At 47.5% G+C, this 57,671-nt stretch carries 53 protein-coding genes, 2 tRNA genes and 1 pseudogene (2 of these 56 cut by a window edge); 18 read left to right on the top strand and 38 right to left on the bottom strand.

Going from position 1 to position 57,671, the window contains the following annotated elements:
- Positions 1-1,827 carry the 5' portion of a TonB-dependent receptor gene (locus tag HZ996_10185; protein QTN39491.1) on the bottom strand. The gene continues 528 nt to the left of window position 1, outside the view, so 1,827 of the gene's 2,355 nt are visible here — the first part of the coding sequence; it begins with the start codon at positions 1,825-1,827; its stop codon lies off the left edge, out of view.
- Between the two features lie 86 nt (positions 1,828-1,913).
- On the opposite strand from HZ996_10185, the gene HZ996_10180 reads away from it, so the two are divergent.
- The 4 genes from HZ996_10180 to gcvT all read left to right on the top strand — a co-directional run bounded on the left by HZ996_10180 (position 1,914) and on the right by gcvT (position 4,787).
- Positions 1,914-1,988 (top strand) — tRNA-Pro (locus tag HZ996_10180).
- A 208-nt stretch (positions 1,989-2,196) separates the two neighbouring features.
- Positions 2,197-2,985: a hypothetical protein gene (locus tag HZ996_10175; GenBank protein ID QTN39490.1), complete on the top strand. Its 789-nt coding sequence runs from the start codon at positions 2,197-2,199 to the stop codon at positions 2,983-2,985.
- An 86-nt stretch (positions 2,986-3,071) separates the two neighbouring features.
- Complete coding sequence (locus tag HZ996_10170; GenBank protein ID QTN39489.1) at positions 3,072-3,653, top strand: tRNA-(ms[2]io[6]A)-hydroxylase; 582 nt, start codon at positions 3,072-3,074, stop codon at positions 3,651-3,653.
- Positions 3,654-3,710: 57 nt separating this feature from the next.
- Positions 3,711-4,787, top strand: coding sequence for a glycine cleavage system aminomethyltransferase GcvT (gcvT, locus tag HZ996_10165; GenBank protein QTN39488.1), 1,077 nt, complete (start codon positions 3,711-3,713; stop codon positions 4,785-4,787).
- Between the two features lie 72 nt (positions 4,788-4,859).
- Here gcvT and HZ996_10160 read toward each other — a convergent pair whose 3' ends face one another.
- A complete protein-coding gene (locus tag HZ996_10160; GenBank protein ID QTN39487.1) occupies positions 4,860-6,110 on the bottom strand; it encodes an aminotransferase class I/II-fold pyridoxal phosphate-dependent enzyme in 1,251 nt (416 codons plus the stop codon).
- A gap of 140 nt (positions 6,111-6,250) precedes the next feature.
- On the opposite strand from HZ996_10160, the gene HZ996_10155 reads away from it, so the two are divergent.
- Together HZ996_10155 and HZ996_10150 are read left to right on the top strand one after the other, a co-directional pair.
- Positions 6,251-7,300 carry a VOC family protein gene (locus tag HZ996_10155; protein QTN39486.1) on the top strand — a complete coding sequence of 350 codons (1,050 nt, stop codon included), beginning with the start codon at positions 6,251-6,253 and terminating at the stop codon, positions 7,298-7,300.
- A complete protein-coding gene (locus tag HZ996_10150; protein QTN39485.1) occupies positions 7,297-8,337 on the top strand; it encodes a DUF3524 domain-containing protein in 1,041 nt (346 codons plus the stop codon). The genes HZ996_10155 and HZ996_10150 overlap by 4 nt, the downstream gene beginning before the upstream one ends.
- An 11-nt stretch (positions 8,338-8,348) precedes the next feature.
- On the opposite strand, the gene HZ996_10145 is transcribed toward HZ996_10150, so the two are convergent.
- Positions 8,349-9,230: a T9SS type A sorting domain-containing protein gene (locus HZ996_10145; protein QTN39484.1), complete on the bottom strand. Its 882-nt coding sequence runs from the start codon at positions 9,228-9,230 to the stop codon at positions 8,349-8,351.
- Positions 9,231-9,335: 105 nt separating this feature from the next.
- On the opposite strand from HZ996_10145, the gene HZ996_10140 reads away from it, so the two are divergent.
- Positions 9,336-10,928 (top strand): HAMP domain-containing histidine kinase, encoded by a 1,593-nt coding sequence (locus tag HZ996_10140; protein ID QTN39483.1) that lies wholly within the window; start codon positions 9,336-9,338, stop codon positions 10,926-10,928.
- The gene (locus HZ996_10135; GenBank protein ID QTN39482.1) at positions 10,921-11,613 is read left to right on the top strand and encodes a response regulator transcription factor; all 693 of its coding nucleotides are present in this window, start codon (positions 10,921-10,923) and stop codon (positions 11,611-11,613) included. Before HZ996_10140 ends, HZ996_10135 begins: the two co-directional genes overlap by 8 nt.
- 106 nt (positions 11,614-11,719) lie before the next feature.
- Here the strand turns inward: HZ996_10135 and HZ996_10130 are convergent.
- The 4 genes and pseudogenes from HZ996_10130 to nhaC form a co-directional block, all read right to left on the bottom strand.
- Positions 11,720-12,046: pseudogene (locus tag HZ996_10130) on the bottom strand (hydrolase).
- Entirely contained in the window at positions 12,046-12,651 is a 606-nt protein-coding gene (locus tag HZ996_10125; GenBank protein QTN40038.1) for a 2,3-bisphosphoglycerate-dependent phosphoglycerate mutase, read from the bottom strand. The pseudogene HZ996_10130 and the gene HZ996_10125 overlap by 1 nt, the downstream one beginning before the upstream one ends.
- Positions 12,652-12,687: 36 nt before the next feature.
- Positions 12,688-14,685 (bottom strand): Type 1 glutamine amidotransferase-like domain-containing protein, encoded by a 1,998-nt coding sequence (locus HZ996_10120; protein ID QTN39481.1) that lies wholly within the window; start codon positions 14,683-14,685, stop codon positions 12,688-12,690.
- Between the two features lie 22 nt (positions 14,686-14,707).
- The gene (nhaC, locus tag HZ996_10115) at positions 14,708-16,156 is read right to left on the bottom strand and encodes a Na+/H+ antiporter NhaC (GenBank protein QTN39480.1); all 1,449 of its coding nucleotides are present in this window, start codon (positions 16,154-16,156) and stop codon (positions 14,708-14,710) included.
- Positions 16,157-16,213: 57 nt separating this feature from the next.
- Here nhaC and HZ996_10110 point away from each other — a divergent pair, with 57 nt between their 5' ends.
- A complete protein-coding gene (locus tag HZ996_10110; GenBank protein QTN39479.1) occupies positions 16,214-17,419 on the top strand; it encodes an aminotransferase class I/II-fold pyridoxal phosphate-dependent enzyme in 1,206 nt (401 codons plus the stop codon).
- Here HZ996_10110 and maf read toward each other — a convergent pair.
- Genes maf through HZ996_10065 form a run of 9 tightly spaced genes read right to left on the bottom strand, consistent with a single transcriptional unit; the run spans position 17,408 to position 24,563 of the window.
- Positions 17,408-17,986: a septum formation protein Maf gene (maf, locus tag HZ996_10105; protein ID QTN39478.1), complete on the bottom strand. Its 579-nt coding sequence runs from the start codon at positions 17,984-17,986 to the stop codon at positions 17,408-17,410. The two genes, HZ996_10110 and maf, sit on opposite strands and share 12 nt — an antisense overlap.
- Entirely contained in the window at positions 17,983-18,924 is a 942-nt protein-coding gene (locus HZ996_10100) for a geranylgeranylglycerol-phosphate geranylgeranyltransferase (protein ID QTN39477.1), read from the bottom strand. Before HZ996_10100 ends, maf begins: the two co-directional genes overlap by 4 nt.
- Complete coding sequence (locus HZ996_10095; protein QTN39476.1) at positions 18,902-19,423, bottom strand: HAD-IIIA family hydrolase; 522 nt, start codon at positions 19,421-19,423, stop codon at positions 18,902-18,904. The genes HZ996_10100 and HZ996_10095 overlap by 23 nt, the downstream gene beginning before the upstream one ends.
- Before the next feature lie 2 nt (positions 19,424-19,425).
- Entirely contained in the window at positions 19,426-20,181 is a 756-nt protein-coding gene (locus HZ996_10090) for a DUF2520 domain-containing protein (GenBank protein ID QTN39475.1), read from the bottom strand.
- Positions 20,181-22,625, bottom strand: a complete 2,445-nt coding sequence (gene ccsA, locus HZ996_10085; protein QTN39474.1) for a cytochrome c biogenesis protein CcsA — start codon at positions 22,623-22,625, stop codon at positions 20,181-20,183. The genes HZ996_10090 and ccsA (HZ996_10085) overlap by 1 nt, the downstream gene beginning before the upstream one ends.
- Positions 22,625-23,014 carry a cytochrome c maturation protein CcmE gene (locus tag HZ996_10080; GenBank protein ID QTN39473.1) on the bottom strand — a complete coding sequence of 130 codons (390 nt, stop codon included), beginning with the start codon at positions 23,012-23,014 and terminating at the stop codon, positions 22,625-22,627. The genes ccsA (HZ996_10085) and HZ996_10080 overlap by 1 nt, the downstream gene beginning before the upstream one ends.
- Positions 23,011-23,220 carry a CcmD family protein gene (locus HZ996_10075; protein QTN39472.1) on the bottom strand — a complete coding sequence of 70 codons (210 nt, stop codon included), beginning with the start codon at positions 23,218-23,220 and terminating at the stop codon, positions 23,011-23,013. The genes HZ996_10080 and HZ996_10075 overlap by 4 nt, the downstream gene beginning before the upstream one ends.
- On the bottom strand, positions 23,217-23,891 hold the full coding sequence (ccsA, locus tag HZ996_10070) for a cytochrome c biogenesis protein CcsA (GenBank protein QTN39471.1): 675 nt from the start codon (positions 23,889-23,891) through the stop codon (positions 23,217-23,219). Before ccsA (HZ996_10070) ends, HZ996_10075 begins: the two co-directional genes overlap by 4 nt.
- A 15-nt stretch (positions 23,892-23,906) precedes the next feature.
- Complete coding sequence (locus HZ996_10065) at positions 23,907-24,563, bottom strand: heme exporter protein CcmB (GenBank protein ID QTN39470.1); 657 nt, start codon at positions 24,561-24,563, stop codon at positions 23,907-23,909.
- 79 nt (positions 24,564-24,642) lie between these two features.
- Here HZ996_10065 and HZ996_10060 point away from each other — a divergent pair, with 79 nt between their 5' ends.
- Positions 24,643-25,179 carry a glutathione peroxidase gene (locus HZ996_10060; GenBank protein QTN39469.1) on the top strand — a complete coding sequence of 179 codons (537 nt, stop codon included), beginning with the start codon at positions 24,643-24,645 and terminating at the stop codon, positions 25,177-25,179.
- Positions 25,180-25,217: 38 nt separating this feature from the next.
- Positions 25,218-25,937, top strand: coding sequence for a bacillithiol biosynthesis deacetylase BshB1 (gene bshB1 / locus HZ996_10055; protein ID QTN39468.1), 720 nt, complete (start codon positions 25,218-25,220; stop codon positions 25,935-25,937).
- Between the two features lie 81 nt (positions 25,938-26,018).
- Here the strand turns inward: bshB1 and HZ996_10050 are convergent, their stop codons facing one another.
- From HZ996_10050 to HZ996_09995, 12 genes are all read right to left on the bottom strand, one after another.
- On the bottom strand, positions 26,019-27,839 hold the full coding sequence (locus HZ996_10050; protein QTN39467.1) for a T9SS type A sorting domain-containing protein: 1,821 nt from the start codon (positions 27,837-27,839) through the stop codon (positions 26,019-26,021).
- Between the two features lie 106 nt (positions 27,840-27,945).
- Positions 27,946-29,229, bottom strand: a complete 1,284-nt coding sequence (locus tag HZ996_10045; GenBank protein QTN39466.1) for a polysaccharide biosynthesis C-terminal domain-containing protein — start codon at positions 29,227-29,229, stop codon at positions 27,946-27,948.
- 5 nt (positions 29,230-29,234) lie between these two features.
- Complete coding sequence (locus HZ996_10040; protein QTN39465.1) at positions 29,235-30,362, bottom strand: glycosyltransferase family 4 protein; 1,128 nt, start codon at positions 30,360-30,362, stop codon at positions 29,235-29,237.
- Positions 30,363-32,459 carry a cadmium-translocating P-type ATPase gene (gene cadA / locus HZ996_10035; protein QTN39464.1) on the bottom strand — a complete coding sequence of 699 codons (2,097 nt, stop codon included), beginning with the start codon at positions 32,457-32,459 and terminating at the stop codon, positions 30,363-30,365.
- A 91-nt stretch (positions 32,460-32,550) separates the two neighbouring features.
- Positions 32,551-32,624, bottom strand: a tRNA-His gene (locus HZ996_10030).
- 71 nt (positions 32,625-32,695) lie between these two features.
- Complete coding sequence (locus HZ996_10025; protein QTN39463.1) at positions 32,696-33,346, bottom strand: phosphatase PAP2 family protein; 651 nt, start codon at positions 33,344-33,346, stop codon at positions 32,696-32,698.
- A gap of 134 nt (positions 33,347-33,480) precedes the next feature.
- On the bottom strand, positions 33,481-34,902 hold the full coding sequence (locus tag HZ996_10020) for a T9SS type A sorting domain-containing protein (GenBank protein ID QTN39462.1): 1,422 nt from the start codon (positions 34,900-34,902) through the stop codon (positions 33,481-33,483).
- A 46-nt stretch (positions 34,903-34,948) separates the two neighbouring features.
- Positions 34,949-35,614 carry a DUF1648 domain-containing protein gene (locus HZ996_10015; protein QTN39461.1) on the bottom strand — a complete coding sequence of 222 codons (666 nt, stop codon included), beginning with the start codon at positions 35,612-35,614 and terminating at the stop codon, positions 34,949-34,951.
- Entirely contained in the window at positions 35,611-35,871 is a 261-nt protein-coding gene (locus HZ996_10010; GenBank protein QTN39460.1) for a winged helix-turn-helix transcriptional regulator, read from the bottom strand. The genes HZ996_10015 and HZ996_10010 overlap by 4 nt, the downstream gene beginning before the upstream one ends.
- An 83-nt stretch (positions 35,872-35,954) precedes the next feature.
- Positions 35,955-36,521, bottom strand: coding sequence for a thioredoxin family protein (locus HZ996_10005; GenBank protein ID QTN39459.1), 567 nt, complete (start codon positions 36,519-36,521; stop codon positions 35,955-35,957).
- A gap of 71 nt (positions 36,522-36,592) precedes the next feature.
- Positions 36,593-38,071 (bottom strand): peptide MFS transporter, encoded by a 1,479-nt coding sequence (locus HZ996_10000; protein QTN39458.1) that lies wholly within the window; start codon positions 38,069-38,071, stop codon positions 36,593-36,595.
- Positions 38,072-38,100: 29 nt separating this feature from the next.
- Entirely contained in the window at positions 38,101-40,254 is a 2,154-nt protein-coding gene (locus tag HZ996_09995; GenBank protein ID QTN39457.1) for a S9 family peptidase, read from the bottom strand.
- Positions 40,255-40,349: 95 nt separating this feature from the next.
- Here HZ996_09995 and HZ996_09990 point away from each other — a divergent pair, with 95 nt between their 5' ends.
- Entirely contained in the window at positions 40,350-41,753 is a 1,404-nt protein-coding gene (locus tag HZ996_09990; GenBank protein ID QTN39456.1) for an FAD-binding protein, read from the top strand.
- A gap of 234 nt (positions 41,754-41,987) precedes the next feature.
- On the opposite strand, the gene HZ996_09985 is transcribed toward HZ996_09990, so the two are convergent.
- Complete coding sequence (locus tag HZ996_09985; protein ID QTN39455.1) at positions 41,988-42,467, bottom strand: DUF456 domain-containing protein; 480 nt, start codon at positions 42,465-42,467, stop codon at positions 41,988-41,990.
- The gene (locus HZ996_09980) at positions 42,467-43,219 is read right to left on the bottom strand and encodes a Bax inhibitor-1/YccA family protein (protein QTN39454.1); all 753 of its coding nucleotides are present in this window, start codon (positions 43,217-43,219) and stop codon (positions 42,467-42,469) included. The genes HZ996_09985 and HZ996_09980 overlap by 1 nt, the downstream gene beginning before the upstream one ends.
- Positions 43,220-43,294: 75 nt before the next feature.
- On the opposite strand from HZ996_09980, the gene surE reads away from it, so the two are divergent.
- From surE to HZ996_09955, 5 genes are read left to right on the top strand one after another with little or no spacing between them, the layout of a single operon-like run.
- On the top strand, positions 43,295-44,077 hold the full coding sequence (gene surE, locus HZ996_09975) for a 5'/3'-nucleotidase SurE (GenBank protein QTN39453.1): 783 nt from the start codon (positions 43,295-43,297) through the stop codon (positions 44,075-44,077).
- Positions 44,074-44,346, top strand: a complete 273-nt coding sequence (locus HZ996_09970; protein ID QTN39452.1) for a hypothetical protein — start codon at positions 44,074-44,076, stop codon at positions 44,344-44,346. The genes surE and HZ996_09970 overlap by 4 nt, the downstream gene beginning before the upstream one ends.
- Positions 44,347-45,465, top strand: a complete 1,119-nt coding sequence (lpxB, locus tag HZ996_09965; GenBank protein QTN39451.1) for a lipid-A-disaccharide synthase — start codon at positions 44,347-44,349, stop codon at positions 45,463-45,465. It begins immediately after the preceding gene.
- Entirely contained in the window at positions 45,458-46,594 is a 1,137-nt protein-coding gene (locus HZ996_09960) for a SpoIID/LytB domain-containing protein (protein ID QTN39450.1), read from the top strand. The genes lpxB and HZ996_09960 overlap by 8 nt, the downstream gene beginning before the upstream one ends.
- 44 nt (positions 46,595-46,638) lie before the next feature.
- Complete coding sequence (locus HZ996_09955; protein ID QTN39449.1) at positions 46,639-48,057, top strand: ComEC/Rec2 family competence protein; 1,419 nt, start codon at positions 46,639-46,641, stop codon at positions 48,055-48,057.
- Here HZ996_09955 and HZ996_09950 read toward each other — a convergent pair.
- Both HZ996_09950 and HZ996_09945 read right to left on the bottom strand, forming a co-directional pair.
- Entirely contained in the window at positions 48,054-48,446 is a 393-nt protein-coding gene (locus tag HZ996_09950; GenBank protein QTN39448.1) for a response regulator, read from the bottom strand. The two genes, HZ996_09955 and HZ996_09950, sit on opposite strands and share 4 nt — an antisense overlap.
- 114 nt (positions 48,447-48,560) lie before the next feature.
- The gene (locus HZ996_09945; protein ID QTN39447.1) at positions 48,561-50,108 is read right to left on the bottom strand and encodes a SulP family inorganic anion transporter; all 1,548 of its coding nucleotides are present in this window, start codon (positions 50,106-50,108) and stop codon (positions 48,561-48,563) included.
- A gap of 82 nt (positions 50,109-50,190) precedes the next feature.
- Between HZ996_09945 and HZ996_09940 the strand changes: the two genes are divergently transcribed.
- Positions 50,191-50,862, top strand: coding sequence for a TetR/AcrR family transcriptional regulator (locus HZ996_09940; protein ID QTN39446.1), 672 nt, complete (start codon positions 50,191-50,193; stop codon positions 50,860-50,862).
- On the opposite strand, the gene HZ996_09935 is transcribed toward HZ996_09940, so the two are convergent.
- The 6 genes in view from HZ996_09935 to HZ996_09910 are tightly spaced (at most 38 nt apart) and all read right to left on the bottom strand, a layout consistent with a single transcriptional unit that may run on beyond the window.
- Positions 50,863-51,957, bottom strand: coding sequence for an efflux RND transporter periplasmic adaptor subunit (locus tag HZ996_09935; GenBank protein ID QTN39445.1), 1,095 nt, complete (start codon positions 51,955-51,957; stop codon positions 50,863-50,865).
- 20 nt (positions 51,958-51,977) lie between these two features.
- The gene (locus HZ996_09930; protein QTN39444.1) at positions 51,978-53,240 is read right to left on the bottom strand and encodes an ABC transporter permease; all 1,263 of its coding nucleotides are present in this window, start codon (positions 53,238-53,240) and stop codon (positions 51,978-51,980) included.
- A 1-nt stretch (position 53,241) separates the two neighbouring features.
- The gene (locus HZ996_09925) at positions 53,242-54,477 is read right to left on the bottom strand and encodes an ABC transporter permease (protein QTN39443.1); all 1,236 of its coding nucleotides are present in this window, start codon (positions 54,475-54,477) and stop codon (positions 53,242-53,244) included.
- Position 54,478: 1 nt separating this feature from the next.
- The gene (locus HZ996_09920) at positions 54,479-55,144 is read right to left on the bottom strand and encodes an ABC transporter ATP-binding protein (protein QTN40037.1); all 666 of its coding nucleotides are present in this window, start codon (positions 55,142-55,144) and stop codon (positions 54,479-54,481) included.
- Positions 55,145-55,182: 38 nt separating this feature from the next.
- Positions 55,183-57,591 carry an ABC transporter permease gene (locus tag HZ996_09915; GenBank protein ID QTN39442.1) on the bottom strand — a complete coding sequence of 803 codons (2,409 nt, stop codon included), beginning with the start codon at positions 57,589-57,591 and terminating at the stop codon, positions 55,183-55,185.
- A 1-nt stretch (position 57,592) separates the two neighbouring features.
- On the bottom strand, positions 57,593-57,671 hold the 3' end of the coding sequence (locus tag HZ996_09910) for an ABC transporter ATP-binding protein (GenBank protein QTN40036.1). The gene runs 593 nt beyond the window's last position; 79 of the gene's 672 nt are visible here — the last part of the coding sequence; its start codon lies off the right edge, out of view; its stop codon occupies positions 57,593-57,595.

The following is a 57,671-nucleotide window of genomic DNA, read 5'->3' as shown; positions in this document are numbered from 1 at the left end:
GGCTTCACCTGTTCCAAAAGTCAGGTTGTTGTCTGGGTTGTCGGCTACATTTTCATTAGGCGTTACACCTTCCTTGTAGGCAACGAGATTCTCCAACTCCTTATAGTAAGCTTCCACACTGAATTCAAAGGTGTTGTTTCGGAAGTTCTGGAAGTAACCAATACTGTATTGATGACCAATTTGAGGCTTAATGATGTCCGAAGAAGGCAGCCAGAGGTCTGAAGGCAAGCCAAGGGCTGAGAAGGTCACAAGGTGGATGTACTGATAATTGCGAACGGCTCCCACCTTGATGGAGCTGTTCTCTTGAAGCCGGTACCGCATACTGAATCGCGGCTCCCATCCAAGGTAGCTTTGAACCGTCTCTCCCGTGCGGTAGCTAACCGTGTCTTCAATGGAGCCCGATGGGTCTTTCAAGTACCGATCAAACGGACCTACTTGGCTAAAAAATGAAACGCGCATACCCACGTTGATTCTCAAACGGTTGGTCACATCAAAGTCATTTAGAGCGTACACAGCCGCCTCATGAGCGTGTTGTCGATTGACACCCTCAGCCCCAAAAGAGGTGTTCTGTTGTCGACCTCCAACATTGCTGGGCGTTATGATGTGCCGTATGTAATTTGCCCCAAATTTTACGCGGTTCTTAGGATTCGGATGGAAGCTGAAGTCTGTTTTCAAGGTCCAGTCCTGAACACCACTGAAGAGTTCGTAGTCGAAGCTCGAATTGGATGCTTCGTACTGGAAGTAGTAATCGCTAAATACGGCCGTTGTATTGACAAAGAGCTTATCGGAGAAAAGGTGATTCCAACGTAAGCTCGCCGTCGCATTGCCCCAAGGGATAGCCGTTTCAAACTCGCTTTTTGGATCTTGGAAAACGAAATCGTCACGTCCGAAATAGCCAGAAAAGAAAATCCGGTCCTTATCGGTGATCCGGTGGTTGAGTTTCAAGTTGAGGTCATAGAAAAAGTAACTGTTCCCTTCAAATTCAGTCCCGTTGATGAAGGGGTCTAGAAAGAGATCCACATAGGTTCTACGAGCCGAGAATAGATAGCTGGATCGGTTTTCCACGATAGGCCCTTCAGCGGTTATTCGGGAGGCAATCAAGCCAATGCCGCCTTGCTGTTGATGTCTTTTATAGTTCCCGTCCCTTTGGCTTATTTCCAGTACAGAGGATAGGCGACCACCGTAGTTGGCCGGCATTCCGCCCTTGATGAGCTCCACGTTCTTTAAAGCATCCGCGTTGAAGATGCTGAAAAAACCAAGTAGGTGAGAGGCATTGTAAACGACGGCTTCATCCAAAAGGATAAGGTTTTGGTCTGCTCCACCACCGCGGACAAAGAACCCGCTAGAGCCTTCTGCTGCACTCTGAACTCCCGGGAGCAGCTGAATGGACTTCAAGACATCGACCTCTCCACCAACTACGGGAATTTGCCGGATGATATCGAGTTTCAAATCAACCCGACCCATATCCGCGCTTTGAACGTTCTTGTCCGGAGAATCAGCAGTGACAATGACTTCATCGGTGATTAGTGATGAGGCCCTCAGTGGGAGGGAGAGTACCGTGTCAGCATCCAGCTTGAAGGTAAAGCTCTCCTCTTTATAGCCCAGATAGGAAACACGAATGTTCACGAAGCCTTCTTTCAAGGTCAGGGAGTAAAATCCATAGGCATTCGTGGAAGTACCCAATCCTTGTGCCGGCTCAAAGACGTTCGCTCCAATTAAAGACTCGCCAGAAGCCTCATCAGTGAGGTACCCACTCACTGTATAGGACTCCTGTGACCACAAGGCTGCGGACCAGAGAAGTGCTATGATGAAGCTTATCTTTTTCATTGGATTTTGCGAAAGTAATCCTAATTTTGGGGCCCCTCAAGATCGGGTATTTTGATAACGTAAATATCACAATGCTTGTTGAGTATCGGGGTGTAGCTTAGTCCGGTTAAAGCGCACGTCTGGGGGGCGTGAGATCGGAGGTTCAAATCCTCTCACCCCGACAAGAGAATGGAAAAAGCCCGCAATGAGGATTGCGGGTTTTTCTTTTTGAAGCCACTGATTGAAGCATGCTTTAATGAAGTGGCTTCAAAAGAATCCAATGCGACAGCATTGCTTTTTTCATTCTCTTGCATCCTCTCCCTCAAGGATCAGCACTAGCTAATCCTCTCGACGTCTTGCTAATCCTCTCCATTTTCTAATTTTAGGGACATGAAGAAACTCCTTACTCTCTTACTCCTGTGCACAGCAAGCGCAGGATATGCCCAGAATGCCGAAGCCTTCTTCGAGACTTATCAGGAACGCGAAGGATGGACTTTTTCGATTTCCCCTTACGCCTTCTTGGCGGCGCAATCCACGGATGTTGAAGGAGAAGCCATTCGGCAAAACTTTAAAGATTTGAGCAGTCTGACCAATTTTGGATTTCAGGCCATTGCAACGGCGCAATACGAAAGGTGGTTTGTGACAGTGGACGGAACGTACGCACTGTTGGGTAGCGGAGATCAAGGCGATTTCCTCGAAGTAGATTTCAGTATCCGACAGTGGATTGTGGACAACAAGGTAGGATACGTATTTGCCGGACAGCGACTGACCGATGAGAATAGGGTTGTGGATGTTTGGACCCTAAGTGCGACTGTTGGGGCGAAGTACTGGCTGAACGATGTCAACCTGGACTACACTTTAGATATCGGCATTGGTGATCCCATCACCGATGGATTCCAGGAAAAACAGGAATGGTTCGATTTAATGCTGGGCCTGCAGTCCTCCTTTGTATTCAGCCCCGCCGTTAAGATGAACATAGGCTTCGATTACGGTGGCTTTGGTATTGGAAACTCTGCCAAGTACAGTTGGAATCTGAATTACCTCAATACCTTCAAAATGAACGACTGGCTTTTGATCACCGCTGGCTTCCGCAACTTTCAATACAAGCGCGTCGATGACGGGGTAGACACCAAGGTGAATGTCATTGGCCCCTTGCTCGGGGCCACCTTCGTCCTATAACACTGTTATCTGCGCCTACGGCGCGATGCAAAAGCCCTGTTCCGCAGGGCTTTTTTATTTACTTTTGAGCCTCAATTTCAGCCGACATGCTAGGACTTAAATTACCTACGGACCCGCGCTGGGTCAACATCGCCGAAAAGAACATCGAAGAGATTCTAACGGATCACGCGTACTGTGAGCAAAAGGCAGCGAGTACCGCTATTTCGCTGATCATCAGCTATCCGGAGAAAAGTGAACTCGTTGAAGCGATGAGCGCCTTGGCGCAAGAGGAAATGAGCCACTTCAAAATGGTCCATAAGCACATTGTGGATCGGGGACTCGTACTAGGGCGCGAGCGGAAGGATGAGTATGTCCACCGGCTCATGGAATTCTTTCCGAAGACTGGTGACCGCGAACTGCGATTGATTCACCGACTTTTAATTGCGGCCTTGATTGAAGCGCGGAGCTGCGAACGCTTTAAGGTCTTGAGCGAAAACATCGTCGATCAAGAACTGGCCCAGTTCTACCGCAAGCTCATGGTCAGTGAGGCCAATCACTACACCATGTTCTTGAAATTTGCTCGCGAATTTGGCGGAAAGGACGAAGTGGATCCGAAATGGAATGCCCTATTGGAGTATGAGGCAGAGGTGATGAAAGGCTTTGGAACAAAGGAGCTGATCCACGGATAAAGAGACATCGCGCCGTAGGCGCAAAGCATAAGTACTACACACAAAAAGAAGATTACATTGAAAACGACTGCTTTAACCGCTGTACACAAGGCCCTAGGGGCTAAGATGGTGGAATTTGCTGGCTACGAAATGCCGGTCAGTTATGAAGGCTTGAAAGTAGAGCATCAATGCGTCCGCGAAGGCGTAGGGGTTTTTGACGTCAGCCACATGGGTGAGTTCATTATCCGTGGGGAAGGAGCCTTGGCCCTCATTCAAAAAGTGTGTTCCAACGACGCCAGCAAGCTTTTCGACGGAAAGGTACAGTATGCCTGTATGCCCAATGATACGGGCGGTATTGTGGATGACCTGTTGGTCTACCGCATGGGTGAAGAAGAATACATGCTTGTGGTGAATGCCTCGAACATCGAAAAGGATTGGGATTGGATTTCGAAGCACAACACTTTTGGTGCAGAGATGATCAACATTTCGGACAAGACCAGTTTGTTGGCAGTTCAAGGTCCCAAAGCAACTGAAGCGCTGAAATCGCTAACGGAAATGAATCTGGCGGATATGACCTATTACACCTTTGAAAAAGGGGAGTTTGCCGGATTTGATCGCGTATTGGTCAGCGCCACCGGGTACACAGGTGCTGGAGGATTCGAAATCTACTTCGATAACGACAAGGCTGAAGCCATTTGGGAGGCCGTTTTTAAAGCAGGAGCTGACCTGGATATTCAACCCATTGGTTTGGGCGCAAGGGATACGCTTCGTTTGGAGAAAGGGTTTTGCCTGTACGGAAACGACATCGACGATACTACATCGCCTTTGGAAGCTGGATTAGGGTGGGTCACCAAGTTTACCAAGGACTTCGTGAACAGCGAGGCCCTGGCTGCTCAAAAAGAAGCGGGATTGGTGAATCGCCTCGTTGGATTCAAAATGCAAGAGCGCGGGATTCCACGTCACGATTACCCCATTACCGATGGATCCGGCAACGTGATTGGACGCGTGACTTCTGGAACACAGTCGCCGACTTTGGGTGAAGCCATTGGCCTGGGCTACGTGCCCGTATCGCATAAGGCACCTGGGTCGGAGATCTACATCCAAATCCGCAATAAGGAAATCAAGGCCGAGGTGGTGAAGATTCCGTTTCTCTAAAGAAGTTGAGAAAACTCCATAAAAAAAGCCGACTCGTAAGAGCCGGCTTTTCTTTTATATGCAAAGGGTAGCTTACCCTTGAGTCGTCACAATGCGCTCGCCGAAGTATTCCCCTGCGTCGAGCTTTGATTTGATTTTGCTGAAGCACTCGATGGTGTACTTCACATCTTCCAAAGAGTGAACCGCAGTAGGAATCAAGCGAAGCATGATGACTCCTTTGGGTACTACTGGGTAGATTACGATGGAACAGAACAGGTCGAAATTCTCACGGAGGTCCAAGGTTAGGTTGGTGGCCTCTGCAACTGCTCCGTTCAAGAAAACAGGAGTTACCGGTGAGTTCGTCGCTCCAATATTGAATCCAGCCTCAACTAACCCGTTTTGAAGTGCGCGAGCGATCTTCCACAAGTTTTCACGGTGGCTAGGATCAGTTCGCATCATGTCCAAACGCTTCAACGCCGTCTCAACGAGTGGCATGGGCAAGCTTTTCGCGAAGACCTGTGAACGCGTGTTGTAGCGCAAGAAGTCGATGACTTGCTTGTCGGCGCTAATAAAGGCACCGATCAAAGCAAAGGATTTAGCGAAGGTTCCGAAGTAGATGTCGATATCGTCTTGAACTCCTTGCTCTTCACCAGTACCCGCACCGGTTTCACCCATAACGCCGATTCCGTGAGCATCGTCCACCATCAAGCGGAAGCTAAACTTCTTCTTGAGCTCAACAATTTCCTTCAACTTACCTTGGTCTCCGGCCATACCGAATACTCCTTCCGTAATGACGAGGATTCCTCCGTCGGTATTCTCCACGAGCTTGGTCGCACGCTCAAGCTGCTTCTCCAAGTTCTCAATATCGTTGTGTGGGTATACAAAGCGGCGTCCCATGTGCATGCGAAGCCCGTCAATGATACAAGCGTGTGATTCGCTGTCGTAAACGATCACATCGTTACGGTCCACTACAGCGTCAATTGCGGACATGATCCCTTGGTAACCGTAGTTCAAGAGGATGGTGTCCTCTTTCATGACGAAATCGCTCAATTCGCGCTCCAAGCGCTCGTGCTGAGCTGTATTTCCCGACATGATTCGCGCTCCCATCGGATAAGCCAACCCCCAGCGCTCGGTTGCCTCGAGATCAGCTTTACGTACCTCTGGGTGGTTCCCCAATCCGAGGTAGTTGTTCAAGCTCCATACGAGCTTCTCTTTACCGTTGAAGTTCATGCGCGGCGCCAGCTGACCTTCGAGTTTTGGGAAGGTAAAATAGCCGTGTGCGTCTTCTGAATACTGCCCGAGGGGACCTCGGTTGTTCGAAATCTTCTCAAAGATGTCCTTCATAACCTTGATTTGGTTCGTCGAAAAAGAAAGAAGACAACCCTAAATTGGAAGTTGTTCAGAGGCGGCACAGGGGGTCTTCCTTCAAAGGCGCAAAGATACGAAAATTGGGTAAGTTTGCTCTCACAACCAAATCCAAAATCATGGTCATTAGCGGTATTCAGCAAATGGGAATTGGCGTCAGCAACGTACACGAGGCGTGGCGCTGGTATCGGAAGTACTTCGGCATGGACATTAAAGTCTTTGAGGAAGCCGCGGAAGCGGGCCTTATGCTGCCCTATACTGGAGGTGAGCCGCGCTCCAGACATGCCGCGCTAGCGCTCAATTTGCAGAGTGGTGGAGGGTTCGAAATCTGGCAATACACCAGTCGGACACCGGAAGCAGCCAAATTCGAGATTCGCCTAGGTGATTTGGGTCTGTATATCTGTAAGATCAAGTGTAAGGACATTGCCGCCACCTATTCTTGGTATCAAAATGAGGGCTTGGACTTACGGTCCGATGTCGCTCAAGATCCGGCAGGTCGTCCACACTTCTACGTCGCTGATCCTTACGGGAACATCTTTGAATTGGTCGAAGGGTATGGATGGTTTAAAGACGAAAAGAAATTGACCGGTGGAGTATTTGGAGCTGTTGTGGGCACCAGTGATATCGACCGTGTATTGCCGCTTTATCAGGATGTGCTTCAGTTTGACGAGATGATCGCCAATCAAGAAGGCACCTTTAACGATTGGAAAGGCCTTCCGGGATCAGATGAGAATTACCGCCGAGTGTTGCTCAAAGCCACACAGCGAAAAGGAGCCTTCAGTACCTTGTTGGGGCCTGGGGAATTGGAGTTGGTTCAAGCAAAGGACTACGAGGGACAGCGCATCTTTAAAGATCGTTTCTGGGGAGACTTGGGATTCATTCACCTGTGTTTCGATATCAACGGGATGGCGGAACTAAAGGCCAAGTGTGAGGCGGCTGGATACCCCTTTACCGTGGACAGCGCAGAAAGCTTTGACATGGGAGAGGCCGCAGGACATTTCACCTACATCGAGGATCCGGACGGAACCTTGATTGAGTTTGTGGAGACCCACAAAGTGCCCATCATGAAGAAAGTGGGATGGTACCTGAACCTGAAGAAACGACCTGCCGACAAGCCACTGCCCAATTGGCTTTTGAAAGCCTTCGCTCTTAATCGGGTCAAGGATTGAGGGTTGCCCTCATTGAACCCTTCTTTACCGGAAGTCATCGCCGTTGGGCAGAAGACTACCGAGATTTTTCTGGACATCAAGTAGATCTGTACACGGCGCCGGGACGGCATTGGAAATGGCGTATGCATGAGGCAGCCCTTTCGCTGGCCGAAGAATTCCAGGCCTCGGGGAAAAGCTACGATCAGATCATTGTTTCGGATATGCTGGATTTGAGCACCTTCAAATCCTTCATCGGCCCGCAGGGACAGACCTCCTTCGTGATTTATTTTCATGAGAACCAGTTGACTTATCCATGGAGCGCGCAGGATCGCGACCGGGACAGGGGAGGGAACAGGCATTATGCTTGGATCAACTACGTCAGTGCCTTGGTTGCTGACGAAGTCTGGTTCAACAGCGATTTTCACCGTACAAGCTTTTTAGAAGCGCTACGCCCCTTTTTAAAGGCCTATCCGGATCGTCGGGGAATGCGGCGTATTGAGTCCTTGGCCCAGAAAAGCCGGACGGTCTCTTTAAGACTAAATTTGTCTCGGCTCGACGAATTCGATCCCATGCAGAAAGGAGAGGAGCCTCTTATCCTTTGGAATCATCGCTGGGAATACGATAAAAACCCTCGAGCCTTCTTTAAGGCACTTTTTCAACTTTCCGAAGAGGGGATTCCGTTCCAGTTAGCGGTACTCGGTGCCAGAATGGTGCGCTGGCCGGTAATCTTTGACGAAGCCAAGGAACGTCTTGCCGACCATATAGTGCAATGGGGACCAGTGGATCGGTTTCGGGACTATGCTTCTTGGTTACACGCTGCGGATATTCTTCCCGTGACCAGTAAACAGGATTTCTTTGGCATCAGCGCTGTGGAAGCGATGTACTGCAATGTGGTACCGCTCTTGCCCAACCGACTCGCCTTTCCTGAGCATGTGCCGGACGCAAGCTATTTATACGATTCCGATCAGGAGCTTCTAGAACGCTTGCGCATATGGACAACCGAACCCACGAAAAAACCCGCTCCGGTAAGGGAACGGGTTCTTCGCTACAGTTACTAAGTGTTTCTGTCTCAGTCGATGACAATTTTACGTGTAGAGCTTGTGCTGCCATCGGTCAAATTGACGTAGTAGATGCCTGCCGGTTGGTTGGTCAAATCTACCTCAATGGTTTGTGCGCCTTCTACCTTTTTCAAGCGCTCGGAGTAAACGCGCTTGCCGGCTTGATCAAAGACGTACAAATTCATATTGGTCTCACGACTGGTCTCAAAGGCTACTTTGATGTCGCCGTCTGATGGATTGGGGAAGACCATGAAATCACTTACTTCAAGTCCATCCTCGGCCACCTCGTAGCTTCCATCGATGGCCTTGCGCAGGTCTTCTAGCTCGTCTTCATCCATCTTTTCGTGGCGAACCCTTACGACAAATACGTTTTCGTCGCCATTTTTAACCTCGATGAGGGTGTTTCCTTCTTTTTCGAAGATCATATCATCCGCTCCGCGAATTTCAACATTGTCTTCGCCGATGATGATCACATGCTTCTTTGAGTTGTGCTCACCATCTTGATCCATATCCGTTTCAATGAAGAAGGTCTGCCCACCTTGCAGGTGATGGGTAGAACCCTCGTCATCGACCCAAACCTTGATTTCTTTGACTTCTCCGTCGCCATCCTGCTCTACGCGGATCGAGTGAAATTCGGTGTCACCGTGCCCTTTCACGACGTGAACATCATTATCGACAGCAATGTCATTCCACGGGGATGGGAGCTCAACGTCCGACATGCTTTGACCCTCTTCGAGTACAAAGGTTGTGTCCAGCGTGATCGTTTCGCCATTGATTTCTTTAACGAGGTGGAGTTCCACCTTTTTTTCTTTTTCTTGGCCTACGGCCAGATGCGAGCTTCCGGCCAGTCCGACCGCAATCGCCAATAGTTTTAGGGAGTTCACGTTTTTCATGTTGGTATGTTTAGTGGTTCTGTGCAAACCTAGGTGCTTGCTCTTCGAAGCTACGTTAAAGGACTCACAAAATCTGTTAAAGTTTTGCCAAAAGGCTGGTTTTGAGTGAGCTCGGCACCTACTTTTGCCGTTGAGTATTCGGATATGAACAAGAAAAGACTTCAGGGAATCATTGCACTGATGAGTATAGCACTCGTCGGAATCATCGGTGTTCAAATCTATTGGGTGAAGAACGCTGTCCAAGTCAAGGAAGCGCAATTCCGCAATCGCGTGAGTGCCGTCCTTCAAGACTTCTCCATGGAGCTCGAAAATGAGCAGCGCAATTGGCGGGTGGCCAAGGCCATGAAGCCCACCATGCGCGGTGAGCGACGGACCATCCTCACCACGGACAGTGCCGTCATCATTGAGCATGCCGTCAGTGATTCCAACAATCGAATTGTGGTCAAGGTGGACACCATCATCAAAGCAGATGGCAAGAAGACCTCGACCATGGTCTACAGCAATACAGAGACAGGGGAGGAAGATCGATTCGTGATTTCTGTCGGAAGTGAGAATCAAGATACCATGACCATAACGGCGGAAGAGATTGAAGCCAGCTACCAGGAAGTAGATCAGGTCATGCAGGAATTCTTCTTCGAAATAACGGCGGGGCCTCGGAGTTTGAGTGCTCAATTCAGTCCGCTCGATTTTGAAGATCGCCTTCACGAGCGTCTCGCCTCAGACGGTTTAAATCTACCTTTTCAGTTCGCGGTCATTGAAGGTGGATTTCCCTCGCCACTCCACTCAAATCAATTTGAACCAAAGGATCAAGAGGTATATCGTACAGGATTGTTTATCAACGACTTATTTAATCCAAGATCGGATCTTTTGGTGATTTTTCCCGACAAGACCAACTACTACATCAGAAGCCTCTGGGGCGTAGTTTTACTGAGCCTGTTATTCACCGGCGTAATCGTCTTTGTTTTTGAGCGAACCATACGAACCATTCTCAATCAAAAAAGACTGAGCCAGATCAAAACGGACTTCATCAACAACATGACGCACGAGTTCAAAACTCCTATTGCAACGATTGGCTTGGCGCTGGATAGCATTAACACTTCGAGCATTATATCCGACCCCGAAAAAGTCCGACACTTTACACGCATCATTAGAGAGGAAAATGCCCGCATGCATCGTCAAGTGGAAAGCGTACTTCAGGTGTCGCAAATGGAGCGACGGGAGATGGAGCTTGGTCTTGAAAGCGTTGATGGACATGAGCTTTTGGACAAAGCGTGTCAGCAAATGCAGCTTCAATTTTCGGCCCGTGAGGGCCAAATCAAACAAGAGTGGGCGGCCGAGTTCAGCCGCATTCGGGTCGATGAAGAACTGATGGCACATGTCTGGCTCAACCTCTTGGATAATGCAAACAAGTACAGCCCTGGAATTCCGGAAGTGACGATTCGAACCTCCAATCGAGGAAACCGCCTAGTCATTGAGGTGGAGGACCATGGTCAGGGAATGACCAAAGAACAGCAAAAACAGGTCTTCGATAAGTTTTATCGCGTGACCAATGGCAATATCCACGACGTGAAAGGCCATGGGCTAGGACTCGCCTACGTTCGGGAGATTGTGGAAGCCCATGGGGGCGAAGTAGACGTTCGAAGCGAATTGGACAAGGGAAGTACCTTTATCGTTGAACTACCATTAGAACATGAGTAATACGAGAATACTGTTGGTGGAAGATGACCCGAATTTTGGGTCGGTGTTGAGTGACTATCTGCGACTCAACGATTATGAGGTGGTCCATGCCGAGGACGGAAATGTTGGCCTGGCAAAATTCCGGAGCGAGTCCTTTGACCTCTGCATCTTTGACGTCATGATGCCTGTTAAAGACGGCTTTTCGCTCGCTCGCGAGATTCAAGAGCTAAACGAGAACAAGACTCCCTTCATCTTTCTCACGGCTAAGAACATGAAGGAAGATATGGTCCGAGGATTTAAGCTAGGGGCTGATGATTACTTGACAAAGCCTTTTGATTCAGAGGTATTGCTGCTGAAGATCCAAGCAATCCTGAGTCGACGTAACTCAGCACCTGTTGAGCGTCAAACAGAGTACGACCTGGGCGGCTTTACCTTTAATGCCGAATTGCGTCACTTGGTGCGCGGTGGTGAATCGGCCCGATTATCGCCTAAGGAGGCTCGTCTGCTTGAAATGCTAGCCCAGCGCAAGAACGAGGTATTGAGTCGCTCAGAGGCCCTTAAAACCATCTGGCACGATGATAATTACTTCACATCGCGATCCATGGATGTATACATCGCCAAATTGCGCAAGTACTTGAAGTCTGATCCCAAACTGGAGATCATCAATGTGCACGGGGAGGGTTTTCGCTTGGTAGAAGCGGGTTAAGATTCAATAAGGTACAGAGCGATTAGCGCTTAAAGAGGCCACCGAGTAAACCGCCCTTTTTACCCTTCATCGCCTTCTGGAACTCGGGATTCATTTCTTCACCGACAATCATTTGAAGCACTTCGCCCCAACCGGGGAATCCTCCGACATTTCGGTCATCGATGAAGAGATCTGCATTGATCTTGCGGCTTTGCCTCGAATCCCATTGCTCTTCCGGATAACTCATCCCTATGGCGTAGAATTCAATTCCATTCTTCTTACAGAATTCAACGGCCTCATCCAGCCTACGCCCGCTGCGGTAGGTCCACAGGACTAGCTGATGTCTTCGCTTCTGAAGTTCCTTAAGGGTCTCAAACGCAAATAGCTTGGGTTTGCCAATTTCCGGATAGCGGTCATCGACAATGGTTCCGTCAAAATCTACAGCAATGACCATTACAGGTATTCGGCATTTTGAACTTCGAGATTCTCGTCCAACTCATACAAGCGAGGAGCTCCCGTTGGAATTTCGGTCTTCAGAATTTGTTCTGGCGTGAGCTTCTCCAAAGCCATCACCAATGCGCGTAAGGAGTTTCCGTGTGCTGCGATGATGATGTTCTTTCCAGCTTTGAGTTTTGGGACAATTTCCGCTTCGAAGTAGGGGAGTACGCGTTTAGCGGTAAGCTCCAAAGACTCACCACCTGGAGGTGGTACGTCATAACTGCGACGCCAAATATGCACTTGCTCTTCGCCAAATTCCTTGCGGGCTTCGTCCTTATTCATCCCCTGCAAATCTCCGTACATGCGCTCATTCAGCGCTTCATCACGCGTAATCGGCAATTCAACGCCCATTTCGCCCAAGATGATGTCCAAGGTTCTTTGCGCTCTTTTCAAAGCCGAAGTGTAGGCCATGTCAAATTTGAAATCCTTGAGCTTCTGACCAGCGGCATGCGCTTCCTCGATTCCCTTTGGTGCTAGGTCCACGTCGACCCATCCAGTAAAGCGGTTTTCAAGATTCCATTGTGATTGTCCGTGACGTACGATGACGAGTTGTGCCATGATCGAAGGTTTGGTGTTTGCTGCGAATTTATGAAAAGCCTACGGCTTGATGAATGTGCCCATCGCCAATTCACCGTTGCGGTATTTCAATCGAATCTGATATCGGCCAGCCTCAAGTCCTTGAATCGGTATCAAATCATTTGGATGAAGCATCCACTGGCGAATAGCCTTTCCACTTAGGTCGATCAGGGTAGCCTCTGTTACCTGATCTGTTTCTACTTGGATCCAATCCGCCGAAGGATTTGGGAATACCTGGACTTTACGAAGCCTGTTTTCAGCAATTGCTCCTGCTGAAGTATAGGCCATTTCAATCCAGTGATCATAGCCTAGATAAAAGCGATTAGCTGAACTATTCTGTCTTGTGTATCCGCTTCCGTGGGTTTGATCTAAAGACTCCGCAAAAGCACCAGGGTTAGCCATATAGAAGAGTGGAAGACTGTTGTGCCCTTGAGAATTTAAGGTGCTCAGAATAGAGAATAGGGCGTTGTCTATTGTGTCACGAACTGGATGCGCCGAAAAATACTCCGCATACGCTTGGGCTTGAAACCACAAGGCATAGGTCAACGTATCTTCGGCCATAGCCCAAGGTCCAGAACTTATGGTGTTTTCATATAAGGCGGTACTGGAACTCTGATAAGTCCATGGAATTAAAACACTGTTTGGAATGATATTGAATCCGGGTTTTAATTCGAGATCGCCGTAATAGGCGTTGTACGGATCCGTTTCCAAGCCCTCCACGTAGGTTTTTCCAACCCATCGGATGTCCGGGCCAACAAACGCACATTCATAGGACTTAGGAAACCAATAGAATGCTTGAAAGAAAGCATACATGCTATCGAGAAGCGCTCCGCTTGAGTTGTTCTGTACATAGTCCTGGTAGTCTTGATGGTCAACGCCTACCCAAAGGTCCTTAACGGAACTTAAGTATTGATCCGAACTGCCGCCTGTAATCTGAAGCACAGTCGCATTTGCAAATCCCTTGTTGTTGAGCGCATTCTTATAGGCGGCTCCATCGTTTAAGTCCGAACACATGATTTGCACGACGTCATTCGCATTCCAGTAGCTTGCCAGTAGATTCAAAAAAGGATCATTCTCTGTTGGAGTCAACCCTCCAGAAACCAAGACTTGAGTTTCGCGATACGCCGCATAAGGCGGATTAATAAAGCTCGCGGATGAACTTACAGGAGCAGCTTGAACTAAATCCCATTGCTCTCCATCCTTAAGTGCGTGATAAAAGACATCTTTTGCGTAAAGAATACTGTCTTGGAAGCCGTAGGTTAAAGCGCCAGAAATGTCCGTCACAGGGTCTATGAATGTCACGGTTCCCGTTCCCATAACAGTCCCGAGTCCATTTACATCAACACAAAGCGCTGTGCGATCATCAACACCAACACCCCAAACACTCGATCCTTCCGCGTTCAATTGAGCTATGAAGGAAAGAAGTCTTCCCAATCGCCCGCGTTCAATGAAGTGACTATCGAAAAGATATCCACTATAAAAAGACCACATTCCAGTATCCAATGTGCTCTTGTGGTGATAGACGTCGCTCAGTGCTTCATCTGGGTAGACCGTTCCATTCTCTGCGGTGTAGACCCAATCACTGAGTATGGCCAAACCGGCACTGGTTCCGGCGATCACTCCACCATTATCGAAAACGGAATCCACTGCCCATTGAACGGGGGTACCTCTGAACGTTCTGAGATAATCCCACTGGTCACCACCTTTGAAGAAGATCATATCATAGCTCTTCAGCGTGTCTAAAAGGTGAGGGGCATTCGCCGACGAACTGTCTGAAATGTTGAAATTTACCGCTTGTGAAGCACCTAAACTTTCAAAGTAATCTGGAAGCCATTGAGTGGCGGAACCATGTGCAATAATGGCTACGCGACCACTGTCCGCTTGCTGAACGGCCCAACCGTATGGATCGTCACTCCAAGAATTGTAATCCTCAGAGCCCCCGCCGACAAGAAGTAGGGATCCCTGACCTGAGGTATTAAAGAGGGTGCTTATGAAACAGAGGAGTAGAAGATATTTCATAAGTAGAAAGGTACGTAAATCCTTAAGCCATTTCGATCTCTTCCTTTGGTAATCGAGCAATCTTAATATTGAACGCAGCAAAGGCAATAGTCATCAAAGGACTAATGATGCAGAAAAATGTAAAGGGCGCATAACTCAGGGTAGCTACCCCAAGGATGGCGGCTTGCGTGGCACCACAGGTGTTCCAAGGAACAAGCACGCTCGTGACCGTTCCAGAATCTTCAAGGGTACGACTAAGTACTTGTGGAGCTAGTCCTCGCTTCTTAAATACATCGGCATACATTCTACCAGGGACAACAATGGCTAGGTATTGATCACTCGCCGTAACGTTCAAGGTTAAACAGGTTCCAACGGTAGTAGACACCAAGGCTGTGGTCGATTTGGCCCGTTTGATGAGGGCTGCGGACAGCGTAGAAAGGAATCCTGCGCTTTCCATGACTCCGCCGAAGGTCATAGCACAGAGAATGAGCCAAACCGTGTTGAGCATACCGGACATACCACCTGCACTGAGTAAGTCTGCGAGCATGGGGTCTTGTGCAGGTATATTAGTATCCACCGTCATGGCATCAATAAGGACGGTGTAGAAGGCTTCCACACCACTAAGTCCGTTTGCCAGATCATGGATCAGGTTGGCTTGAAAGACCACGGCAAACAAGCCTGCGAGCAGAACTCCTGCAACCAATGCCGGAATGGCAGGAACCTTCCGAACGATCATGATGATCACGGCAATGGGCACTAAGAAGAGCCATCCATTGATGTTGAAAATTGAATCGAGCTCCGCCTGAATACTGGCCGCGTCTTCAATGGCCACATTGGAAGAATGTCTCAACCCGATGAACAAGAAAATAAGAAGGGTAATGGTAATGCTGGGGATGGTTGTGTACAACATGTATCGGATGTGCGTGAACAAGTCCGTCCCCGCCATGGCAGGTGCCAAATTCGTCGTATCAGACATCGGACTGATCTTGTCACCGAAATAGGCTCCAGAAATGACCGCGCCGCCGATGACGGCCTCACTTATTCCAAGTGCTTTACCAATTCCAAGAAGGGCGATTCCTACCGTGGCGATGGTGCTCCAAGAGCTTCCCGTGGCCAAACTCACAATAGCACAAATGATGCAGGAGGCCACTAAGAAGATCGATGGATTTAGTAAATCCAGACCGTAGTAAATCATGGCCGGTATGATGCCACTTACGAGCCATGTCCCCGCAAGCGCTCCAATGAAGAGCAGAAGAATTAAGCTGGGTACGGTGCTGGCAATGCTCTTGGTGATACCGTCGCGCATGACCTTCCAAGAGATGCCTTCGGTAATGCCAACCACCGCGGCAACTCCGGCTGCCAACAATAAAATCAACTGATTACTTCCAGATAGGGCATTGTCACCGTAAACGACAATTACGTTGTAGGCGAGGAGGACAACAAGAAAGATGATTGGGATCAACGCTTTCCCAAGCGAAGGTGACTTTTCCATAGGTTTTCAAACATACGAAAACCTTAAGTTTGCCCTCACTACACAAAAGACTCAGACATGAATCACTTCAACCCCGCAGATCAAGTTCTTGACCTACAGAACTTTGGTGAATTTGGAGGCGTAAATCCTTCCATTACAGATTCCAGCACCTTTACCTTCCTTCAGGCCGAAACCATGGAGGAACTCTTTGAAATAGAAAAGGAGGGTTGCTATCTCTATTCACGCCACACGAACCCTAGTAACAAGTATTTAGCGGACGCCTTGGCGGCTATGGAAGGAACTGAAGCGGCTCATGCATCTGCTTCAGGGATGGGGTCCATCAGCTCAGTACTCATGCATTTATGCGGACAGGGCGATGAAATAATCAGCGCAAGAACCGTCTACGGAGGTAGCTATGCGTTCATGAAGAATTTCTTGCCGCGCTTCGGCGTTCAGACTCATTTTGTGGACATTTCAGACTTGGATGCTGTTCGTTCAAGAATAACTGAAAACACAAAGGTGATCTACACGGAAGCCATCAGTAATCCGCTACTCGAAGTTGCGGACATCCCAGCGTTGGCGAAGTTGGCAAAGGAGTTCAACTTAAAATTGGTCGTGGATAACACCTTCTCACCTATGGTGCTAAGCCCGGCTATCCATGGAGCTGATGTGGTGATTCACTCCTTAACTAAATTCATCAACGGTACCAGTGATGCTGTAGGTGGTGTCACCTGTGGCTCAAAGGAACTAGTAGCGGGCATGATGGATGTGAATGCCGGATCTTCAATGCTTCTTGGTCCTGTTTTAGATGGACTCCGTTCTGCAAGCATGTTAAAGAATTTGAGAAGCTTACACATCCGTATGAAGCAGCACAGTCGGAACGCACTTTACTTGGCGGAGCGATTTGAGCAAATTGGCCTACGCGTGTACTATCCGGGCTTGACTTCTCATCCACAGCACGATTTGATGAAAGCGCTCTACAATGAAGACTTTGGTTTTGGTGGAATGCTGATGATTGACGCACAGTCTCATGAGCTAAGCTATCGCTTAATGGAACACATGCAGAATGCCAATATTGGCTATTTAGCGGTCAGTTTAGGCTTTTCAAAGACCTTGTTCAGTAATCCTGGAGGCAGTACCAGCTCTGAGTTTACAGAAGAAGAAATGAAAGCCATGGGACTCAGCGGAGGACTCGTCCGCATGTCCGTAGGATTAGACCACGACATTGAGCGTACGTACCAAAAGATGCTCGAGAGCTTTAAAGCCGTTGGATTAGTGGACTAAGGAGCGCAGAGCTTCATCGAGTCGTTGGACCGGTAGACCCACAACATTGAAGTACGATCCTTCGATGCTTTCTATGCCGATCATCCCAATCCATTCTTGGATTCCATAGGCGCCTGCTTTGTCGTAAGGCTTAAAGGTGTCGATGTAGTATTCGATGTCATTCACGTCTAGTTTTTTGAACGTAACCGTCGTTACGTCTGAAAAGACGTGATGGTGTCCATCGTGCCGTAGGCACACCCCTGTGATCACCTCATGCGTGTTTCCGCTTAGTTTGATCAGCATCTCTGTAGCTTCCTCTTTGTCAGCGGGTTTAGCCAGACTCTCTCCGTTCTGCCAGACCACCGTATCTGATGTTATGAGGACCTCTTCCGGGGAGGTTTGAATGTGATCCGCCTTGTGCTTGGCCAGGTACTCGGCAATTCCACGACCATCCAAATGGGGTGGCGGTGTTTCGTCCACATCACTGGTCCGAATGGTAAACGTATAGCCTAGTTCCGCAAGCAATGACTTCCTGCGGGGCGATCCGGAACCCAGTACTATGGGGTGTGGATATTCCTCCCGTATCATATCCCAGACAGCAGATTGAAGGCCCACATGGAGACAATTCCAAACAGCATGATGACCTTGGTCAAGGTACTTGCTCGACCATAGTCTTTAGGCGATTCAGCAGTAAGAACTTGATACAAGAGTAGTACGGAAGGTACTACGACTAAGACAATCGTGTAAATGAGGGGACCAGTGCTGTCCGCTAGAAGTTTAAAGCTTACGATGCCGACTAAAACCAGCATAGCGGCTATCAAGGATCCCAAAAGAATTTTGGTTCCCGTAGGGCCAATTTGAATCGCCATGGTTTTGAAGCCTTGGGCAGAATCTCCCGGAACATCTTCAAGGTCCTTGATGATTTCTCGGATCAAATTGGCGAGAAAAGCGAATAGGGCATAACCGCAGACAATCAAAAAGAGTGTTCGTTGGTTTTGAAGAAAGGGTCCGCTCAAGGCCGGTAAGATCAGAAAAAGAGGCACGATAAGCACCGTTAAGGCGGTCATTCCAGAAACCAGTAGGTTTCCCAATAGGAATTCGCGTTTCAAGGTCATGCTATAGTACCAAAGAGCTACGGCAGCAAAGGGATGTATGAGATATAAATACCAAATGTTCAAGAGATAGGACAGATACAATCCTAGAACGACGCCTGTAAATGTAAGGCCGGCGTGCCAAGCAATAGCAGCTCTTCGTTTGATAACCGTTCCGACAATGACATCACCATGATTGATTTCGTCGGTCTTGACGTCCATGTAGTCGTTGATGACATAGCCACCTGCAGCAACAAGAACAGTAGATAATACCAGCAAGGAGAATTGAAGAGGGGAGAGGGCTATCGGAATTCCGTAGGGCAAGATGAGACTCCAATAAATCAGATATTGCGTCAGAGCAACAATTAGTAGGTTCTTAGCGCGAATGAGCCGCAAAAAGGACCAGATGAGCTTACCATTCAAAGCCATCGCCATTCATCCATTTACCTTGAACCTTCATCACCTGTTCAAGAACGTCTCGTGCACAACCTTGTCCGCCTCCGCGAGGAGAAACGTAATCGCTGATTTTTTGAATCTCCGGTGCGGCATCTGCTGGACACGTAGCCAATCCACATTGACTCATCACCTCGAAATCCGGAATATCATCACCCATGTACAGAATTTCATCTGCCTCAAGTCCATAAATCGCCTTTAAATCCTCGAAGGCGTCCATTTTGTGCCTTTGGCCGAGGTAAATATCGGTAAGCCCGAGGCCTTTAAGTCGTACTCGAACCCCTTCGTTATTACCACCTGAAATAATGGCCACATGATAGCCTTTCTTGACGGCCAGCTGAAGGGCGTATCCATCTTTGATGTTCATATTCCGGTACTGTTCTCCTTCTGTGGTCACGAATACTCGCCCGTCGGTGAGGACACCGTCTACATCAAAGATGAAGGTGGTGATGTTCTTAAGGTGTTCTTTGTAATTCTTCACAGTTACTTATCAACGATACTTTGGCTGATTAAGGTATAAAGATCTTTCCAGAGGGGATCATCCAACAAGGTCAAGTGCTTGTTAAGGATCTCCTGATCTTTTCGGATTGCGGGGCCCGTTTGAGAGGATCTTGGACCCTGTTCTAAAGCTTTTTGTGTGGTCTCAGCGATCAATGGATGAAGCAAGTCGAACTTCATTCCGCGTTGTTTCATCAGCTTTTCGGCAATGCTGTACATATGGTTGCTGAAGTTACAGGCGAAAACCGCTGCAAGATGCAAGTATTGGCGCTGATAGCTGTCCACACGCTCCACTCGGTGACTGATTCGAGCCGCGGCCCCCAGAAGGAGCTCTTCTGAATCCGACGAATTTGCTTCGATGAGCATGGGTATTTGGTGGAATACGACTTCCTTTTGACGCGAGAACGTTTGGAGCGGGTAAAAAACGCCTCTTCGCTCGTGTACCTGCAGCACATCTAAGTCAACAGAACCCGAGGTATGCGTTACCAAACCTTTTACACCCTCTAATTTTTCAGATACTTCGGGAATGGCCGAATCGGAGACGGCAATCAGATACCAGTCCGCATCACGGGGAATCTCATCGTAGGAAAGATAGAGCTCTGCACCTAAAGCTTCCGCTAGTTCTTTGCCATTATCTGCAGTACGATTGTAAAGCCCTATGAGATCAAAGCCTACGGCTTGAAGAGCTTGGCCCAAATGAAAGGCCAACCGTCCAGCTCCGATGAGAACAATGCGATCCATCAGGAGCGGAGAATTCGTCGTCTAATGGCCATTACCGTTCCAATGATCATCAAGATACTTCCCAACCAAAGAATATTGATCCAAGGGAAGATGATGGCCTTCATGACAATGAATTCTTTTTCATCCCGCACATCCGTAAAGGCCTTGAGCTTCACCTTGTTGTTCTCGGGATTTACGTCTTCGAAGCGGAATTTTAAGCCGAAATCTTCGATGAGCGCATCTTCCAGTGTGACTTGGTTCCCCGTAACGACGTAAGCAGGTCTTGCATATCGACGGGTTCCTTGGACGTTGATCACGGAAAGATAGGTCACCAACGCGATGTTCATGGCTTCACCGTTGTCGAATTGAGCTCGATTCGGATCAAGCGCAAGGCTGTCAAGGATAACGAAGTGACGGTTGTAGATGGCCGAATCACCCATCGCCATTTCAATATCCGCTTCGCGTCCATAACCCGTAGCCATTTTCTCCGCTCGGACCTCTTCGGGCTCTGCATAAGTGATGTGGGTATAGATATCCTTGGTCAAGAAATGTCTTGTGCTCGGTTCAGCAACGTTGCCCATTTGCTCGTTGAGCTGGATAAAGGGCTCTAAGGTGAACGCCTTTTCAAGACTTCCCGCACCGTCACTTTCGTAGTAATCAATTTCGAATACTCGATTAAATCCTTCTTTTCGCTCACTGCGCCATGTCACGTAGTATTTGCCCATTTGCATGGTGTCCCCGAGCTCCATGAGGATATTCTCATTGGCGGGAAAGTCTTTTGCGATGTACGTCGGGTTCTCCGATATAACCTCTTTCTGGGCATTGGAGACCAAGGAACCTAGCATGACCAAACCGAATCCAATGTGGGCAACTGAAGCACCCGCAAAGTCGAGCTTTCCTTTCAGGATACGAGTCCAGTAGTCGAAGTTGGCCACCACGGCAAAAATGGACGTGAAGAGCATAGCTGTGTAGAGGGCGTTGTCAAAACCCCAGGCCAATGCGAGAACCACGGTCAATACAAGAGAGGCAGCTAAGCTAAAGCCAATAGACTTCAAGAATTTACCAAAATCGGTCTTCTTGTACTTCAAGAATTGTGTGAACGCGATTAAGGAAGTAATGAGTAGGGCAAAGGGAAGTTGCCAACTGTTGTAGTGTTCGATGACATCAATCGGAGGGGCCAAGGCAGCTCGCTCTGCAATTCCAAAGATTCCGAGCACTGGATTCACAATGATTTCGGTGAGCTTGTTGATCACCGGAATAGAAGTGCTAAAAGTGATCTGGAAACTCGAAATGGTCAAGGTCAAGGCCCCGATAAACATCCAAAACTCACGTGACCAGAGGCGATCGTCTGTGGTCGCTTTGGGCAGCCAGCGCCAGTGGTAGGCTAAGGCTCCAAAGGAAAGCAAGATGTAAAAGAAGAGGTACAGCAGTAGCTGACCGTTCAGTCCTAGATCTACGAATGCATGCACGGAACTGTCTCCTAAGACACCGCTTCGAGTCAAGAAAGTCGAGTATAAAATGAGGATGAAGGTTATGAAGGTGAGCACATAGGTGGACATTAGGTTTCCACCTTTGTTTTTCTGAATCAACATCAGGTGGGCCGCACCAACCAAGGTCAACCAAGGAACCAAAATGGCATTTTCCACAGGGTCCCAAGCCCAGAATCCTCCAAAACTCAGTGCTTCGTAAGCCCAAGCTCCTCCCATGAGAATTCCTGTACCGAGGATCATAACAGAGAAGAACGTCCAAGAAAGAGCTGGTTTTAGCCATTCGTCGTACTTGCGACGCCAAAGCCCTGCCAGCGCAAAGACAAAAGGAGGTAAAACTGATGCAAATCCGAGGAATAGAGTAGGAGGATGTATAACCATCCAGTAGTTTTGAAGAAGTGGATTGAGCCCAGTCCCATTCTGAAATTGAGGGGCTTCTAAGTAGTTCGGATTTTGAAGGAAAGGAAGACCGGCATACTCGGGTAACTCACGGATCAGGACAAATGGTGACGAACCTATTTTGGCACCGAAAATGTAGGAACCAAGTAGCATACTGGTCAAAAAGACCTGAACGCTTCCGTAAATGGTCATGGTGGTTGCTTCCCATTTTCCCGCCTTCTTGAGGAAGAGGAGTCCTAGAATGACCTGGAAGAAGATCCACAGAAGAAAACTTCCTTCTTGACCCTCCCACATACACGAAATGAGGTAGTATATGGGTAATTCGCGTGAACTGTGCTGCCAGACGTATTGATACTCGAAGTAATGCCCGAAGATCATTACGTACAGGCTCACTACAATGCCCAAGACGCCCAGAGCGTGGACGTAGAAGCTTGTTCTCGCAAGTCGCTTCCATTCCGGTGTATCGGAGCGATGCATGAAGTAGTACGCAATAGTGGAAATGATTGCGGATACAAAAGATAGGACTACAGCAAAGTGACCGATGGAACCGATCCCAGTGTGTTCATTGACGTACTCCATTATTCGTAGGTATTCTCGACGTCGTTAGTCTCGTTGTACTTGGATGGGCATTTCATCAAGATTTGCTCAGCGACGAACGCCGTGTCGGTGGCAAATCCCTTCATGGTGATTTCTTCTGAACGCTCGAAATCCTGTGGCTTAGGTTGAAAGTATACCACGCGTCGCTCATTACCTTCTTTATCAATGGCCGTAAACGAGAATTGATTCCGTTCTGGGTTGTAGTCCATGGCTGCATCCTTATTTAGATAGCCGATAACGGTGAACTGCTTTCCTTCGTTTTTCTCAGCAAGTGGAAAGCTCACGTAGGTGCTTGCATCGGTAAAGGTGCTCATGATGGCAGCAATTCCAAGAGCAATGATGACGATGATGACGATGTGCGTCTTTTTCATTTTTCCATCTTCTTTTCAAGTCTGCTGACTTTGCGGTCAACACTGATCAAATAAACAAACAGTCCAATGAAAATGATTACGATGACGCCTACAACTACGTATATTTTACCTTCCTGTCTGAAGGTATCTGCCATCTCGACGTTATTGGGGTTTTGAGCCATCGTGCCGTAGGCACTCAGTATCAATAAAAGGAGTAATCTTTTCATGAGTTTAATTCTTTCCAGGACCATTGGCGTTCCATACGGCGAATGCGCAAACGGATTTGTACAATCCAGTAACCCACGAGGGCCCAACCAATTACAGCGGGGTAGAAGACCTTGCGCATGTCGCTGTTTAAGTCGTACTGACTAAAGGCAGGATTGCCTCCGTTTCCGGGATGCAGACTATCCGTCAAGCGCGGAAGGATGCCGATAAATACGATCATAAAGATGAAGGCGAAAATATTGTAGACTGCGCTGAGGCGGGCTCGTTTCCGTTCGTCATCAAAGCTTTGGCGGAGGATGAAATAGGCAAGGTAGATCAGGATGGCGATTGCCGCTCCATTGAGTTTAGGGTCGTTTACCCAATAGGCCCCCCAAGTAAAACGTGCCCAAAGCATGCCGGTTACTAATCCAAGTAAGCCCAATACCAAGCCGGAAATCGCTGATTCAACGGCCCAGTCATCATGAACGATGTCGTTGCTTCGTAAATATCTTATGCTGTAGATAAGGGAGATGAGAAAAAGGATGATCATGCTGAACCACATGGTCACATGGAAATAGAGATTGCGAATGGTTTCGTTCAAGATTGGAAGGCGCGGGACATCCCCCAACAGTCCGGCAATCAGGACGTAAAAGACCAAGACGATACTTGCAATTTTCCACCAAGTCCACTTCATCCGCAGCTAACGCTTTTAATCGCGCCAAAGGTACGGAAATAACAAGTATGAGAGTAAAATGGTTACGAGGTTCAGGAGGATCATGACCAGTACCGATCGCCACCAAAGTTCAGAGGTCAAGCCAAGCAAAGCGGCATTGCTCAACTGGAGGGCTACGAGAATGAGAGGAAGAAGAATGGGAAGCGATAAAATGGCCAATAGGGCCGTATTTTGCTGTGTTCTCGCCGATATAGCGGCCATGGTAGAAAGCGTCGCTGCAAACCCACTACTGCCCAGTAAAAGTGCCGCGAAATACAAGCCGTCGTGAGCTACTGGATCCTTGAGGAAGAGCCTGAAACAACCCCAGGCTAAAAAGGAAAGGAGCCACATGAGTACCATGTTGTACAGGGTCTTCCCCAAGATAAGTACTCGAGGATCCACAAGTTGATAGTACAGCCAGTATCGACCGGAGGTTTCTCGCATAAAACTCCCGGTGGCACCGTTAATGGATGCAAAGATCAAAACAACCCAAAGGAGTACATTCCAAGATCGGGGTGTGATTTGGCCTTGAAACGCCAAGTAGGTCACGAAAACCGTGCTTAAGACATAAAGCAGCAGTCCAAAAACGGCATAGCGTTGCTTCCATTCCATGCGAAGTTCGTGTCGTAAAACCGTGAAGACCTGCCGAATCATGGAACAAAGATAAGATTGTCGTGAACTATAGCTTTGATGCTTAGTTATCGAGTCTAAACACCCTTTAAAAGGCCTTACAATGAAAGTAGTTTTATCATTATTCTTCGCATTATCACTGAGTATTTCTGTCTCTGGTCAATCATCTTTTTACGATATCAAGGTAGAGGATATTGACGGGAAAGAATTTTCTTTTGCCGAACTCAAAGGGAAAAAGGTGATGATTGTAAACGTTGCTTCTAAGTGCGGTTATACGCCTCAGTATGAGGAGCTTCAGGAGTTGTACGGCAAGTATGGTGGTGACGATTTTGTCATTGTTGCTTTCCCCGCAAACAACTTTATGGGGCAGGAGCCTGGATCAAATAAGGAGATCAAGTCTTTTTGCCAGGAGAATTATCAAGTGACGTTTCCAATGATGTCTAAGATCTCCGTTAAAGGTAATGATCAGGCTCCGGTATATGCCTGGCTGACGTCTGAAGAACTCAATGGAGTTAAAGACAGCAAGGTGAAGTGGAATTTTCAGAAATACTGCATCAACGAAGAAGGGCGAATCGAAGAAGTCTTTGCGCCGGGTGTGAGCCCCATGGAGGATGAAGTGGTCGCATGGGTGACCAAGTAAGGGCTTGATTTCCCTACTTTTGGGGAAAACTGAATCAAATGGAACTCGATTTATTGGCTTTTGCCGCACATCCTGACGATGTCGAGTTGGGCGCTTCTGGAACAGTCATTAAGCACATTAAGGCTGGAGCTACAGCTGGTATTGTAGATTTAACACGTGGAGAACTCGGTACCAGAGGTTCTGCAGACTTGAGAGATCAAGAAAGCGCTCGATCATCTGAGATCATGGGCTTGAGCGCGCGTGAGAATCTTGGATTCAGGGATGGTTTCTTTGTGAATGACGAGGAACATCAACTGGCCGTCGTGCGAATGATCAGAAAATATCGACCCCGAGTAGTACTGGCAAATGCAATTAGTGATCGTCATCCCGATCATGGAAGAGGGGCAGATGTTGTTCGGAATGCCATATTCCTCTCAGGACTTCCCAAAATCCATACAGAGATCGATGGTAAAGACCAAGAAGCTTATAGGCCAAAGATTGTACTGAACTATGTGCAATTCAATCCTATAGAACCTGACGTAATCATCACTTTTGATGAAGCCGTCATGGAACAGAAAATGGAGGCGGTACAAGCCTTTTCCTCTCAATTCTTTGACCCTAATAGCGAAGAGCCAGAAACGGCGATATCCAGTAAGAACTTTTTAGAAAGCGTACGTTATCGGGCGGCTGATTTAGGCCGCATGGTTGGAGCGTCGTACGGAGAAGGCTTTACTTGCGATCGACTTTTAAGCGTCGATAGCGTTTTTGATTTGAAGTAAGGTTTCTCCATTGATTGAAATATATAGGCATAAAAAAAGCCGCCCAGAAGGGCGGCTTTTCTATGCTTAAAGCTCTTAGGCTTATTGAACAATCAAACGCTGAGTTGAAGTTCCGTTAGCTGAATTCACTTCTACGAAGTACAATCCGTTAGCCAAGTTAGCAACGTTCATAGTAACGACGTTACCTCCCGTTACTGCGTTATGAGTAGAAGTCATAACCGTTTGACCTACAGTGTTAACAACGTTTACGGTCACGTCAGTAGCATCTTTCATTTCGAAAGCTACACGTACCATGTCAGAAGCTGGGTTAGGGAAGACGCGCATTTCAGTGATGTCGTTTTCCTCAATACCTACACCGCTGAAGCTGTAAGGTGCATCCAAGAAGTGGAATTGAGTAGTACTCAAGATGTCCGCGTTAACCAATGTAGCGTATACAATGGCTACAGTAGCTTGGTCACCGTTTTTGAACATCAAGTCACCAACAGTTCCCCAAGTACACTGAGCATCGGCTGCTGTACCTGTAGACGCGTTCACTTCGTTCAACCAAGTTTGGTCTTGAACACGGTATCCACGTACCCATGCATCTGGGAATGTGTTGTCTGTGCTACCCACCAACAAAGTATCAGAATCGAACCAAGTTACAGTGATGAAGTCTCCGTCTGCAGAAGCAGATACTTGTGGACGGCTATCCTCGTTCAAACCGCCAAGGTCACCACGGAATGTTTGTGGAATACCTACGAGGTCACCAGTGAAGGTAGTTCCGTCACCGTGTACGTCAAAGATTCCCCAAGCACCTGGTGTAGTTGTGATACTCCAAGTTCCTGTTGCAGGACCTACAGCTACTGAGAAGTGCATGTCACCGTTGCTGTCTACTGCGATATCGCCTTCGAAAGCCATAGTGTAGTTACTTCCGTCATTTGCCAATTGGCCATCTGCCCAACTAGAGGTAGCAACATTTACAGGAGCTCCCCAAGTAGTTCCCCCATCTGTAGTTTTCAAAACAATCAAGTGGTAAGATCCTACTGGCTCTACGTTTACATCACCACCGTGTCCGATGATTGCGATGTATCCAGTTTGTCCGTCTGGAGCAAAACCGATATAAGAGTCAACCAAGGCTTTTCCAATACCGGTATCGTTGTATACAGGTACGTAAAGCTCCTCTACGTTGATCACTGGTGCTCCACCACCGCTGAAATCAGCGCGACGGTAGATGATAGTATCAACGTAGTCACTCGTGTTGATCAAATCAATTTCAGAGTCTACGTGGTGCATTACTTGACCTGCATTCCACTGACCAGCAGAAATCAGGTTGTAATCTCCAGCAGCATCGTCAGATTCGAAGATGGCATTTACGCTATCAACAGCTCCGAGGCTTACGTAACCAACCAATTGACCACCCCAAGAACCTCCGTTAGTACCGGAAAGGATTGGTGCAGTGTATACGAACTGAGCGTTTGCAATGTCCGTGTTGCTTGGGTCATTGATCATACCTGCCGCTGGATAACGAGCGTTTCCGCCGTCATATACTGGTCCAACGTTGTTGGTGAAGGTAGCTCCTCCATCCAAACTGTGGTCATAACGGAGAGATCCACTTCCTGCATCGCCGTTTGTCGCAGCGTCAGAACGGTGGATAAATGTGATGGCATTCAATTCTGGACGAACAGAAACCGCATCACGACGACCGAAAGCCACCGTATATACGTTTTGTGCTTGACCCATATCCACTACCGCTGAACGCGATCCTGGCAAATATGGAGCCTGATGCACACCATTAATTTCAGTTTTCATTAATTCTGCTTTCGCACGCATATTGAGTCCATGAGCTTCATGAACCGTCACATTGCTTTGTCCAAAAGCAAGTGAACCCGCAGCTACAGCAGCAAAGAGTAACGATTTTTTCATAATCCTCTTTTAGTTTGGGTTAATAATTGAGTTCCAAATATAACAGAATGTTGATGTTTCAACAATTATTTATTCCCCAAAGTTTCATAACGTCGTGAAGACGACACTAGCCTTTGCGGATGAGTTGTCGAAGCCATCGCCCATCGGCCCGTGAGGGCCAAAGGTCTGCCATAGGAATACGACTTGTCTTGAGAAAGAGTTGGGTTTGGTATATGGTCGACAAGGAGTAGGAAAGAGAGGTTGAAACTGCCGCTCCAGTCATTCCGTAGCGCGTGATCAGGAAAGGAGCTGAAACCCCAGTAAGGACGAGACCTAGAGCTGATACTCGAGCATTTAACGAGTACAGACCTTGTCCGGCCAAATGCGCACTCATGGTATTGTTGAGGGCCATGAAGAAGATTCCAGGGGCCAAGACTACGAGAAGGGGTCGAATTTGGGCGAAATTGTCCTCGGCTCCAAAAACGAAATTCCATACTTCGCCCGGAACGAGCAGTAGGACGCTGATGATGGCAAAGGCGGAATAAAAGGCAATTTTCCACATTTGAGTACTTAGGCGCCTTATCTCAATGGGGTTCTGGGTATTGCTGATGCGTGCGTATTGAATCATGGCCAAGGATTTACTGACCACCCAAGAAGCTTCAGCGAGGTTTATTGCAGTGGCATAATAACCCAGTCCAGCGTAGTTGTTTTCTGGGAGGAGCTTCTGAAGAAGATAGTAGGATAGTCGGTAATTCAGTAATTGGCTAATGTTGGCCAATTGAATCCAAAATCCATAGCGGGACATTTCTCGGATTGTAATGCGCCAAGTACCTTGAAGTTCTTGACTTGGCGTTGTACCGAGCTCTCTGAAAATTCGAAGGAATCCCGAAATGACCGTAAAGAGATAGGCGACATAGATCGCTCCAATGTAGGCGCTGATGTCGTGAATGCCATAAACGCCGTAAAAAATCCAGAAACTCAATAGCAATGCGGCACCCTGTAAAAAACTGATCCAATTGTGGCTCTTGAGGTCTTCACGGCCAAGGATGAATTGTAGGTGGATTTTGCCAATGGCATCAATAGCGCCAATGAACATGAGGTGATACAGATATTCGCGATCCTGTAATCCCGCGGCAAAGAGAATGAGCGGAACAACGATGGAAACGAATAAGGCCCAAGCGTAGGAAGGCAAGAGTAGTCGTTCTATGCCAAATCGAGGTAGTAGATAGACCAGGGCTGGACCTCCAATGAAACTACTGATCAGCTGAACGAGGGTAACGTTTAGCAGGAACAAGCTGATATACCCCTTACCGTCAGCGCCAAGGGTTTGTGTGGTACTGATCAGCAGTAAGAAACTGAGGACGATGACTCCGAATTTGCTGAACGTCGTCGCTATGATGGTCCTGATCATGTGGGCTAATCTACGAATAAACCGAGCTGACGGTAAGTAAGAGTTATTCGATTGAGATAGGCTTCACTGGATAAGTCGCTCCTCTTTTGCTGATCGAGGAGCTCATGATCCAATTCGTCGTATTGATCCCAAGTCTTCCGAATCAATTCAGGAAAATCAGCTGCTGACTCGATAAAGTGGCCATTAACTCCTGGAGAGATGAACTCCTCGATGACACCAACGCGTGGGCTCAGAACTGGAACTCCTGCATTTAAGGCTTCAAGCGCAATGAGGCCAAAGGTTTCGTATTTGCTGTTGACCAAGCACATTGTGTATTCAGAGAGGACTTTTTGAACGTCCTCTTGTTCCATTCTCCCCAAGAAGCGTACGTTTCTAGAATCGTCATTACCGAATAGGACCATGGCTTGTTTCTCCAACTGATCTCGATTGGGTCCGTCACCAATGATGTCGTAATCCCAAGGTCCTTGAAGATTCACAAGACTTTCCAAAATTTCGTCGAACCTTTTCACGGTATTCACCAAGTCACCGACAGATATTAGTTTTAGTCGTTCCGGCCTTTTCTTTCGAGAAGATGGAGTGGGGACGTTTAAAATATTTGGGACCACCTCGTATCGGCCTTCAAGGCCTTGTTTTATCATCGCTTGTTTCAGCCCCTCGCTTACAGGGCATACCTTGAACGCTCGTTTGAGCATTCTTTTTCTTGCAGCGTGCCAAACGACGTCTTTCTTGTACCTGTCAAAATAGAAAGAAGCGTGTTCGTGAACCACAAATGGGATGCGTTTTGCTTGTAGCCAAACTTCCCATGCCGGAAAATCCCGATCGAGAATATGCGCATGGACGACATCAACCGAGTCCTTGATCTGCTCGAATGCCTTTTTCCAGCCCATGGTTTTCCCGAGGGTCTTGCGCGATTTTGGGTAGCGCACATTTACTTCACGAAGTAGACTGGAAGCACTCGTGTTAGAGGATACAGTAATGCTGGTCTGCTGGCTCGAAGGACCCACCCATAATACGGTTACGCGATGCTTATGAGCCAAGCTTTCCGCTTGATGCTTGATGAAAATGCCGTTTTGAACATCTTCATGATGGGGATACCATTGCGTTAAAAAGACGATATGAAGAGGTCTATCCACTTATTGAATTCGCTTAATGCGTAGACGTAGACTGTTTCCAATGACAACGACGTCAGAGAAGGCCATACTCAATGCAGCTATCATTGGGCTCAATAATCCGGCCGCTGCAATGGGAATAGCCAAAACGTTGTAGAAAAATGCCCAGAATAGATTCTGTTGAATGGTCAATAAAGTGTGACGACTGATTTGAATAGCTGATTTAACAGCGTTCAAATCGCGATCCTGGAGCAGAACAACCTCCGAGCTATCAATAGCAATGTCTGAGGCCTCTACCATTGAAATACCCACATTTGCCTGTGTAAGGGCCGGAGCATCATTGATACCGTCACCTACCATGACTACTTTTTCCTTTTTCGACCACATTCGAATGTGGCGAATTTTGTCCTCGGGACTTTGACGAGCATAGAATTCGGTAATCCCTACCCGTTCTGCAAGCCGACGACATTTGTGTTCCAAATCACCACTGAGCATGATGGATCGAATTTCATTCTGGTTCAGCCATTCGATCAGTTCTGGCACTCCTGTTTTCCAGTCATCTTCGATATCGATGTATCCAATGACTTCTTTATTTCGAAGAACGAGCAGATCTGCCTGCCGTCCGTCAGCCAGAACAGAGAATTCTTGCCCGTGGTCGTCACGACCGGTAATTCCACGCCCTTTTAGCTCTTTGACATTTTCAAAGGGGTAGGGAGTAACTTGATCTTTCCAGGCCTCAACAAGGCTTGTGGCAATGGGATGGTCACTGTGCAGCTCTAACCCAAGAACAATACTCTGCAAATCCTTTAAATCAATGGAAATGGACTCTATTCTCTTAACCCGAAACTCACCGGTTGTCAATGTTCCGGTTTTATCGAAAACTACCGTTTCTGCCCGCGCGAGCTCTTCTAATGTGGAGCCACCTTTGATTAATATACCCTTGCGAGCTGCTCGACCGATGCCGACCATGACGGCCGTTGGGGTGGCAAGCCCCATGGCACAGGGGCATGAAATGACCAAGACGGCGATAGAACGCATTAAACTCGCTTCAAGACCAACTCCAAGAATCCGAAAGGAAATGGCAAATGTGGCCAGTGAAATAGCCATTACTACGGGTACGAAAATCGCACTGACTCGATCACCTAACTTTTGAATCGTCGGCTGATCTCTTTGGGCATCCTTGACCAACTGTACAATACCTGAAAGAACTGTTTCGTCGCTCTTTTTACTCATTTTCACTTCGAGAACCCCTTCATGGAGCAAGGTCCCCGCAAATACAGTGGATCCTGTCGATTTTTCAACAGTCTGTGATTCTCCAGTGAGCATTGATTCATCAATCCTTCCGGAACCAGACTGTATTTCACCATCCACGGGAATTTGTTCTCCTTCTCGGATCCGAATCAAGTCATTGACCACGAGCTCTTCAATGGAAAGGACTTGCCATTTTTCGTGACGCAATGTTAGAGCCGTTTTTTTCTGTAGACCTTGAAGGCCTTTTATGGCGTCTGTGGTTCGACGAACTGAGCGTTTTTCGATCACATTGCCCAGGAGGACAAGGGTGATTATGGTTGCAGCCGTCTCGAAGAAAAGATATTGATGCAACTCGGGTGACCCCCAATGTCTAATTACACCATACAGCGAATAACCGAAAGCTGATGTTGCTCCAATAAATATGAGGACGTCCATATTGGGAACACCAACTTTAATGGAGGCCCATGCAGATCGCCCGAAATACCAAAAGCCCAAGCAATATACAGGTGAACTAAGTGCAATTTGAAAGAGCGGGTTGTTGAGAATGGAATCGGGACCTACCCACATGTGCCCCATTAAAGGCAAGGTTAAGAGTAGGCTAAAAAGGAAATAGCGCTCAAGAGTTAAGTCGGGCTTGCTTGGTTTCTTCGAGGTCTGATTTGAATCTACTTGATACCCCAGTTGACGTATTCCCGATACGATAGGCTGAAGGTCAAGATTTTGAGGGTTGTCGAAGTACGCTTCTCCGTTCACAAAGTTCACATCCACTGCTTCCAATCCTGCCTTTTCCATATGCTTTCTTACGCCCAAGGCACAATTAGCACAGGTCATGCCGGATATCTGGAGCTTTTGGGATGATTGATCGGCCATGAAACAAAGTTAATTATTCGTAAGGTATAACGACCGAGCAACCGTTGTGATTGTAAAAGAGAAAAGCCCGCGAATGCGAGCTTTTTTCTAGGGTGGCTAATGGGGTTCGAACCCACGACCTCCGGAACCACAATCCGGCGCTCTAACCAACTGAGCTATAGCCACCATTTTTCAGGACGGCAAATATAAAGAAATGAAATAAGCAGTGCGAGCAGTTACGTCAAAAAAAACGCAGATCAGAAATCCCAGACAAGTCGGAATTGGTTCCAGCCGGCATTCCAGCGAATTCCGCGGTAGCGGGCCTCACGGTGGAGAGCGGGAATAGCCCAACCAATGGCCGTTCCAATAGCGGCACCGGCAATGACGTCCGTAGGAAAATGCTGGCCACTTTCAACCCGCATATATCCAACAAGACCAGCGGCTCCAAATGTTCCGGCGAGAACTACCCATCGAAAAGGATCATCTGGATGAAGGTCCATGTAGGTCGTACTCATAAAGCTGGCGGCTCCAAATGCTAAGGCAGTATGTCCGCTCACGAACGAACGCATTGAGCTCTGTGAAATACGTTCTTCCAGCGGGACGGTATTGTTGTATACGTATGGGCGTGCGCGCTCCGTCCATCCTTTAATGGCCGCGGTAATCAATCCTGTTGAAACGAGGACTTCACCATACATGAACAGGTACGTTCCTGCTTGTTCTTGAACCTCTTGGCTAGCCAGAGAAGCAAACGGAAGAAGCATCAGTCCTCCGAGGACATAATCACTGTTCTTAGCAATCTCAGGGTTCCAATTTTCAATGGCCCCGCGATCAATGGTGTAGAGTTCAGGCGCTGGTAGATCAAAAACCTGATACCACTCATAAGGCTGAACTTCTTGGTATGCGGGCAAGCCCGTAGCCAGAATTAACAAATTAGCCGAAGCAATAGTAGCTTCCCTTTGCCATGTAAGTTGATAGTTGATTTGGCCAAACGAAAGGTGGCCAAAGCAAAGTAAGGTTATTAGGTAGAGGACACGTCTTTTCATCATTCGATGACGAGCCGCTGCTGATGCAGGAGGCCATTCTGCTCAATCGAAAGCAGATAAACTCCTGAACTCCAGCTGCTCACTAGGATGGTTTGTGGTCCAAAAGGTACAATTTCTTTCTTAAAGACCACACGACCAGCCCCGTCGACGACAGTAACCGAAGCATTCTCCGTTCCCTCGAGGTCGATAGAGATTTGATCGGCCGCGGGGTTCGGGTAGACGCGAACACCCTCAAGCGTGTTGTGTTCTTCAAGTCCGATGGTCGCATACTGGTCGAAATAGAGAATCGCGGCCAGTGTTGCCAGTGGGGCACATCCTCCATGACTTTGATTGGGATCGACCTGTATGGCCTGCACATCAGTTGCCCCATTGGCATTCATTGCGCTGTCTGCGAATAGAGCATTGATGTAGGAGACTTGCTCGTCTGCATCACAGTAGTACATGCGGGTAGGGGTAGTGGCGTTGAAGTTCCACACATCATTGTCCTGAAGTACTAGGTTCAGTCGGTGGTTTGGGTCGGTTCGGAGGGAGTTGACGATAGAGTCTTGGAACATGCCGTAGGGGTAGGAGTTCCCTTCGTTAATGGACAATTGAGTTAAGAGCTGGATGTTCAAATTGGTTAGAGAAATGGTGCCGTTGTAAAACTGCTGGCAGAAAGGTGCATAGGGAGCCTTGAAGATGTCCGTCAGGTCATTGTACAAGTTTCCATAGACTTCTTGATAGCCCATGACCACGTAAGGCACGAATGCTACAGTTCCGTAGTTCACATCGGCTAGAATGACATCCTTCATGACCTTGGAGATGGAATATGGTCCGGACATGTGTCCAGAAGCAGCCAGATTAAAATCAGACATATATTGCGCTTCGATCAGCTTTTGAGTAGCCATTCCTGCATGACCACCTTGCGAGTATCCGCTGATGAAGAGCTGATCCTCATGGGCAATTCCATTATTGTTTAAATAGGTTTCAATAGCGAAAAGCATGTCCACAGAAGCTTGGCCGTGAGTAGCGGCGTGTACATAGGGATGGAACCCACGGGATTCACCCATTCCGAGGTAATCTGGAGCAGCAACAATGTAACCCTGACTAGAAAAGCCTAGGGAAAGAAAGGTTCCTCCTTGAAGATTGGAAGGGCAGTCTTGCTTCCCGTCGGTGGTTCCGTGGTTGTAGTTGAGGATAGGGTAGGAGAGAGAAGCGTCGTCAGGTACGCACAGTAGCCCTGAAGCTGTGTCTGTAACTCCGTCTGAACCAGGTGTGGTATACAAAATCTTGTACGCGGTTACACCGTAGGGTACTGGGATTCCGAGTTGGCTGGAAATATCTGCGGCTGTATACGTGGCGATCTGATTGCCGGAAACGAGCATCTGGCCGTAGGCCAAAACAGTACAAAGGATAAAGGAGAGGGTAACTAATCTTTTCATGGAGTCAATTTAAGAGGTCTGAAAATAGTAAATCCTTATGGAAGGCCTATTGTTCAGGGTTGCGCTTTCGGAATTCACTTGCGGAAATCTTCCAGGACATAAGGCAAAGGCCTATGAGTATGAAAAGGCTTGCACCGAATAGGATGGGTGTTTCAATGAAAACGGTTGCAATTAAACCCACTAATCCAGAGTAAAAGAACCAATAAGACGATCGGCGATGAGTGACTTTCCATACCTCGGGATCGCTAAGTGTAAACCGGTTTCGCATTCCTGCAAACTCATTAGTCTTGATTTCTTTCATGTAATTTCCCAAGAGTAGAGTCAAGAGGAAGATTCCGCCTCCAAGCCAGCGAAACAGGTAGTCTGGGCTTCGTCCATCCGTAGTTTGAACCATAGAAATGGCGATACCCCCCAGTAGAAGTAGCGTAGCAATGCGCGTCGCTTGGATCATTCGAAGCGTACTGGCTTTTTGATCCTCTTCTGGCATAAGTGCCGGTATTGAGGCCAAAACTAAATTCAGCATAAAGCTAACACCTGGGAGGATCAGGAAATAGACAAAGTTCTTTTCCTGAAATCCGTCCGGTTCTCCTTTAATGTTGTAGTGAGTCACCATGGTCTCCGGAATCTGATCGTACACCGACAAGGCATAGACGATAGGGAATAAGACCAAGCACAATGCGAGTAATTCGAAGCGGAGGTTTTGCTTTTTCATTTGCTGCTCTTTAATTCAACAATCCATTGAAGAAGTTCTTGAAATACAGTTGTATTCAGGGTGTAAACAACGAATTGACCCTGTTTTTCGCGAGATACTAAGTTTGCTCGGTGCAGCAATTCAAGATGGTGTGAGATGCTGGGCTTACTCATGTTAAAAGCCTCTGCAATTTCTCCGGCATTGAGATCTTTTACCTTGAGCATTTCAAGAATGGCGCGCCTTGTTGGGTCACCTAGAGCTTTGAATACATCCTGCATACTCAAATATAAGATAATTAGATAAACATCTAATTATAGGTCAAAACAAAACCCCCAGGAAAGTGGGGGTCTTGGTATTCTAGTTAATCTGGAATCTCCGACACAAAACTCGCTTTATAGGAGTTAAAGTCCGGATTCTCTTCATGCGTATCAGTAGCAAACCATTTGAGGATGGGCTCAATATCTTTGGCACCATAGGCACCTTGAACCCCTGTCAAATAGTTCAAATCCTCGTCCAAATAAACAATCGTAGGGTAGGCGATGCGGCCATTCACAGGCGCAATGGCTCGTGTAAAGTCGTGCGTCCCATTTCGGCGATTGACGTTGGCTGGATTGAATTGCTTGTTGACATAGACATTGCCTTTGAACTCTACGGTGTCGTTTCCTTCAGCGTTGAATTTAACGGCGTAGTAATTCTCATTGACGTAGCTCACAATGAATGGATGCACAAAGGTTGTGCTCGCCATGCGCTTACACGGCCCACACCAATTGGTGTATACGTCAATCAGGATTTTCTTTGGTTTCTTATCGGTCATCGCAACCGCTTCTTCCATAGAGACCCAATTGATCTTGTCCTCCTTAGGCGCAAAAGCGCTAAAAGAGAAGGAAGCCGTGACAATGAAGGACAGTGCTAGTATGTACTTTTTCATGATTCTTTGACTATTGTGATTACAAAGATCGAAAACAGATGGGCACCTAAGTGTAACCCATCGGACATATTTTAAACTACTCCGTGCATGAGCTTATTGAGTGGCTTGCGCAACAACATAATGAGTACGGCAAATCCAACCAATACAAATCCGATGTTTCCGAAAATGCTCGTGTATTGCTCGAGCTGAGCGCCAAGGTCAACAGCTTCTCCGCCGCCTCCGTGCTCAATTCCCGTCAAGGCCGCAATTTTACCCGCTACGAAGTTTGCAATGGCAAAACTCAGGAACCATCCACCCATAGCGGTACCGGCAATTTCTTTCGGAGCCAATTTGGTCACCATGGAAAGACCGATGGGTGAGAGGAAGAGTTCCCCAGTGGTGTGCAGCATGTACAGCAACACAAGTGTTAACAAAGGCACTTTATAGTCATCAGCAAAATTCACGGCTACTAGAGTTACCAAGAATCCAACTCCTAATTGGAGAATTCCCAAAGCAAATTTCATTGGGATACTCGGGTTCTTACCCATCTCAGACAATTTGATCCACATTACGGAGAAGATGGATCCGAAGGTCACGATGAAGAATGGGTTAAAGAACTGCGTCATGGAAGCCGGCATGGTCCATCCCCAAATCACACGGTCGACATTTCGATCCGCATAAAGCGTCAGAGATGTTCCTGCTTGCTCAAAACATGCCCAGAAGGTAATGTTGATCAACATGAAGATGACCAGTGCAATCATACGATCTCTCCAGACCTTTCCGTCCTTAGCCCCAGTGGAAATCAAACTGTAGGCTACATAGGCGAATAAGGCAAGCAGCAGGTAATCCATGATCTGGTTCTGGCTGATCAAGAAGAAACAAAGCGGAATGGCCAAAATAGACCCAATGGTGATAAGCGTAACGTTGCTCAGTCCAGCAAAGCTCTTTTTCAAGCCCGCTTCAGGAATGTCTACACCTGGTGCTTCTGCGTAGCGGTCACGCCCCAGATAGAACACCAAGCCACCCACAAGCATACCGATACCGGCTAAGCCGAATCCGTAGTGGAAGCCATAGGTTTCTCCTACATAGGCCACGATGGTTGTTGCTAAAAGTGCACCGATGTTGATACCGATGTAGAAAATCGTAAAACCAGAGTCCCGGCGGGGATCTCCATCCTCGTATAGCTTTCCTACAATGGTTGAGATATTGGCTTTGAAATACCCATTACCAATGATGATTCCTCCCATTCCGGCCAACAACCAGAAGTCTGTAGGCTGCACTATGATCATGAATTCACCGATGGACATCAGGATGGCTCCCAGGATAATGGCATAGCGGTATCCTAAGAATCGGTCCGCCATACGGCCTCCGAGAACTGGAGCAGCATAGACAAGTGCTGTGTAGGCACCATAGATCAAAGCGGCATCCGCATCACCTTTCATCAAGGATTTGACTAAGTACAAAGTCAATAGGGTACGCATTCCATAGTAGCAGAAACGCTCCCACATTTCTGACATGAAGAGCACCCATAATCCACTCGGGTGGCCTTGTTTTACTTGAACTTCAGACATTCAGCTTTCTTTTTAGTTAGGTTTTGAGCTTAGAGGTTCTCCAAAATGAAACTGGTCATTTTGGTGTAGAGGTGGTTACGTGTGTTTCCACCATATATACCGTGGTTCTTGTCTGGGTAAACAAACAAGTCAAACTGCACATTCGCATTGACGAGTGCGCGAATCATCTCCATGGTGTTTTGATAATGTACGTTGTCATCAGCCGATCCGTGAACCAGCAGATACGATCCTTTGATCTTTTCGACGTGATTGATCGGGGAATTATCATCGTAGCCTTCCGCATTTTCTTGTGGAGTGCGCATATAGCGTTCCGTGTAAATGGTGTCGTAATAACGCCAGTTAGTGACCGGTGCAACCGCAATACCCATTTTGAATACGTCAGCACCTTTGGAAACCCCAAGGCTGGCCATATATCCTCCGTAACTCCATCCCCAAATACCAATTCGATCGGCATCGACGTAATCCAGGCCTCCGAGGTATTTAGCTCCTTCGATTTGATCGGCGATTTCGTATTTCCCGAGCTGCTGATACGTCACGGTTCTAAAGTCTCTTCCTCGATGTCCGGTACCGCGGTTATCGATACTCACAACGATGTACCCTTTTTGATTCAGCATATGGTACCACATATGGTTGGATCCTCCCCAGCTGTTGGTCACTGTCTGAGACCCTGGGCCACCGTACACGTACATCAAAACAGGATATTTCTTGGATGCGTCGAAATCTGCTGGTTTCATCATCCAGCCATTCAAGGACACCCCTTCGCTGGTTTCGAAAGAGAAGAACTCCTTACTTCCTAGTCCATATCCTTCAAGCGTCTCCTTCAGGTCCGCGTTGTCCTTCAACGACCGCACTTCCTTCCCGTCGGAGGCGTAGAGGGCATAGCTGGCCGGGGTGTTGGCATCGCTGTGCGTCAAAATGAAATACTTGAAACTAGAACTGAATTGTGCAGAGTTACTGCCTACGGCAGGATTCAATTGCTTCAGACTTTTTCCGTTCAATTTAACGCGATACACTTCGGTGTTATACGGCTCGTTCATCGAAGCCTGGAAATACAGGTATCCGCTCTTTGCGTTGTACCCATAAAAGTTGGTCACATCCCAAGGGCCTTCGGTGATTTGCTTTTTCAGGCTTCCATCAGCCTTGTAGTGATAGATATGATTGTATCCGTCTGTTTCGCTGGTCCACAGAAAACTGTTGTCGTTCAAGAAGGTCAAATCATCTGAGATCTCAATGTAGGATTCGGCCTTTTCAGTCATTAATGAGCGTGATGACCCGTCACTTGGATTCACCAAACGAAGCTCTAACTCATTTTGAAGCCGATTCATCACCATGGTGCAGAGGGCATCGCTGCTCGCCGTCCACTTAATGCGGGGAACGTAGAAGTCACCACTTCGGCCCAAATCAACATTGGTAATAGATCCGCTTTGAAGGTCATAGACCTTGATCTCAACTTTTGAATTCGCTTCACCCGCCTTTGGGTACTTAAACGTGTAGTTCTCTGGATACAATTGATTGTTGAACATGTCCATGTCCATCATCGGCACCTCGCTTTCATCGAAGCGGTAGTACGCGATCTTGCTTCCATCCGGAGACCAAAAGAAGGCTTTGTCAAAGGCAAACTCCTCTTCGTATACCCAGTCGGTTCCTCCATTGAGCACTTTGTTCCATTCACCGTCAAAAGTGACCTGTGTCTCTTCACCAGAATCTAAGTCTTTAACGAAAAGGTTATTGCTGCGGACAAAGGCTACTCGATCTCCATTGGGACTGAAGGTGGCAAACATTTGCTTTTCAGTGCTCAATAAAGATGCTTCTCCGGTAGATCGGTCGAAGATGAAGTTCACATCGCGTGTGGAGTATCGGTAAACGCCTTCCATTTCTGTAGCGATCATCATTTTCTGCTCATCGCTACTGAAACTATACCCTTGAATGGACGCTCCGTCAATCTGTGCGTCGCCTACTAAGGTGTCCACAGCTTCTCCGGTTTCATAACTGTATTGAACGACCTGCACACCTTCTGGTCCGTAGTTTAAAGAAGTGTAGTGCTCACCGTCATTCATGGAACGGACACCGTAGACACCTTCTGAACGAAAAGTCCCTTTTCGCCATATGTCTTCAACGGTAATGTCTTGAGCAGTGAGGGTAGTGGCGGTAAACATCGCCACGGCGAGTAATCCTTTATGCATAGATTCAGTGTAGGTTAATGAGTAGTCGTTGGCCGTTATGGCCTGATGAATCAAGGCCGACTAATTTAGTAATTTTGAGGAGTAACACATATTTCATGCCGTACAGCAAGATGACCGACGAAAGGGTCGAAGAACTTCGGGAATTACTGGGAACCGACTACGTGTTTGTCGACGAGGAAATACGAGAAGAACACGGACGGGATTATACCGAGGATTTACAGTATACACCGGACGTCGTGGTTATGCCAGCCAATACCGAGGAGGTGAGTCTTTTGCTCAAATGGTGTAATGCGCATAGGGTTCCCATCGCGCCGAGAGGCGCTGGCACTGGCCTCAGTGGAGGTGCCCTTCCCGTAGAAAAGGGCATAAGTCTGAGCATGAAGCGCTTCAATCAGATCTTGGAAATCGATGAGCGCAATCTCCAAGCGACCGTGGAGCCGGGTGTCATCAATCAAGTTTTTCAGGAGGCGGTTCAAGAAAGAGGATTGTTTTACCCGCCAGATCCAGCGAGCAAGGGGAGTTGTAGCCTTGGAGGAAATTGGGCAGAGAATGCGGGTGGCCCAAAGGCAGTCAAGTACGGTGTGACTAACGAGTACCTGCTCAATATGGAAGTCGTACTTCCCTCCGGTGAAATCATCTGGACGGGGGCCAATGTGCTCAAGAATGCTACGGGATATAACCTTACGCAACTCATTGCAGGTAGTGAAGGGACCCTGGGAGTGATCACTAAAGGAGTGGTGAAGTTGTTGCCGTATCCGAGGGAGAATCGCTTGATCTTGGTTCCATTCAAATCAGCCGAACAAGCCTGTGCAGCAGTCAGTGCTGTATTTCAAGCGGGTATTACCCCGAGTGCCATGGAGTTTATGGAACGAGATGCTATTCAGTTCACTTTGGATGTCATCGATGATGCTCCCGATTTATTGGGGCCAGAAGACGAAGCGCATCTGCTGATTGAAGTCGATGGGAACGATCCTGAAGTTCTTTTTAAGGAACTCGAGGCCATTATGGAGGTAGTTGAACGATTTGATGCCGGAGAGATTCGATTTGCAGAGAGTTCGGCGGAAAAGGACCGCTTATGGGCTGTTCGTCGCAAAGTTGGGGAGGCGGTCAAAGCTCATTCCATCTATAAAGAGGAAGACACGGTGGTTCCCAGAGCAGAACTACCTAAGCTTCTTAAAGGAGTTAAGGACATCGGAAAGCACTACGGCTTCAAGAGTGTTTGCTACGGTCATGCCGGGGATGGCAACCTCCACGTGAATATCTTGAGGGGTGATTTATCCGACAAACAGTGGCAGCAAGAAATACCCTTGGCCATTTCGGAAATATTTATGCTGTGTTTTAGTCTTGGGGGTACTATTAGCGGTGAACACGGGATAGGTCTAGTCCAGAAAGACTACATGGATATCGTATTCGATGAGGCGAACTTAGAGCTGCAACGCAAAATCAAAGACCTCTTTGATCCGCAGCATATTTTAAACCCAGGCAAGATCTTCCCATAGCCTGAGTTGTGATTTTTACTTCTAGTATCACTTGATGTACATACAAGAAAAGTGTATGTTTGGCTTGCCTTTTTATGTTTAGTGTTTCTGTCTGGTGCGAATATGGAAAGCGAAACGTTAGGAGTATAGGTTCGAATTTCCGCGTAGGGAGGAGAAGTCCAAACTGCGCCACCAGAATAAAAAACGGTCATCTCGCGATGGCCGTTTTTTTGTTTTCATGATGTTGGGTTTGGACTAGATCAGAGCCCTGACGAAGTAAACGGTCATTAAAAGGCTCGCGCCGAGCTTGAGCCCGGTTCCCATGAGGAAGCCAACTAAAGAACCGAATCCAGAACGCAGGGCTTTATTGAAGTCATCCGCATTCACCATCAATTCCGCAATTACAGCTCCTAGGAATGGCCCAACAATAATCCCGATGGGCGGAAAGAAGAATACCCCGATAATCAGTCCAATGGTTGATCCGCGCACTCCCGCTTTTGATCCTCCAAACTTCTTTGTTCCCCATACCGGGACCACGTAATCAACAGCGGTAACCGCAGCCGCTACCGCGGCCATCATGACCAGAAATTGGGTCGAGAAATCAACCCACCCGGTCCAATGCAAAAGCAATAGCCCGAAATAACTGATGGGTGGACCGGGGAGAACGGGAACGATGGCTCCAATAATCCCGACAACCATGAGGATTCCTCCGAGTATGGCGAGAAACCAATCCATCAATCGCGCAACTTGCTCAAGAGACGAAGGAACTCGAGGTACAACCAAACCAAGGTGACCATGAGGCCAAAGGCCGAGTACCACTCCATATACTTTGGTGCACGTGCCTCTGCTGCACGGTCGATAAAGTCAAAATCTAAAATGAGATTCAAGGCTGCGACCACAACGACGAGTAGACTAAAGCCAATGCCTACCCAACCGCTGCTGTGGAGCACAGGAATTCCCACACTAAATAAACTCATGATCCAGCTCAGTAGATAAAGAAAGAATACGCCGCCTGTAGCCGCGACAATTCCCCAACGCATTTTATCGGTGACTTGAATCCAGCCGCTTCGGTACGCCAAGAGTAGGGTAAGGAAGGTTCCAAAGGTCAATCCCACGGCCTGAAGGACAATACCGTCGTATGCACTTGCGTACATGGCTGATATAGCTCCCAAGAAGAGCCCTTCAAGAACGGCGTATAAGGGCGCTGTGATTCCCGAGGATTGCGGTCTAAATACCGTAATCATCGCCGTGATGAATCCTCCAATCCCGCCACCCCATACAAACAATGGATTGATAACGCCGGTGGCCAAGGTTTGCGACCAGGTGAAGCCTGCCGTTACCATAGCCAAGGCTAAGAGAATGAAACTTTTATTGACCGCTCCCGAAACCGTCATGGGCTCAGCAGCGATGGTATGGTCTTGAACGCCGAGGCCTTGAATGATCTTATCATTTAAGGCTGGGTTCGATGATTTCTGTATAAGTGCCATAAGTGTTTTCTTTTTGCGTTTTCAATTTAACAAAATCCATACCTAAGGGACTAAAAAAGAAAGTAGCTTTGCTCCATGACTGATTCAAACCGCCCCCTGATCTTAGTGACCAATGACGACGGGATTACCGCTCCAGGTATTCGCAACCTCGTCGCGGAAATGACGCAACTCGGTGATGTTGTGGTTGTTGCGCCCGATGGCCCACAAAGTGGAAAAGGGCATGCGATCACCATTGAGAGCACTTTGCGGTGCGATCAAGTGCACATTGACCAAGGTCCTCAAGAAGATTATGCCTGTTCTGGTACTCCTGTAGATTGTGTCAAACTGGCAGTAAATGTCATTCTCGATCGCAAACCGGACCTTATTGTCTCGGGCATCAATCACGGAAGTAATAGCTCTATAAACGTCATTTACTCCGGAACCATGTCTGCCGCGGTAGAAGGCGCACTAGAAGGGATACCATCGATTGGCTTTTCCTTATTGGACTACAGCTGGGACGCTGACTTCTCTCCAGTGAGACCTTATGTGCGCGCTATCGCTGAGGAAGTGCTTCGCAATGGAATGGCTAAAGGAACATGTTTCAACGTAAATTTCCCTAGGCCTAAAAATGGCCCCATCAAAGGCGTTCGAATCTGCCGTCAAGCCGATGCCAATTGGGTGGAAGAGTTTGATTCGCGGACTGATCCTCGAGGCCGAAAGTACTACTGGTTGACCGGTAAATTCGAAAACTACGATAGAGGAGAGGACACCGACGAATGGGCCTTGGCTAATGGCTTTGTGAGCATTGTTCCCGTTCAGTACGACGTTACCGCCCACCATGTCATTGGAAGTTTGAACCAATGGAGTTTTGACGTATGAAGTTCTTAAAACGAAACTCCCTTGTACTGGGGCTGATCCTCGGCCTAATTATTCCTGCCGCGCTCTACGGATTCATGGTATTCTTAACCACGTTTAGCCCACAGGACAGTTTCAATCACGACACCTTAATGGTGATCAGCATTACGGCAAACGTCATCCTCTTTAGGCAATACATGCTCAAGTGGGATATGGAGGAATCGGGCAAAGGCATGCTTTTCGCTACCTTCGTTTATGCATTCATCTTTTTCTTTTTCTTCTTAGGGAAGTAAATGAAGTACTACTTGATCGCCGGGGAGGCTTCGGGCGACTTACACGCCTCAAACCTCATGAAAGCTTTAAAAAGCTGCGACACGGAAGCGACCTTTCGCTTTTGGGGTGGCGATCGCATGTCCGCTGTAGGAGGGGATCTAGTCAAGCATCACCGAGACATCAGTTTCATGGGATTCGCTGAAGTGCTGGCCAATCTGCGCACCATTCTCGGATTATTAAAGCGCGCAAAAGAAGATATTAGGGCCTCACGGCCCGATGCGGTCATACTCATCGACTATCCGGGATTCAACTTGAGGATGGCCAAATTCTGCCACGAGCTCGGGATCAAGGTCTTCTACTACATCTCTCCTCAGGTCTGGGCTTGGAAAAAGAATCGGGTACATAAGATCAAACGATACGTAGACCGGATGTTTGTCATTCTTCCTTTTGAGAAAGACTTCTATGCCGACTACCATTACAGCGTAGATTATGTCGGGCATCCATTATTGGACGCGCTGCCGCAAATTGAGCTCCGTGACCAAGGCGAATGGCGGCGAAGTCATGGATTGAGTGAACAGCCCATTATTGCGCTCCTCCCTGGGTCCCGTACTCAAGAAATTCCAAAAATTCTGCCGGTCATGCTCGAATCGGCCCGGTCGTTTCCAGAGTATCAAATTGTGATTGCGGGCATGAAGAACCTGGGTGAAGAGTTCTATGCACCGTACACTTCGGATGAGCAGGTACACGTCATTCTCGACGAAACCTATGACGTGCTCCACAACAGCGAGGTTGCGGCCGTAGCCAGTGGTACGGCAACCTTAGAAACCGCATTATTCGACGTTCCTCAAGTGGTTTGCTATGAAACAAGCTGGATTACGTATCAAATCGCTAAGAATCTCGTCAACATCAAGTTTATCTCTCTGGTGAACCTGATCTACGGCAAAGAAGTTATTCGAGAGCTGATTCAGCATGAGATGAATGCCAAGGCCTTGACGGAAGAATTAAAACGCCTGCTCACTGGCGATGGGAGAGAGCGCTTACTCCGACAGTACGACGAACTTCGTCATCTGTTGGGAGACGGTGGAGCATCGGAAAAGACGGCTGTGGAGATTTGTAAAGAAATGCGGACGAATGAATAGAATATTGCTCCTTCTTTTCGTGGTGATGACGCATCTTGCCGTAGGCAGGGAAGTACGTGTTAACCTGTATTCTGACGTAACGGTGAATACTGCTATCCTCAAGGTTGAGAAGGGGTCATACGGTATTTATCAAGGAGGAAAAGAAGTCGTTGATGTTGATCATCGGTCTTTGATGACCGTGAGTATTTCAAAGGGCTATTTAGAGGTAAAGGCCAACGGTGAGGCGCGAGAAATGACGGGGGCGTTTACCATCGAAACGGAGTTGCCGAATTCCGTGATCCGTATTCGTGTGAATGAGGATGAACGCCTTTATCGAGGGTCAGTAAAAGTGCAAGTTTTGAAAGGGCGTCTATACCTAATCAACATCGTAGAGCTGGATGACTATGTCGCGGGAGTTGTAGAGTCAGAAGGAGGTCATGAAGTTCATCCCGAATACCTGAAGGCCCAAGTGCTGATCGCTCGAACTTATGCATTGAAGCATTTGAATAGCTATTCCCGTCAGGGCTATGACTTAAACGATGGAGTGGATCATCAAGTGTACCACAGTATGGCATATGCCAAGAATGCCTATGGGATTTACAAAGCTGTTTTAATGACCAAGGGTGAAGTATTGGTTGATGAGCAGTCCAAGTTTTTAACGGCAGCCTACCACAGCAATTCGGGCGGAGAGACCTGTAATTCTGAAGACGTATGGAGTTCGGCTCTTCCGTATTTGAGAGCAGTAGAGGACACCTTCAGCAGAGATATGCCGCATTATGCTTGGACTACGGAAATTGATCGCGTGGAGTGGACCAAATACATCAAGGAAGTCTGTCCGAGCCTACACCCTGATTCTATTTATGCCTATTTGGACTTTGAGCAAGAGGAGCGGTGGTTGCGACTACCGTGTTCGGATCAAAGTATTCGAATGAAGGATCTTCGAAGTCATTTTGGACTAAACAGCACTTTTTTCGACGTGTCCACCAAAGGGAATACCGTGTACCTGAGTGGTCGCGGCTTTGGACATGGAGTTGGCCTTAGTCAAGAAGGAGCTATGAAAATGGCTGAGCTGGGGTATCGTTATCGAGAAATCCTCCTACATTACTACCGCGAGGCTCGAATCGAAGAACTTTCAAAATTGAGGTTTTAGGCGCGTAATAAGTTGACGTGCTATTTCGCTTATTCATTCTTTGGGTGCTCGGCATTATCGCCGCTTTTTTTGCTGCCCCATGGGTCATTGTGGCGCTTGTAGTCCTTTCTGCCAGTCTTGTAGTAGTTTTTAGACGGGATGGAGTAATGCTCGTGCTTATTTTGGCGCTTAGCTTCTTCCGAACAAGTCGACTTGAAACCCAACAACTTGTCTTGGAGAAACCAACCATTGTTCAAGCCAAATGCGTTGAAGTCCGGGTGATAGGAAAACGTGATTTTGGCATTTTCAAGGTAGAAAACTCCCCAGCTGGAGAATTGGAAAATCAGAGAATTCTCGTGGAGTTGCCCAGAGACGTGACGATTCACCCTCCCGTAAGAGTTACGTGTCTTATTCAAGAGAAGGAGACCCATTCAAGCGCGAATTTTGACCAAGAGGCTTGGTTTCGAAGGGAAGGGTGGTCCCTGAAAGCGTCTTTAATCCGCCTACACCATCTCTCTCCCTTGCCACAATCTGGCACAAGAATAACGTGGCAGCATGCTCACGATCGAATTTCAAGTCTTCGGATAAGCGGGTTTTCAAAAAGGCTTGCTCGTGCCCTTGTCCTCGGAGAGGGAAGGGCCCTTGAGAAAAAGGATAGAGAGCCCTTTGCGCGAACCGGGACAGCCCATGTTCTCGCTGTTTCAGGTCTTCATGTTGGGCTGTTCTATGTACTTCTAAAACAGCTGAGTTACTCGATTGCTTCTCTGAGATCTCGAAGACTTCTATTCCTATTTTTCTCGGGTATAAGTTTATTCTTTTTGGCACGTTGGACGGGCCATTCTCCTTCCGTTGTACGCGCTTGTCTCATGTTCTTTTTTTGGGAGTGTTCCACGCAACTGGAGCGAGATCGCTATTCCCTTAACGGGCTGTGGCTAGCGGCGTTTTGCTCTCTTGTTTGCGTTCCGCGTTGGTTGTTGTCAGCGGGCTTTCACTTGTCCTATGTGGCTGTAGCGGCCATCATTCTTGGACTTAAATCTTGGGCAAGAGAACGTTCATTTTCAGATACGCATAAAGCGGGATACGCGATCATTCAAGTTCCTATTCTCGCTCAACTTGGAACAGGGCCAATTGCCTTGTATTACTTTAAACAGTGGCCTACCTATTTCCTCCTAACTAATGTTTTGCTTACACCATTGCTCCCCATACTCTTGTTTGGTGCATGGGCCTTGGTAATTCTTCCTGCAGGACCAGTGTTGTGGTGGTTAACGTGGTTGTGGGGGGAATCCGCGGACGCGCTCTATTGGGCCCTCAGCCACGTGGCGAAGTGGCCATTTTCTTCAATCAACGCAGAATTTGAACTCCACGTATTGTTGGTATTCGGACTATTTGCTTGGGGGCTCATTTTAAGAGCCAGAAAAATTGCTGTCTGGCTTTTGATAACCGCAGCAGTTTTGATTACGAGAATTGCCTTTTGGTGGCCTTAGACGGAGAGGGTAGGAGTGTCTTCCAACAAGTATGCGCCTTCACTTGCCAATTCTATGACCTCGGTAAGCTTGTCGGTGTCAATGGGTTTGCGGATAAAGACACGTATACCGGCCTGATGCGCACGACTATGACCATTCACTGTATTATGAGCCGTCATGGCCATAATGGGCATATTGTATCCCTTTTTTCGAATCTCACGAGCCGCCTTGGTGCCATCAATACCAGGCATTTCCAAGTCCATCAAGATTAAATCGAAGTCTTGGTGATCCACGGCCTCTACCGCAGCTTCACCACTGCTCACCTTTACGGCCGTTAACCCCATTTGGGTCAACATAGTAGCAGTAATTAAGAGATTTACCTCGTCATCGTCTACAACGAGGACTTTCATATTTGTTGAAAGAAGCATACACAGCGCAATTAACTTAGTGTCAAAAGTACACTTTTTTTATTTAACGGTAATTCGGGACTGTTAAGTATCCGTTATGGAACGACTATTCCAGATTTACTTTAACTCAGGAATATTCACCAAGTTCACGTGTATGTTACGCTCGTGCGCTGTATTGTTAAAATCAAATATAATGTTGAGTACATCAAAATCAATATCCAAGGTCTTTGCTCCATCGATAGTCACATCACTGTCTGACGGCAAGGCTTCAAGAGTCTTTTGAAGTCTTCCTTTGTTTAAGAAGGAAACATGTTCGGACAAGTGAATGGTAATTTGCTTGTCCTTTTTGTCTTCAGGATGCTCATCTTCTACATAGAAGTAGGGCGTGTTGTAGTTCGTTTGAAGAATAAAGAAGATGGCCACACAGAGCCCGATCATTATTCCAATCAAAAGGTCACTGAATAAGATGGCAATGATGGTGATTATGAAGGGCATAAACTGCTTCCACCCATTGTAAAATTGCTGATGGTATAAGGTTGGTTTATTCAGCTTAAAGCCTACAACAAGTAGGATAGCAGCTAGGCTAGCAAGAGGAATTAGATTCAGGATATGTGGAATTAGAAGGACGCATACCGCCAAGAGAATTCCATGGAAGACCGCTGAGAATTTGGTTGCCGCTCCGGCGTCTACGTTCGCTGAGGAGCGAATGATTACCGCCGTCATGGGCAGTCCGCCAATGGCGCCAGCGATTAGGTTACCAACACCTTGAGCTCTTAACTCTCGATTGTTCGGCGTTCGTCTTTTGTGTGGGTCTAACTTATCTACCGCTTCAATGCTAAGCAAGGTTTCCAGACTGGCAATAATGGCAATCACCATAGCCACCTTGTAGGTCGATGGATTGCTCAGGGCAGAAAAGTTTGGAAAGTACAGTAGTTCAGAAGACTCCTCATCCAAGCCTATACTCGGGATTTGAACCATATGATTAGTACTGAGCTGCCATTCGGTAAGGCCTCCTGCGTAGTATTGATTCAAAACAACTCCGGTAATCACGGCCAAAAGTGCACCCGGCACGAAGGAAAGGCTTGTAATACGCTTCTTGATGCCGAAATCCCAAACGACGAGAATCAATAGAGATAGGATTCCGATGACAAATGCACCCGGTTCAATATGTTTCGTTGCGTAGATTACCTCTTCGAAGGTATTGCGACCGTCAGTTCCGAGAAAACGCATTTCCCCGAATGCATCGGTATCAATTCCGAAAAAGTGCGGAATCTGTTTCAGGATTAAAATGATCCCAATGGCTGCCAGCATTCCGCGAATGACGGAAACCGGGAAGAAGAGCCCGATGATTCCAGCCTTAAAAACCCCCATTAAAAGTTGAATGATACCGGCGAGCATCACAGCTACAAGAAAGCTCTCAAAGCTTCCCATTTCAGTAATGGCATCCAAAACGATCACTGTAAGACCTGCGGCAGGTCCACTAACACTTAAATGAGAGCCACTTAATGAGCCCACGACGATACCGGCAATAATACCGGAAATCAGACCAGAAAGAAGGGGAGCACCCGAGGCTAAGGCAATTCCCAAACACAATGGAAGGGCAACAAGAAAAACCACAAGGCCGGAAGGTCCGTCCTTGGCGAACTGAGATAGAGAGTATTTCATAAAGGTCTACTAGGTAATAGGTACCGAAAGTTACATTAATTAAAGTAATAGTATTACTTTTAAGCTGTAGAAGACAGTAGCCATGACCCATCCGAGAGTTCAAATCTTAATCGACGAAAAGGTCTTTTTGAAGAATCCTGAAAGCAGTGTTCTGGGAAAGAAAATCATTGAAGGCTCAATCGACCTGATTGATCGAATTGGATTTGAACAGTTCACCTTCAAGAAGTTAGCCGATCATATTCAAAGCACTGAGGCTTCCGTTTATCGCTACTTTGAGAACAAGCACAAACTGTTGATCTACCTTGTGACCTGGTATTGGAATTGGATCGATTACCAAATCATTTTTGTAACCAATAATATTGAGTCGCCGGAGCATCGATTGACCAATTGCATCAAATTGCTCAGCGCTCCGATTCAATTGGATCAGACTTTTGAGCACATTAATGAGAAATCACTGTACAACATTGTTATTGCGGAATCCTCAAAGGTGTATCTAAACAAGGAGGTCGATGCGGACAACAAAGAGGGGCTATTCTCCAGTTACAAGAGGTTTGTAGACCGCGTAGCGCAGATCGTTCACGAGATCAATCCCGACTATCGGTTTTCTCACGCGCTGATCTCCACAGTAGTGGAATCGGTTCACGATCAAAATTTCTTCGCGCAGCATCTCCCAAGCTTGACGGAAGTCAAAAAGAATGAAACGGAGCGCATCGAAGAGTTCGTCCGCGAACTCGTGTTCAAAGCGATTAGCTAATTAAGAGCGAATAGGACTATTCCAGACTTTGATTTCATCTCCTTCTTCGAGACCACTCTTGATCTCGACAATGATTCCGTCCGAAAGACCTGTTTCGATTTCACGACGCTCGTATTGATCTTCACCGACCTTTACTTCAACGTACGCTTTGCCTTCTTCAAATTGGAGTAGGGATTCTTTGATGGTCAAGACTGAATCAGCTCGTGCGAGAACGATATCCGCATTGGCGCTGTACCCTGCACGGATATACATGCCTTCTTGGAGTTGCATGTCGGCTTTGATTTCAAATTGAATTGCTCCGTTTTCTTCCACCCCTTTAGGCGAAATATACTCGAGCTCTGCCTTGAATTGCTGGTCTTGTAGCGCACCAATATTGAGGATGAGCTCCATACCGGTTTGAATCTTACCGACTTCAGATTCGTCAACTTTTCCTTCAAAGATCATCTCGCCTAAGTCTGCAACCGTGGCAATCGTAGTTCCGTCATTGAAGGTATTGGCTTCAATGACAGAGTTTCCTTCTTCTACCGGTACGTCTAAAATTGTTCCGCTCGAAGTACTACGGACAAGCGTATTGGCCGTTGAACCCGCTTTTTTTGCAGCACCTTCTTTGATGATCTCTAAATTAGCTTCGGCAGCGGCCAATTCCTCTTGAGCATTCCGATAGGCAATTTCAAAACCCTGCCAAGTAGCATCGGCAATGATGCCCTTTTCGTGAAGCTCTTTGTTCCGATCGTAATCCAACTTGGCGGCATCCAGGGAAATTTGAGCTCTATTGACTCTGTTCTCCGCGGAGTTGAGCTGGGCCATGTCCGGGATCACCTTGATACGGGCAATCAAATCACCCTTTTGGACTTCATCACCAGCTTCAACGTATAGAACGTCAATAATTCCGGATACTTGGGGCTTAATCTCGATTTCCTTTCTGGGGATAATGGAACCCGTAGCTACCGTTTTCTTAATGACGGTACCTTGCTCAGGAGCTGCAGTATTGTAGGTCATTTCGGGCTCTACAGACTTCTGATAAAGAAAATAGAAGGTGTAGCCGACCAATCCAACAGCAATGAGGATAAGGAGGATGCGAAGTACTTTTTTCATAACAGGTTACAGGGTTTCAATTATTCTGATCTTAAAGCGTCTACTGGTCTAATCTTCACTGCTCGTCGAGCGGGAATGAGACCCGCCAGAGCTCCCGAGACAATGAGGATGATTAATGACACAAAGACGATTCCAAATTTTACTTCCGGGTTTCTAAAGGATCCGGTGTCCATTCCAAATTGGGTAAGAGCCTGATTCACGCCCTCCATGAGCCACACGCCTATGACCAATCCAGTAACGCCGGCAAGAGTAGTTAAAACAACAGACTCCTGTATGATTTGCCCCATGATTTTCCACGGTGTTGCCCCAAGTGCTCTTCGAACGCCAATTTCCTTTGTCCGCTCTTTGACGATGACGAGCATGATGTTACTGACACCAATGACCCCGGCAATAAGAGTAAGAATACCGACAAAGAAGGAAAGCGCCTTGATTCCCGTAAAAAGGTTGGTCATGCGCTGAAACTCTTCTTCTAAGTTGTTGGAGCCGAACGCACGCTGATCTTCAGGGTGCACGGTGTGTCGTTCTTTCAAAAGCGCGAGCACCTTTTCCTGCATGACGGAAACAGGCACTTTATCCTCGGACATCAAGGCCATCCATCCGACTTGATCACCGCGATTAAAGGCTTGAGCAAAGGTGGTGAAGGGGATGTGGATCATCTGTGTCTCTTCCAGAGCGTCTTCACCTGCCTTGACAGACTTGAAGAGACCTATTACTTGAAAGTACACTCCGTTGATACGTACGTATGATCCTATGACTTCCTCACCTGGCAAGTAGAGCGCGTCATAAACAGCTTCTCCAATGACACAGACTTTGCGTCTTTCTTGGATATCGGACTCATTGATGAAGCGACCGACAGCCATGTTCCTCTTTTCGACGTCGGCATATCCCGGCACATCTCCGTAGACACTAAAAGCACCGGTTTGAAGCCCGCGAACCACATTGTTGGCTCCCTGCCAACCGCCTAGTTGATTACGGGGGCAGACGAGCTTTGCTTCGGGAATGTTGTTGTAAATGGCGTCAACGTCATCGAGCCGTAGGCTAAACCACCTTCCTCGAGGAAGGCCTTTGTATGGAATACTTGTGCCTTGGGTCCAGATGAACATACTGTTCGTGGCCATTTCACCAAAGTCTTGACTCACACCGTTTTGCAATCCACGCCCGCTGGCCAGCATGATAATCATCATAAAGATGCCCCAAAAGACTCCGAAGGCCGTTAGAAACGAACGGAGCTTGTTCTTGGAGAGGACTTCCCATATTTCTTGCCAGCGATCTCTATCAAACATCTTATTCGTCTCTTAAAGCTACAATTGGTTTAATGGCGGCTGCCTTTCTCGCTGGGAAGAATCCCGCCAAGGTTCCGGCCAAAATCAAAAGGAGCGTTGCGTAAACGGCGACTTGTACATCCACTTCAGGGTTCCGGAAGAAAGGTGTGCCTTCGGGCATGAAACTGTTGACCAGTTCTAAAAGGCCAATACCGAGCATCAGTCCGATATAACCACTTAGTGTAGTGATGAAAATAGATTCCTGAAGGATTAAGGATACAATAGAGAAGGGGGTGGCCCCTAGTGCTTTTCGGACCCCAATTTCTTTGGTGCGCTCTTTAACGATGATCATCATAATGTTACTGACACCAACCACACCTGCGATGATGGTGAAGATACCGATTACCCAGATGAAGATGCGCATACCGTTGATGACGTTCACGATGTTGGCAAACTCCGCATTGTTATTGCGGATATTCAGACCGCGCTGATCACGGGGATCCACGACTAAGCGCTCTTTCATATCGCGCTCAATGTTTTCTGCCAGGTCAATGGTCTCCATAAGCGTCAAATCACCAGTGGACACCATCATCATGTCGAATTCATTACTGCCTCCGTCAAAGACGCCTTGAGAAGTACTCACCGGGATGTAGATTGAGCGTTGCTCCCATTGGCTACCAACGTCATCAGATACCCCAATGACTTTAAATGGAATTCCCGAAATATTGATATAGGCCCCAATGGCGCTTTCTCTTTTAAACAGGTCTTGTTCTACGAGTTTCCCAATAACGGCAACCTTACGTGCCTCTTGAATATCTTTTTCGTTCAGGTATCGGCCAGAGATCATTTCAGTCTTCTCTAGGTACTTGTGACCTGGGTGACAACCTCTGACTCCGTATGATCCGTACTCGTTGCGATAGCTGACATTGACGCCCCAAACCCAGTCTCGAGCCGTGGCTTCATCGATGCCCTTGTATGTAGATAGCAGGTAATCGTAGTCCTCGTTGTACATCTTTACGCGGCGACCGGATTTGAAACCCTTGTATTCCATGGTCGTTTGACCCGGGCGAATCCAGATACTGTTAATGGCGTCGTCGTTGAACATGGACTCCACACCATTGAAAATTCCTTGCCCCGCTCCGAGCAAGATGATGAGCATGAAGATTCCCCAACCCACACTAAATCCCGTGAGGAAAGTTCTCAGCTTATTCTGCTGAATGGTCGTGAATATTTCTTGCCACTTGTCTACGTCAAACATCTCAGGCGGCTTCAATTACGCCATCCTTCAAGCGAATGATTCGCTGAGTCATGGCCGAGATATCATTCTCGTGTGTGACAATAATGACCGTGATTCCCTCGCCATTGATTTCCTTAAAGAGCTCCATGACTTCATGTGAAGTAACGGAGTCTAGCGCACCCGTGGGCTCATCTGCCAAGATGATCTTAGGCTTTGAAATCAAGGCCCGTGCAATGGCTACACGCTGTTTTTGTCCCCCGGAAAGTTCGTTGGGCATATGCTCCGCCCATTCAGCCAGGCCTACTTTATCCAAATATTCCAGGGCTAGTTCATTGCGCTTCTTTCGCGGAACCTTCTGATAGTAGAGAGGAAGAGCAACATTCTCCATCGCATTCTTGAAGGAAATGAGGTTGAAAGACTGAAAGACAAACCCGATAAACTGATTCCGATAGTAGGCGGCTTTCTTTTCTGATAGATCCTTCATCAAGACCTCGTTCAGATGGTAACTCCCGTTATCGTGCTCATCCAAGAGGCCTAAGATGTTCAAGAGGGTAGATTTTCCCGATCCCGAAGATCCCATAATGGATACGAATTCTCCTTCATGAATATTGAGGTCAATACCTTTTAATACATGAAGGGCACTGTGTCCCATTTGGTAGGACTTATTTAGGTCGCGAATGCGAATCATTTCTTTCATTCCGTATACGGCGTTTGAATCAGTTTGGTTTATTCGTATCGCAGAGCTTGTATGGGGTCTGCCATGCTGGTTCGTATGGTTTGTACGCTGACTGTAACCAAAGCAATGCACAAGGCGATCATGGATGATGATAAGAACACCTGGAGGGGCACTTCGATATGATAGACAAACGACTCTAACCAAAAATTCATTGCAAAGTAGCTAATGGGCCAGGAGATGAGGATGGAAATTCCCGTGAGGTATCCGAATTCCTTGGTGAGTAGTAGCCATGTCTGGCCAGTGGTTGCACCGAGTGCTCTCCGAATCCCGATCTCCTTAGTTCTCAATTCCGAATTATACAGAGCCAATCCAAACAATCCCATACAGGCAATCCAAATGCTCAAAATGGTGAAAACCAGAAAAAGCTGGCTAAGGTTCTTTTCCTCCTCATAAAGTCGAGCAAAATCGTCCTGAAGAAGGGTATACCGGAAGGGATGAGATGGCTCAACCTTTTCCCAGTAGTCTTCAATACCTGAAATGGTTTCTTCCCATTGTCCGGGATCAATTCTGATGACGCTGAACCACGTTTCTGGATCGTAGTACAGAATCATCGGTTTGATTTCCTGATCGAAGCTTTCTGTGTGGAAGTTTTCAATGACTCCGACTACTTGCATGCTTTGCTCAACGAAGTCATTCGAATATCCAATAGATGTACCAATTGGGTTTTTTAAGCCCAAAAACTCAACAGCTTTTTTATTGATGACCACACCTCCGGTTTTGGCTACGTCAAAGCTCGGTTCAACTCCTTCGAGTAAATCAATTTCCATGGTATTCAAGAAATCGTCGTCGACTCCCATAAACCACATGGGGTAGGTGAGGTCAGAGGTTCCAACCCGGAAAATGCCCTGGACCATTTCCATGACGCCTGGAATATGTGATCCTCTGGAAATGCTCTCAATGCCGGGAACCGTCGCCAGCATGCCATCCTTGATTTCATGGAAGTTTTCGGTAACGAAGTCTGTTTGAATGGGAACCACAATAACCTGCTCCGGCTGAAAGCCAAGGTCTTTTTGCTGCATGAACTTCAACTGTTTGAGCATGACGGACAGCCCAATAATCAAGCTCAAACTGATGCTGAATTGAATAATCACCAGAATTCTTCGCGTGAGAAGGCCCTTTTTTCCGCTTTTGAATTGCCCCTTTATGATTTGAGAGGGATCAAAGGAACTCAAGTAAAGTGCGGGATAACTTCCAGAGAAGATACCAACGATCAAAGCCAAAAACACAAAGATCACAGCAACCCATCCGTATCCACCACCAAAAAGACGCATCCCCGATATACCCATTACCCGGCTCAGAGAGGGTAGCGCTAGCTCTAGAAGCATCATGGCAATGACTAGGGCAATGACACTTTGAATAATGGCTTCTGTTAAGAATTGCCGCACGATCAAAGGTTGATATGCACCGACGACCTTTCGAACACCTACTTCTTTGGATCGGCTCGCACTTCGTGCGGTCACCAAATTGGTGAAGTTAATTCCAGCGACCATAAGGACTAGAATCCCAATGACTCCCAAGATGTAGAGGTATTCAACTTTGCTGTTTGGCTTGAGTTCTGCTTGTAGATTTGAGTGTAGGTGAATGCGCTCAACATTTTGATAACCATACTCATAGGAATTTCCTTGCTCTAAAAACTCTTCAGGAGTCAATCCGAGTTGCTCTTCAAGAATAGTACTCAATTGCGCGTAGGCGTAGTCATTTATTTGAGCAATGACTTCATCCGGATTTGCGCCCTCTTTAGTTTTGAAATAGGTGCAGTGCCCGTTCTCAATCCAGTTTCCGCGAATCTCATTGGACGTCATATATACGTCGTATGAGAAATGCGATTTTCCGGGTAGGGGAGCCATGACTCCCGTTACCCTATAATTCCAACGATTGTCGTAGTTCAGGATCTTACCAATGGGGTTCTCTTCCCCAAAAAAGGCTTGAGCGATGCGCTGAGAGATTACACATGATCCAGTGCTCGCCAGCACCTCCTTCGGATCGCCCATTAATAGCGGAATCGAAAAGACATCAAAGAAGTTGGAATCGGCATAGGCGACATCCGCGATATAAATCTTCATATCCCGGTGTTGGAACATGATTTCCTGACGAATAGGACGAAAGCGCGTAGCAGATTCTACTTGACTAAACTCGGTTCTCAAGGAATGAGCCATACCCGAAGGAGTCGTTGGGGAGTTGATTTCCTGCCCCAGAAAATTCCCATCAATGTAGACGCGGTAAATACGATCTGAATCATCCCAGAACTTATCGTAGCTGGTTTCTTCAAAGATGTAGAGGATAATGAACAACCCGCAAGCCATGCCCAGAGCCAAACCACTGATGTTGATCAGGGAGTAAACCCGGTGTTTCTTGAGATTTCGCCAAGCGACCTTTATGTAGTTCTCCAACATGGTCATCTCACCAAACCTCTTGTGCTATGGCGCCATCGCGCATTCGAATAATACGCTTGGCATAGGATGCATCGCGATCAGAATGG

The organism is Cryomorphaceae bacterium (assembly GCA_017798125.1).
Classification (GTDB): domain Bacteria; phylum Bacteroidota; class Bacteroidia; order Flavobacteriales; family ECT2AJA-044; genus ECT2AJA-044.
This window is presented reverse-complemented; position numbering and strand designations above follow the sequence as displayed.

Excerpts from the sequence above, each read along its gene's own strand:
- HZ996_10080 (QTN39473.1), bottom strand. The coding sequence starts at position 23,014 with ATGAAAAAGACGCACATCGTCATCATCGTCATCATTGCTCTTGGAATT.
- ccsA (QTN39474.1), bottom strand. The coding sequence starts at position 22,625 with ATGGAGTACGTCAATGAACACACTGGGATCGGTTCCATCGGTCACTTT.
- HZ996_10010 (QTN39460.1), bottom strand. The coding sequence starts at position 35,871 with ATGCAGGATGTATTCAAAGCTCTAGGTGACCCAACAAGGCGCGCCATT.
- HZ996_10160 (QTN39487.1), bottom strand. The coding sequence starts at position 6,110 with ATGAAGGACATCTTTGAGAAGATTTCGAACAACCGAGGTCCCCTCGGG.
- ccsA (QTN39471.1), bottom strand. The coding sequence starts at position 23,891 with ATGAAGTGGACTTGGTGGAAAATTGCAAGTATCGTCTTGGTCTTTTAC.
- HZ996_10155 (QTN39486.1), top strand. The coding sequence starts at position 6,251 with ATGGTCATTAGCGGTATTCAGCAAATGGGAATTGGCGTCAGCAACGTA.
- HZ996_10120 (QTN39481.1), bottom strand. The coding sequence starts at position 14,685 with ATGAAATATCTTCTACTCCTCTGTTTCATAAGCACCCTCTTTAATACC.
- maf (QTN39478.1), bottom strand. The coding sequence starts at position 17,986 with ATGATACGGGAGGAATATCCACACCCCATAGTACTGGGTTCCGGATCG.
- HZ996_09925 (QTN39443.1), bottom strand. The coding sequence starts at position 54,477 with ATGTTTGACGTAGACAAGTGGCAAGAAATATTCACGACCATTCAGCAG.
- HZ996_10100 (QTN39477.1), bottom strand. The coding sequence starts at position 18,924 with ATGGCGATGGCTTTGAATGGTAAGCTCATCTGGTCCTTTTTGCGGCTC.
- HZ996_10075 (QTN39472.1), bottom strand. The coding sequence starts at position 23,220 with ATGAAAAGATTACTCCTTTTATTGATACTGAGTGCCTACGGCACGATG.
- HZ996_09950 (QTN39448.1), bottom strand. The coding sequence starts at position 48,446 with ATGAAAGTCCTCGTTGTAGACGATGACGAGGTAAATCTCTTAATTACT.
- cadA (QTN39464.1), bottom strand. The coding sequence starts at position 32,459 with ATGGCCGATCAATCATCCCAAAAGCTCCAGATATCCGGCATGACCTGT.
- HZ996_10000 (QTN39458.1), bottom strand. The coding sequence starts at position 38,071 with ATGTCTGAAGTTCAAGTAAAACAAGGCCACCCGAGTGGATTATGGGTG.
- HZ996_09940 (QTN39446.1), top strand. The coding sequence starts at position 50,191 with ATGACCCATCCGAGAGTTCAAATCTTAATCGACGAAAAGGTCTTTTTG.
- HZ996_10050 (QTN39467.1), bottom strand. The coding sequence starts at position 27,839 with ATGAAAAAATCGTTACTCTTTGCTGCTGTAGCTGCGGGTTCACTTGCT.
- HZ996_10090 (QTN39475.1), bottom strand. The coding sequence starts at position 20,181 with ATGGATCGCATTGTTCTCATCGGAGCTGGACGGTTGGCCTTTCATTTG.
- HZ996_09960 (QTN39450.1), top strand. The coding sequence starts at position 45,458 with ATGAATAGAATATTGCTCCTTCTTTTCGTGGTGATGACGCATCTTGCC.
- HZ996_10015 (QTN39461.1), bottom strand. The coding sequence starts at position 35,614 with ATGAAAAAGCAAAACCTCCGCTTCGAATTACTCGCATTGTGCTTGGTC.
- HZ996_10020 (QTN39462.1), bottom strand. The coding sequence starts at position 34,902 with ATGAAAAGATTAGTTACCCTCTCCTTTATCCTTTGTACTGTTTTGGCC.
- HZ996_09985 (QTN39455.1), bottom strand. The coding sequence starts at position 42,467 with ATGGATTGGTTTCTCGCCATACTCGGAGGAATCCTCATGGTTGTCGGG.
- bshB1 (QTN39468.1), top strand. The coding sequence starts at position 25,218 with ATGGAACTCGATTTATTGGCTTTTGCCGCACATCCTGACGATGTCGAG.
- HZ996_10110 (QTN39479.1), top strand. The coding sequence starts at position 16,214 with ATGAATCACTTCAACCCCGCAGATCAAGTTCTTGACCTACAGAACTTT.
- HZ996_10175 (QTN39490.1), top strand. The coding sequence starts at position 2,197 with ATGAAGAAACTCCTTACTCTCTTACTCCTGTGCACAGCAAGCGCAGGA.
- surE (QTN39453.1), top strand. The coding sequence starts at position 43,295 with ATGACTGATTCAAACCGCCCCCTGATCTTAGTGACCAATGACGACGGG.
- HZ996_09915 (QTN39442.1), bottom strand. The coding sequence starts at position 57,591 with ATGACCATGTTGGAGAACTACATAAAGGTCGCTTGGCGAAATCTCAAG.
- HZ996_09980 (QTN39454.1), bottom strand. The coding sequence starts at position 43,219 with ATGGCACTTATACAGAAATCATCGAACCCAGCCTTAAATGATAAGATC.
- HZ996_10065 (QTN39470.1), bottom strand. The coding sequence starts at position 24,563 with ATGATTCGGCAGGTCTTCACGGTTTTACGACACGAACTTCGCATGGAA.
- nhaC (QTN39480.1), bottom strand. The coding sequence starts at position 16,156 with ATGGAAAAGTCACCTTCGCTTGGGAAAGCGTTGATCCCAATCATCTTT.
- HZ996_09970 (QTN39452.1), top strand. The coding sequence starts at position 44,074 with ATGAAGTTCTTAAAACGAAACTCCCTTGTACTGGGGCTGATCCTCGGC.
- HZ996_09990 (QTN39456.1), top strand. The coding sequence starts at position 40,350 with ATGCCGTACAGCAAGATGACCGACGAAAGGGTCGAAGAACTTCGGGAA.
- HZ996_09935 (QTN39445.1), bottom strand. The coding sequence starts at position 51,957 with ATGAAAAAAGTACTTCGCATCCTCCTTATCCTCATTGCTGTTGGATTG.
- lpxB (QTN39451.1), top strand. The coding sequence starts at position 44,347 with ATGAAGTACTACTTGATCGCCGGGGAGGCTTCGGGCGACTTACACGCC.
- HZ996_10060 (QTN39469.1), top strand. The coding sequence starts at position 24,643 with ATGAAAGTAGTTTTATCATTATTCTTCGCATTATCACTGAGTATTTCT.
- HZ996_09920 (QTN40037.1), bottom strand. The coding sequence starts at position 55,144 with ATGATTCGCATTCGCGACCTAAATAAGTCCTACCAAATGGGACACAGT.
- HZ996_09930 (QTN39444.1), bottom strand. The coding sequence starts at position 53,240 with ATGTTTGATAGAGATCGCTGGCAAGAAATATGGGAAGTCCTCTCCAAG.
- HZ996_09945 (QTN39447.1), bottom strand. The coding sequence starts at position 50,108 with ATGAAATACTCTCTATCTCAGTTCGCCAAGGACGGACCTTCCGGCCTT.
- HZ996_10135 (QTN39482.1), top strand. The coding sequence starts at position 10,921 with ATGAGTAATACGAGAATACTGTTGGTGGAAGATGACCCGAATTTTGGG.
- HZ996_10005 (QTN39459.1), bottom strand. The coding sequence starts at position 36,521 with ATGAAAAAGTACATACTAGCACTGTCCTTCATTGTCACGGCTTCCTTC.
- HZ996_10045 (QTN39466.1), bottom strand. The coding sequence starts at position 29,229 with ATGATCAGGACCATCATAGCGACGACGTTCAGCAAATTCGGAGTCATC.
- HZ996_09995 (QTN39457.1), bottom strand. The coding sequence starts at position 40,254 with ATGCATAAAGGATTACTCGCCGTGGCGATGTTTACCGCCACTACCCTC.
- HZ996_10170 (QTN39489.1), top strand. The coding sequence starts at position 3,072 with ATGCTAGGACTTAAATTACCTACGGACCCGCGCTGGGTCAACATCGCC.
- HZ996_10145 (QTN39484.1), bottom strand. The coding sequence starts at position 9,230 with ATGAAAAACGTGAACTCCCTAAAACTATTGGCGATTGCGGTCGGACTG.